The organism is Streptomyces sp. NPDC001770 (assembly GCF_053596135.1).
Window position 1 is genome coordinate 1 of record NZ_JBSFFN010000018.1, and the last position, 56,504, is coordinate 56,504.

49 protein-coding genes, 2 tRNA genes, 1 pseudogene and 1 riboswitch are annotated in these 56,504 nt (G+C 71.4%); of the genes and pseudogenes, 23 read left to right on the forward strand and 29 right to left on the reverse strand.

Translation table 11 applies throughout. The annotated features are described in order from the left end of the window. Positions 1–92: 92 nt before the first annotated feature. The gene (locus ACWCSV_RS17635; protein WP_451143124.1) at positions 93–566 is read right to left on the reverse strand and encodes a hypothetical protein; all 474 of its coding nucleotides are present in this window, start codon (positions 564–566) and stop codon (positions 93–95) included. A gap of 168 nt (positions 567–734) precedes the next feature. On the opposite strand from ACWCSV_RS17635, the gene ACWCSV_RS17640 reads away from it, so the two are divergent. Together ACWCSV_RS17640 and ACWCSV_RS17645 are read left to right on the forward strand one after the other, a co-directional pair. After that, positions 735–1,700 (forward strand): diacylglycerol/lipid kinase family protein, encoded by a 966-nt coding sequence (locus ACWCSV_RS17640; protein WP_451143126.1) that lies wholly within the window; start codon positions 735–737, stop codon positions 1,698–1,700. Positions 1,701–2,018: 318 nt separating this feature from the next. Further along, positions 2,019–2,276, forward strand: a complete 258-nt coding sequence (locus ACWCSV_RS17645) for a WhiB family transcriptional regulator (protein ID WP_003953983.1) — start codon at positions 2,019–2,021, stop codon at positions 2,274–2,276. Between the two features lie 171 nt (positions 2,277–2,447). Here the strand turns inward: ACWCSV_RS17645 and ACWCSV_RS17650 are convergent, their stop codons facing one another. Beyond that, positions 2,448–3,914 (reverse strand): sensor histidine kinase, encoded by a 1,467-nt coding sequence (locus ACWCSV_RS17650; RefSeq protein ID WP_451143328.1) that lies wholly within the window; start codon positions 3,912–3,914, stop codon positions 2,448–2,450. A gap of 764 nt (positions 3,915–4,678) precedes the next feature. Between ACWCSV_RS17650 and nagB the strand changes: the two genes are divergently transcribed. Then, positions 4,679–5,464 (forward strand): glucosamine-6-phosphate deaminase, encoded by a 786-nt coding sequence (gene nagB, locus ACWCSV_RS17655; protein ID WP_451143330.1) that lies wholly within the window; start codon positions 4,679–4,681, stop codon positions 5,462–5,464. A 90-nt stretch (positions 5,465–5,554) separates the two neighbouring features. On the opposite strand, the gene ACWCSV_RS17660 is transcribed toward nagB, so the two are convergent. The 4 genes from ACWCSV_RS17660 to ACWCSV_RS17675 form a co-directional block, all read right to left on the reverse strand. Continuing rightward, complete coding sequence (locus ACWCSV_RS17660) at positions 5,555–7,096, reverse strand: glycoside hydrolase family 3 protein (RefSeq protein WP_451143128.1); 1,542 nt, start codon at positions 7,094–7,096, stop codon at positions 5,555–5,557. 10 nt (positions 7,097–7,106) lie between these two features. Further along, positions 7,107–7,886: a carbohydrate ABC transporter permease gene (locus tag ACWCSV_RS17665; RefSeq protein WP_451143332.1), complete on the reverse strand. Its 780-nt coding sequence runs from the start codon at positions 7,884–7,886 to the stop codon at positions 7,107–7,109. A gap of 56 nt (positions 7,887–7,942) precedes the next feature. Then, positions 7,943–8,923 (reverse strand): carbohydrate ABC transporter permease, encoded by a 981-nt coding sequence (locus ACWCSV_RS17670; protein WP_451143130.1) that lies wholly within the window; start codon positions 8,921–8,923, stop codon positions 7,943–7,945. A gap of 88 nt (positions 8,924–9,011) precedes the next feature. Then, on the reverse strand, positions 9,012–10,295 hold the full coding sequence (locus ACWCSV_RS17675) for an extracellular solute-binding protein (RefSeq protein WP_451143132.1): 1,284 nt from the start codon (positions 10,293–10,295) through the stop codon (positions 9,012–9,014). Positions 10,296–10,641: 346 nt separating this feature from the next. On the opposite strand from ACWCSV_RS17675, the gene ACWCSV_RS17680 reads away from it, so the two are divergent. From ACWCSV_RS17680 to ACWCSV_RS17710, 7 genes are all read left to right on the forward strand, one after another. Beyond that, complete coding sequence (locus tag ACWCSV_RS17680; protein WP_451143134.1) at positions 10,642–11,406, forward strand: GntR family transcriptional regulator; 765 nt, start codon at positions 10,642–10,644, stop codon at positions 11,404–11,406. A 258-nt stretch (positions 11,407–11,664) separates the two neighbouring features. Next, positions 11,665–11,922: a DUF3311 domain-containing protein gene (locus tag ACWCSV_RS17685; RefSeq protein WP_451143136.1), complete on the forward strand. Its 258-nt coding sequence runs from the start codon at positions 11,665–11,667 to the stop codon at positions 11,920–11,922. Further along, a complete protein-coding gene (gene mctP, locus ACWCSV_RS17690; protein ID WP_451143138.1) occupies positions 11,919–13,553 on the forward strand; it encodes a monocarboxylate uptake permease MctP in 1,635 nt (544 codons plus the stop codon). Before ACWCSV_RS17685 ends, mctP begins: the two co-directional genes overlap by 4 nt. A 121-nt stretch (positions 13,554–13,674) precedes the next feature. Further along, positions 13,675–14,319, forward strand: coding sequence for a hypothetical protein (locus ACWCSV_RS17695; RefSeq protein WP_451143140.1), 645 nt, complete (start codon positions 13,675–13,677; stop codon positions 14,317–14,319). 55 nt (positions 14,320–14,374) lie between these two features. Next, on the forward strand, positions 14,375–14,887 hold the full coding sequence (locus ACWCSV_RS17700) for a GNAT family N-acetyltransferase (protein ID WP_451143142.1): 513 nt from the start codon (positions 14,375–14,377) through the stop codon (positions 14,885–14,887). Between the two features lie 128 nt (positions 14,888–15,015). After that, a riboswitch (cobalamin riboswitch) is annotated at positions 15,016–15,173 on the forward strand. A gap of 145 nt (positions 15,174–15,318) precedes the next feature. Then, on the forward strand, positions 15,319–17,730 hold the full coding sequence (locus tag ACWCSV_RS17705; protein WP_451143144.1) for a ribonucleoside-diphosphate reductase subunit alpha: 2,412 nt from the start codon (positions 15,319–15,321) through the stop codon (positions 17,728–17,730). Then, positions 17,730–18,755, forward strand: coding sequence for a ribonucleotide-diphosphate reductase subunit beta (locus ACWCSV_RS17710; RefSeq protein ID WP_451143146.1), 1,026 nt, complete (start codon positions 17,730–17,732; stop codon positions 18,753–18,755). The genes ACWCSV_RS17705 and ACWCSV_RS17710 overlap by 1 nt, the downstream gene beginning before the upstream one ends. 65 nt (positions 18,756–18,820) lie before the next feature. Here the strand turns inward: ACWCSV_RS17710 and ACWCSV_RS17715 are convergent, their stop codons facing one another. Then, positions 18,821–19,498 (reverse strand): maltokinase N-terminal cap-like domain-containing protein, encoded by a 678-nt coding sequence (locus ACWCSV_RS17715; protein WP_451143148.1) that lies wholly within the window; start codon positions 19,496–19,498, stop codon positions 18,821–18,823. 123 nt (positions 19,499–19,621) lie between these two features. Beyond that, entirely contained in the window at positions 19,622–19,831 is a 210-nt protein-coding gene (locus ACWCSV_RS17720) for a hypothetical protein (RefSeq protein ID WP_451143150.1), read from the reverse strand. A gap of 92 nt (positions 19,832–19,923) precedes the next feature. On the opposite strand from ACWCSV_RS17720, the gene ACWCSV_RS17725 reads away from it, so the two are divergent. After that, the gene (locus ACWCSV_RS17725) at positions 19,924–20,898 is read left to right on the forward strand and encodes a helix-turn-helix domain-containing protein (protein ID WP_451143152.1); all 975 of its coding nucleotides are present in this window, start codon (positions 19,924–19,926) and stop codon (positions 20,896–20,898) included. A 78-nt stretch (positions 20,899–20,976) separates the two neighbouring features. Here ACWCSV_RS17725 and ACWCSV_RS17730 read toward each other — a convergent pair whose 3' ends face one another. The 9 genes from ACWCSV_RS17730 to ACWCSV_RS17770 all read right to left on the reverse strand — a co-directional run bounded on the left by ACWCSV_RS17730 (position 20,977) and on the right by ACWCSV_RS17770 (position 29,660). Beyond that, entirely contained in the window at positions 20,977–21,714 is a 738-nt protein-coding gene (locus tag ACWCSV_RS17730; RefSeq protein WP_451143154.1) for a D-Ala-D-Ala carboxypeptidase family metallohydrolase, read from the reverse strand. A gap of 225 nt (positions 21,715–21,939) precedes the next feature. Next, positions 21,940–22,578 carry a peptide deformylase gene (gene def / locus ACWCSV_RS17735; RefSeq protein ID WP_451143156.1) on the reverse strand — a complete coding sequence of 213 codons (639 nt, stop codon included), beginning with the start codon at positions 22,576–22,578 and terminating at the stop codon, positions 21,940–21,942. A 111-nt stretch (positions 22,579–22,689) separates the two neighbouring features. Beyond that, positions 22,690–23,682, reverse strand: a complete 993-nt coding sequence (locus tag ACWCSV_RS17740; protein ID WP_328719507.1) for a tetratricopeptide repeat protein — start codon at positions 23,680–23,682, stop codon at positions 22,690–22,692. After that, positions 23,679–25,004: an HD-GYP domain-containing protein gene (locus tag ACWCSV_RS17745; protein WP_451143334.1), complete on the reverse strand. Its 1,326-nt coding sequence runs from the start codon at positions 25,002–25,004 to the stop codon at positions 23,679–23,681. Before ACWCSV_RS17745 ends, ACWCSV_RS17740 begins: the two co-directional genes overlap by 4 nt. Positions 25,005–25,090: 86 nt before the next feature. Next, entirely contained in the window at positions 25,091–26,551 is a 1,461-nt protein-coding gene (locus tag ACWCSV_RS17750) for an HD-GYP domain-containing protein (RefSeq protein ID WP_451143158.1), read from the reverse strand. A 255-nt stretch (positions 26,552–26,806) separates the two neighbouring features. Further along, the gene (gene rsrA / locus ACWCSV_RS17755) at positions 26,807–27,127 is read right to left on the reverse strand and encodes a mycothiol system anti-sigma-R factor (protein ID WP_451143160.1); all 321 of its coding nucleotides are present in this window, start codon (positions 27,125–27,127) and stop codon (positions 26,807–26,809) included. Next, positions 27,124–27,780 (reverse strand): sigma-70 family RNA polymerase sigma factor, encoded by a 657-nt coding sequence (locus ACWCSV_RS17760; protein WP_266708915.1) that lies wholly within the window; start codon positions 27,778–27,780, stop codon positions 27,124–27,126. The genes rsrA and ACWCSV_RS17760 overlap by 4 nt, the downstream gene beginning before the upstream one ends. Before the next feature lie 373 nt (positions 27,781–28,153). After that, positions 28,154–28,813 (reverse strand): alpha/beta hydrolase family protein, encoded by a 660-nt coding sequence (locus tag ACWCSV_RS17765; protein WP_451143162.1) that lies wholly within the window; start codon positions 28,811–28,813, stop codon positions 28,154–28,156. A 31-nt stretch (positions 28,814–28,844) separates the two neighbouring features. Continuing rightward, positions 28,845–29,660: an SOS response-associated peptidase gene (locus ACWCSV_RS17770; protein ID WP_451143164.1), complete on the reverse strand. Its 816-nt coding sequence runs from the start codon at positions 29,658–29,660 to the stop codon at positions 28,845–28,847. 53 nt (positions 29,661–29,713) lie between these two features. On the opposite strand from ACWCSV_RS17770, the gene ACWCSV_RS17775 reads away from it, so the two are divergent. The 6 genes from ACWCSV_RS17775 (at position 29,714) to ACWCSV_RS17800 (ending at position 34,858) form a co-directional block, all read left to right on the forward strand. Continuing rightward, positions 29,714–30,427 carry a M50 family metallopeptidase gene (locus tag ACWCSV_RS17775; RefSeq protein WP_451143166.1) on the forward strand — a complete coding sequence of 238 codons (714 nt, stop codon included), beginning with the start codon at positions 29,714–29,716 and terminating at the stop codon, positions 30,425–30,427. A gap of 130 nt (positions 30,428–30,557) precedes the next feature. Next, positions 30,558–31,904, forward strand: a complete 1,347-nt coding sequence (gene aroA, locus ACWCSV_RS17780) for a 3-phosphoshikimate 1-carboxyvinyltransferase (protein ID WP_451143168.1) — start codon at positions 30,558–30,560, stop codon at positions 31,902–31,904. Between the two features lie 3 nt (positions 31,905–31,907). Continuing rightward, positions 31,908–32,924 (forward strand): ribosome small subunit-dependent GTPase A, encoded by a 1,017-nt coding sequence (gene rsgA / locus ACWCSV_RS17785; RefSeq protein WP_451143170.1) that lies wholly within the window; start codon positions 31,908–31,910, stop codon positions 32,922–32,924. Positions 32,925–33,044: 120 nt separating this feature from the next. Then, entirely contained in the window at positions 33,045–33,368 is a 324-nt protein-coding gene (locus ACWCSV_RS17790) for a DMT family transporter (protein ID WP_327177888.1), read from the forward strand. A gap of 80 nt (positions 33,369–33,448) precedes the next feature. Further along, positions 33,449–34,249, forward strand: coding sequence for a histidinol-phosphatase (gene hisN / locus ACWCSV_RS17795; protein ID WP_451143172.1), 801 nt, complete (start codon positions 33,449–33,451; stop codon positions 34,247–34,249). A 207-nt stretch (positions 34,250–34,456) separates the two neighbouring features. Beyond that, positions 34,457–34,858 carry a CBS domain-containing protein gene (locus ACWCSV_RS17800; RefSeq protein ID WP_451143174.1) on the forward strand — a complete coding sequence of 134 codons (402 nt, stop codon included), beginning with the start codon at positions 34,457–34,459 and terminating at the stop codon, positions 34,856–34,858. A 105-nt stretch (positions 34,859–34,963) separates the two neighbouring features. On the opposite strand, the gene ACWCSV_RS17805 is transcribed toward ACWCSV_RS17800, so the two are convergent. Further along, complete coding sequence (locus ACWCSV_RS17805) at positions 34,964–36,415, reverse strand: catalase (RefSeq protein ID WP_451143176.1); 1,452 nt, start codon at positions 36,413–36,415, stop codon at positions 34,964–34,966. Positions 36,416–36,587: 172 nt separating this feature from the next. On the opposite strand from ACWCSV_RS17805, the gene ACWCSV_RS17810 reads away from it, so the two are divergent. Then, positions 36,588–37,010 (forward strand): Fur family transcriptional regulator, encoded by a 423-nt coding sequence (locus tag ACWCSV_RS17810; RefSeq protein WP_451143178.1) that lies wholly within the window; start codon positions 36,588–36,590, stop codon positions 37,008–37,010. Between the two features lie 112 nt (positions 37,011–37,122). On the opposite strand, the gene ACWCSV_RS17815 is transcribed toward ACWCSV_RS17810, so the two are convergent. The 4 genes from ACWCSV_RS17815 to ACWCSV_RS17830 all read right to left on the reverse strand — a co-directional run bounded on the left by ACWCSV_RS17815 (position 37,123) and on the right by ACWCSV_RS17830 (position 42,704). Beyond that, positions 37,123–37,196: transfer RNA gene (locus ACWCSV_RS17815), tRNA-Met, on the reverse strand. A gap of 98 nt (positions 37,197–37,294) precedes the next feature. Beyond that, entirely contained in the window at positions 37,295–39,415 is a 2,121-nt protein-coding gene (locus ACWCSV_RS17820) for a tetratricopeptide repeat protein (RefSeq protein WP_451143180.1), read from the reverse strand. 209 nt (positions 39,416–39,624) lie between these two features. Beyond that, positions 39,625–39,698 (reverse strand) — tRNA-Met (locus tag ACWCSV_RS17825). Positions 39,699–39,740: 42 nt separating this feature from the next. Beyond that, on the reverse strand, positions 39,741–42,704 hold the full coding sequence (locus ACWCSV_RS17830) for a UPF0182 family membrane protein (RefSeq protein ID WP_451143336.1): 2,964 nt from the start codon (positions 42,702–42,704) through the stop codon (positions 39,741–39,743). A gap of 135 nt (positions 42,705–42,839) precedes the next feature. Here ACWCSV_RS17830 and ACWCSV_RS17835 point away from each other — a divergent pair, with 135 nt between their 5' ends. Next, positions 42,840–43,400 (forward strand): PPA1309 family protein, encoded by a 561-nt coding sequence (locus tag ACWCSV_RS17835; RefSeq protein ID WP_451143182.1) that lies wholly within the window; start codon positions 42,840–42,842, stop codon positions 43,398–43,400. 98 nt (positions 43,401–43,498) lie between these two features. On the opposite strand, the gene ACWCSV_RS17840 is transcribed toward ACWCSV_RS17835, so the two are convergent. The 3 genes from ACWCSV_RS17840 to ACWCSV_RS17850 all read right to left on the reverse strand — a co-directional run bounded on the left by ACWCSV_RS17840 (position 43,499) and on the right by ACWCSV_RS17850 (position 46,845). Further along, complete coding sequence (locus ACWCSV_RS17840; protein ID WP_451143184.1) at positions 43,499–44,587, reverse strand: YlbL family protein; 1,089 nt, start codon at positions 44,585–44,587, stop codon at positions 43,499–43,501. A gap of 530 nt (positions 44,588–45,117) precedes the next feature. Beyond that, on the reverse strand, positions 45,118–45,579 hold the full coding sequence (locus tag ACWCSV_RS17845) for a molybdenum cofactor biosynthesis protein MoaE (protein ID WP_451143186.1): 462 nt from the start codon (positions 45,577–45,579) through the stop codon (positions 45,118–45,120). Between the two features lie 123 nt (positions 45,580–45,702). Beyond that, a complete protein-coding gene (locus ACWCSV_RS17850) occupies positions 45,703–46,845 on the reverse strand; it encodes an SDR family oxidoreductase (RefSeq protein ID WP_451143188.1) in 1,143 nt (380 codons plus the stop codon). Between the two features lie 192 nt (positions 46,846–47,037). Between ACWCSV_RS17850 and ACWCSV_RS17855 the strand changes: the two genes are divergently transcribed. Further along, the gene (locus ACWCSV_RS17855) at positions 47,038–48,546 is read left to right on the forward strand and encodes a zinc-dependent metalloprotease (protein WP_451143190.1); all 1,509 of its coding nucleotides are present in this window, start codon (positions 47,038–47,040) and stop codon (positions 48,544–48,546) included. Further along, positions 48,543–49,079, forward strand: coding sequence for an NUDIX hydrolase (locus ACWCSV_RS17860; protein ID WP_451143192.1), 537 nt, complete (start codon positions 48,543–48,545; stop codon positions 49,077–49,079). The genes ACWCSV_RS17855 and ACWCSV_RS17860 overlap by 4 nt, the downstream gene beginning before the upstream one ends. An 84-nt stretch (positions 49,080–49,163) precedes the next feature. Here ACWCSV_RS17860 and ACWCSV_RS17865 read toward each other — a convergent pair whose 3' ends face one another. The 4 genes from ACWCSV_RS17865 to ACWCSV_RS17880 all read right to left on the reverse strand — a co-directional run bounded on the left by ACWCSV_RS17865 (position 49,164) and on the right by ACWCSV_RS17880 (position 52,946). Further along, complete coding sequence (locus ACWCSV_RS17865) at positions 49,164–49,910, reverse strand: AIM24 family protein (RefSeq protein ID WP_451143194.1); 747 nt, start codon at positions 49,908–49,910, stop codon at positions 49,164–49,166. 17 nt (positions 49,911–49,927) lie between these two features. Next, complete coding sequence (locus ACWCSV_RS17870; RefSeq protein WP_451143196.1) at positions 49,928–50,608, reverse strand: AIM24 family protein; 681 nt, start codon at positions 50,606–50,608, stop codon at positions 49,928–49,930. 11 nt (positions 50,609–50,619) lie between these two features. Next, positions 50,620–52,218, reverse strand: a complete 1,599-nt coding sequence (locus ACWCSV_RS17875) for a TerD family protein (RefSeq protein ID WP_451143198.1) — start codon at positions 52,216–52,218, stop codon at positions 50,620–50,622. A 107-nt stretch (positions 52,219–52,325) separates the two neighbouring features. Next, the gene (locus tag ACWCSV_RS17880) at positions 52,326–52,946 is read right to left on the reverse strand and encodes a M48 metallopeptidase family protein (RefSeq protein ID WP_451011661.1); all 621 of its coding nucleotides are present in this window, start codon (positions 52,944–52,946) and stop codon (positions 52,326–52,328) included. A gap of 301 nt (positions 52,947–53,247) precedes the next feature. Here ACWCSV_RS17880 and ACWCSV_RS17885 point away from each other — a divergent pair, with 301 nt between their 5' ends. After that, a complete protein-coding gene (locus ACWCSV_RS17885) occupies positions 53,248–54,390 on the forward strand; it encodes a ThiF family adenylyltransferase (RefSeq protein WP_451143200.1) in 1,143 nt (380 codons plus the stop codon). A 71-nt stretch (positions 54,391–54,461) separates the two neighbouring features. Beyond that, a pseudogene (locus ACWCSV_RS17890) lies at positions 54,462–55,838 on the forward strand (ABC1 kinase family protein); the annotation flags it as partial. Between the last annotated feature and the right edge of the window lie 666 nt (positions 55,839–56,504).

Genomic DNA, 56,504 nt, shown 5'->3' on the forward strand with positions numbered 1-56,504 from the left:
GGTGGCGCGTGCGTCGTCGCCGAGGAGTCCGTCGACCGCCGCGGCGAGGTCGGCGGTGGTCTCCAAGGCCCTTCGTCGTGCCGGGGGCGCCGCTACCGGTCGTCGGAGGCCGGCAGCGGCCCCCTGCTGATGCCCAGCTCCCGGGTGGTCGCCGGGTTGAAGACCAGGACCAGTGCGGTGATCACGACGGCGGCGAGCACGATCCCGGTGGGGATCAGCGCGCCGTGGGACTTGAGCAGCGTGTAGGCGACGGGCAGCCCCATGATCTGCGTGATGAGCGTGGGCCCCCGGCCCCAGCTGCGGCGCAGCAGCAGCCCGCGGGCGCCCGCGAGCGGGATGAGGCCGAGCGCGATCAGGGTGGCTCCGCCCGTCACCGCCTGCGTGGGGCTCTCCGGCCGGCCGAGCAGCCCCATCACCAGCATGCAGATCCCGCCGACGACGAGGGCCGCCCCTTCGAGGGCGGTGAGCGCGGCGAGGGCCTCGATGCGCCCCGGCTTCCCGGTCCGCTTCCCGGGCGCGGCCGAGGGCGCGGGAGACGAGGAGGGCGTGTTCGCTTGAGTACTCACGCCAGCCAGGTTGGCATCCCCGCGCCCGGAAAGCGAAGCCGGGGCCCGGTGCGCCGCTTCCCGGCACACCCGGTCACGCCGTGTGACCGGGATACGGGCGGTCACGCCGAGTGAAGGCGATGGGGAGGGACTGCTGCCCGGTACCGTCCGGTAGGTAGGCTGGCAGTCATGCGCGCTCTCCTCGTGGTCAACCCCGCCGCCACCACCACCAGTGCGCGAACGCGCGACGTGCTCATCCACGCTCTGGCGAGCGAGATGAAGATCGAGGCCGTGACCACGGAGTACCGGGGTCACGCCCGGGACCTGGGACGCCGGGCCGCGGACTCGGGCGCCTTCGACCTGGTGGTCGCGCTCGGCGGCGACGGCACGGTGAACGAGGTCGTCAACGGACTGCTGGACCAGGGGCCCGACGACGGGCTGCCGAGTCTCGCGGTGGTCCCCGGCGGCTCGACCAACGTCTTCGCGCGGGCGCTCGGATTGCCCAATGACCCGGTGGAGGCGACCGGGGCGATCCTCCAGGCGCTGGCCGAGAACAGTTCGCGGACGGTGGGACTGGGACGTGCGTTCGGTACGCCGGGCTCCGCCGACGAGGCAGTACCCGAACGTTGGTTCACCTTCTGCGCGGGCCTCGGCTTCGACGCCGGCGTGATCGGCCGGGTCGAACAGAAGCGCGAGGGCGGCAAGCGTTCGACCCACGCGCTCTACGTGCGCCAGGTGCTCCGGCAGTTCATCGACGAGCCGCACCGCCGGCAGGGTGTCATCACGCTGGAGGAGCCCGGCCAGGAGCCGGTGCACGAGCTCGCGCTGTCGATAATCTGCAACACCGCCCCCTGGACCTACCTGGGCAATCGCCCGATGTACGCCTCTCCGAAGGCGTCGTTCGACACCGGCCTGGACATCCTCGGCCTGAAGCGGCTCTCCACCACACAGGTGGCCCGCTACGGCACCCAGCTGCTCACTTCCAGCCCCGACAAGGGCCCGCGCGGCAAGCACGTCGTTTCACGGCATGACCTCACGGACTTCACCTTGCATTCAAAGGTCCCACTCCCCTTCCAGATGGACGGCGACCACCTGGGACTGCGTACGAGCGTGACGTTCACAGGCGTACGCCGTGCACTGCGTGTGATTGTGTGAGTGGAAGGGCCCAAAGTCCTTTAACTCGAACGTTTGGGCTGGTTCCCACCCCTTAGAAGTACGGCTGTGACGGAGCCGACACCGAGGAATCAAAAAAAACTTTCCAGAAGGGGTTGTATCCGCCGCCGAGGTTTGCGAATCTCTACATGGCGATCGGGACGGCCCGCAGCATCGGCCTCCACTGAAAGCCAGAACCCCTCCCACTGTGCAGACCACGACCAGTTCGTCTGGGCGTAGGCCCTTCACCTGCGGGGGGATTCGTGAAAGCGTTCACATTCACAAGCAACAAGCATGTAATACCAAGGAGAGGTAGCAGCCATGGACTGGCGTCACAACGCCGTTTGTCGTGAGGAAGACCCCGAGCTGTTCTTCCCCATCGGCAACACCGGTCCTGCGCTGCTGCAGATCGAGGAAGCCAAGGCCGTCTGCCGTCGCTGCCCCGTCATGGAGCAGTGCCTGCAGTGGGCGCTCGAGTCCGGCCAGGACTCCGGCGTCTGGGGTGGCCTCAGCGAGGACGAGCGCCGCGCCATGAAGCGCCGCGCCGCTCGCAACCGGGCGCGCAACGCCAGCGCCTGATTCGACGCCCCCGCGACAAGCCTCAGCCCGGCGGCGCGTACGCAGCGTACGCACAGCCCCGCCTTCGAGTCGCAGCGCGCAGTACCCCGAAGCGCAGAAGAACGTGCTTGAACCGAAAGGCCCGGACCGTTACCACGGTCCGGGCCTTTCGGTGTGCCACCGGCGGGAGCTCTAACGGTCCGCGCTGACCGGGAGGTCGAGCAGCACCTGGGTGCCGCGCTCCGGCGCGGGCACCATGTCAAAGGTGCCGCCCAGTTCGCCCTCGACCAGCGTCCGGACGATCTGCAGGCCGAGGTTTCCGGCCTTCCTCGGGTCGAAGCCCTCGGGGAGGCCGCAGCCGTCGTCCTGCACGGTGATGAGCAGCCGGCCGTCCTGGGAGGATCCACCCCGCACCGCGGAGACTTCGACCGTGCCGCTGTCCCCCTCGCTGAACGCGTGCTCCAGGGCGTTCTGGAGGACTTCCGTCAGCACCATCGAGAGCGGGGTGGCCACGTCGGCGTCGAGGATGCCGAAGCGCCCGGTGCGCCGGCAGGTGACCTTGCCCGGCGAGATCTCGGCGACCATGGAGATGACCCGGTCGGCGATCTCGTCGAACTCGACGCGCTCGTCCAGATTCTGGGACAGCGTCTCATGGACGATGGCGATCGAACCGACGCGCCGTACCGCCTCGTTGAGCGCCTCGCGCCCCCGTACGGAGTCCATCCGGCGGGCCTGGAGGCGCAACAGGGCGGCCACCGTCTGGAGGTTGTTCTTGACCCGGTGGTGGATCTCCCGGATGGTCGCGTCCTTGGTTATCAACTCACGCTCGCGGCGGCGCAGTTCCGTGACGTCGCGGAGCAGCACCAGCGAGCCGATCCGGACGCCCTTGGGCTTGAGCGGGATCGCCCGGAACTGGATGACGCCGCTCGTGCACTCCACCTCGAACTCGCGGGGCGCGTAACCGCTCGCGACCTTGGCCAGGGCTTCGTCCACCGGTCCCCGGGACGGGGCGAGTTCGGCGGTGGTCTGGCCGAGGTGGAGCCCGACGATGTCGGAGGCGAGGCCGAGGCGGTGGTAGGCGGAGAGGCCGTTGGGGCTGGCGTACTGGACGATCCCGTCGGCGTCGAGCCGGATGAGACCGTCGCCGACGCGCGGGGAGGCGTCCATGTCGACCTGCTGGCCGGGGAAGGGGAAGGCCCCGGTGGCGATCATCTGGGCGAGGTCGGCGGCGGACTGGAGATAGGTGAGCTCCAGCCGGGAGGGGGTCCGCACGGTCAGCAGGTTGGTGTTGCGCGCGATGACGCCGAGGACCCGGCCCTCGCGGCGGACCGGGATGGACTCGACCCGGACCGGCACCTCCTCCCGCCACTCCGGGTCGCCCTCGCGCACGATCCGGCCCTCGTCGAGGGCGGCGTCCAGCAGGGGACGGCGGCCGCGCGGCACCAGGTGGCCGACCATGTCGTCCTGGTAGGAGGTCGGTCCGGTGTTGGGGCGCATCTGCGCGACGGAGACGTACCGCGTCCCGTCCCGGGTGGGAACCCAGAGGACGAGGTCGGCGAAGGACAGGTCGGAGAGCAGCTGCCACTCCGAGACCAGCAGGTGGAGCCATTCGAGATCGGTGTCGCTCAGGGCTGTGTGCTGGCGGACGAGGTCGTTCATGGAGGGCACATGTGCGAGCGTACCCGCGGATACCGAGAGGTTCCGAACCGAGCGCCGTCCCGCCCGGCGGCGGAGAGTGGGGCAGGACGGGACGGGGGCGGGGCAGGAGGCGGGGCGGGGCGGGGAGCGGGCGCCCCGTGTACAGAAGGGCTCCGCGCCGCGAGAATCGGTACCGCGCCCGCAGAATCGATACCGCAGACGCATGGACACCGACAAATGGTCTAGTCCACAATACGGGGACAAGAACCTCCGCCCTCCCCGCACAGGAGGACGGACCGAGGCACCCGCGCTCTCTGCCCTGATCGCGCCCGTGCCTCGTACGGCCGGAGGCACCGCACACCGCCGGCCGAGCAGCTCCGGGCTGCGGTGCCGGGCGGGCCGAGGGTCCCTCCCGGTGCCGCGGCCCGCGGGTCGGCGCGGCCCTCCGCACCCGGCGCGGACCCCGCGGGCACACCCCGGGCCCAGCGGACCCGCGCCCCGGATTCCGTCCCCCGCCGGCACCCGCCCCCCGGCGCCCGCACCAGCACCCGGCCGGCTCCCCCGTACGCCCCCGCCCCAGGGGCCTTCCGTCCGGGTCGCGCACCCTGCGCATCTGCGGACAATTGACACAAGTCACCCTCGGTCGCGCAGTGTCGCGCAACCGGAGCCCAGGACGATGATCAAAAGCGGAAACCACCTGTTCCGGAGGCGTCGGACTCTGTTAAATTTGGACCAGATTGGTCTATACCACATACGTCGTCACTGATCAGATCGGCAGGCACAGCGTGGAAGTTGTCATCGTCCCGGACGCAGCGGCAGGCGGCGAGCTCATCGCGGAGGCCATGGGTGCGCTGCTGAGCCGCAAGCCCTACGCCCTGCTCGGCGTCGCCACCGGCTCGACCCCGCTGCCCATCTACCGGTCCCTGGCCGAAAAGGTGCGCTCGGGCGCGGTGGACGCGTCCCGCGCCCGGATCTGCCAGCTGGACGAGTACGTCGGGCTCCCCGCCGGACACCCGGAGTCCTACCGCTCGGTCGTGCTGCGCGAGGTCGTGGAGCCGCTCGGCCTGACCGAGTCCTCCTTCATGGGCCCGGACGGCTCGGCCGAGGACGTCCAGGCCGCCTGCGCGGCGTACGACCGGGCGCTGACCGAGGCCGGCGGCGTCGACCTCCAGCTGCTCGGCATCGGCACCGACGGGCACATCGGGTTCAACGAGCCCTGCTCCTCGCTCGCCTCGCGCACCCGGATCAAGACGCTGACCGAGCAGACCCGGGTGGACAACGCCCGCTTCTTCGACGACGACATCGAGCAGGTGCCGCACCACGTCATCACCCAGGGCATCGGCACCATCCTGGAGTCGCGTCACGCGATCCTGCTGGCCACCGGCGAGGGCAAGGCCGACGCGGTCGCGCAGACCGTGGAGGGGCCGGTCGCCTCGGTCGTACCCGCCTCCGCGCTCCAACTCCACCCGCACGCCACGGTCGTGGTGGACGAGGCCGCCGCCTCCAAGCTGAAACTGGCCGACTACTTCCGGCACACCTTCGCCTCGAAGCCCTCCTGGCAGGGGCTGTAGGACCGGCGGGCACACGCCGAGGAGGGGCCGGTCACCTGGTGACCGGCCCCTCCTTCACGCGATGCGCGCCCTTTCACGCGATGCGCGCCGTCACGCCCCGACGAGGGCCTCCGCAGCGGCGATGCCGCAGACGCGGGCGGCGCCGTGCGTCTCCACGTACAGCCCGCCCCTCGGCGCGGAGTACGGCAGGCCCATCTCCACGACCACCGTGTCCGGGCGCGCCGCGAGCAGCGCGTCGACCGCCGCCGCCATCCAGGGGTGGCGGTGGGCGTCGCGTACGACCGCGACGACGCGCCGCTCCCCCGCGGTCCGCAGCGCGTCCGCCACAGGGTCCGCGTCGTCGTGGCGGTAGGTCGCGGCGGTGGTACCGGGCAGCAGACGGGTCAGCTCGGCGGCCACCCCCCACGGGGTCTCCGCGCCGACCGCGATGTTGGCCATCGGGGTGAAGGCGGCGACGTGGACCGGGGCGCCGAGCCGGGGTCCGTCGCCGGTCACCCGTACCGCCCTGCGGGCCGCGACGAGGCCGATGTTCGCGTCGTGCCCGTCGGGCTGTCCGGTCGCGGTGCCGGGCGCGGTCCCCTCCTGCACTGCCGCGCCCGGCGCCGGGACCGCCCCCCTCGCACCGCGCGTCCAGGACGCGAGTGCCCGTACTCGTGCGGCGGCGTCGGCGAGCCGCTCCTCGGCCAGCTCCCCGCCGTGCACCGCCGCGACCAGCGCGTCGCGCAGCCGCTCCACCGTGGCGTCGTCCTCCAGCCCGCCGCCGACGCACAGGGCGTCGGCGCCGGCCGCGATCGCGAGGACCGAGCCGCGCTCGATCCCGTACGTCGCCGCGATGGCCTGCATCTCCACCGCGTCGGTGACGATGAGTCCCTCGTACCCGAGTTCACCCCGGAGCAGACCGGTGAGGATCTGCGGGCTGAGCGTCGCGGGGCGGTCCGGGTCGAGGGCCGGGAGCAGGATGTGGGCGCTCATCACCGACTTCGACCCGGCCGCGATGGCGGCCTTGAAGGGCACCAGCTCGCGGGCGTGCAGGGTCTCCAGGTCGACGTCGATCCGGGGCAGCGCGTGGTGCGAGTCGACGGCGGTGTCGCCGTGGCCGGGGAAGTGCTTGGTGCAGGCGGCGACTCCGGCGGCCTGGATGCCCTCGACGTACGCGGCGGTGTGCCGGGCCACCAGGGCCGGGTCGGCGCCGAAGGAGCGTACGCCGATGACCGGGTTGGCCGGGTTGGAGTTGACGTCGCCGGAGGGCGCCCAGTTGAGGTTGACGCCGCACTCGATGAGCCGGCGGCCCAGCTCGTGGGCGACGGCCCGGGTGAGCGCGGTGTCGTCCACCGAGCCGAGGGCGTGGTTGCCCGGGAAGGACGAACCGTCGCGCACCTCGAGGCGGGTGACGTCGCCGCCCTCCTCGTCGATGGCGACCAGCACGTCGTCGCGCTCGGCCCGCAGCTGGGCGGTGAGTGCCGCGAGCTGTCCGGGGGTGACGATGTTCCGGCCGAACAGGCCGACGGAGGTGAGCCCTTCGCCGATGCGGCGCAGCAGCCAGTCCGGTGCGGTGGTGCCGGTGAAGCCGGGCTGGAGGACGGCCAGCGCGTCGCGGGTGATGGTGTCGGTGGGGGAGGCGAGAGTAGTCATGGGGGCCGCACTATCCCTTCACTGCGCCGTCGGTCAGACCGCTCACGGCCTTGCGCTGCAGGAAGACGAAGAGGAGGAGGATCGGGACGGCGAAGACCGACGAGGCCGCCATCGTGGCACCCCAGTCGTCGCCGAACTGGGTCTGGAACTGCGACAGCCACAGCGGAAGGGTCTGGGCCTCCGCCTGCTTGTTCAGGACCAGGACGAGCGGGAACTCGTTCCAGGCGGTGATGAAGCCGAACAGCGAGGTGGACATCAGACCGGGCGCGAGCAGCGGCAGGATCACCTTGACGAACGCCTGCGGGCGGGTGCAGCCGTCGACCATCGCGGACTCCTCCAGCTCCTTGGGCACGGCGGCGACGAAGCCGCGCAGCGTCAGGAGCGTGAAGGGCAGCACCATGACCATGTAGAACAAGGTCAGCGGTATCAGGCTGTTGAGCATGTCCGAGTCGCGCACGATGAAGTAGATCGCGATGACCATGACTTCCCAGGGCGCCATCTGCGCGACCATGAAGCCGATGATGAACCCCTTGCGTCCCTTGAACCGCATCCGCGCCAGGGCGAAGGAGCCGGCCAGCGCGAGGACGAGGGAGAGGAGCACCGCCACCACGGTGACGGTGAGGGAGTTGCGGACCATCGTCCAGAAGTTGTCCGCGTCGAGCGCGGTCCTGAAGTGGTCGAGCGTGATGTGGGTCGGGATCCAGACCGGATCGTCCGACACGATGTCCGGGGTCGGCTTGAAGGCCGTGGCGAACATCCAGTACACGGGGAAGACGAAGCCGACGACCATGACGAGAGCCGTGGCGTTGGGCCAGATACGGCCGAAACGTGACGAAGCCGAGCGGTTCACAGCTCGTCCTCCTCTTGCTTGAGAACGATCCGGAGGTAGGAGGAGGTCAGCAGGAGCAGGATCACGATGGTGAGCAGCGCGATGGCCGAGCCCATGCCGTAGTGCTGGTTGCCGACGCCCTCGATGTAGGCGTACACGGGCAGGATCTCGGTGAGCCGGTCCGGGCCGCCCTCGTTGATCGCGAAGACCTGGGCGAACGCCTTGAAGACCCAGATGACTTCGAGGAACGTGGTCGCGAAGAGGAAGGGACGCAGGAACGGCATGGTGACCGAGGTGAAGCTCTTCCAGGCGCCCGCGCCGTCGAGCGAGGCGGCCTCGTAGAGCTCCTTGGGGATCGTCGTGGTGGCGGCGTACAGGTTGATCGCGACGAACGGGATCGACTGCCACACGATGAGCACCGTGATGACGAAGAAGGTGGAGAACTGGCTGCCGGTCCAGTTGTAGTCGGCCATCGAGTGGAAGCCGATCTTGTCCAGCACCCAGTTGACGACTCCGAACCGGGAGGCGAAGAGCCACTGGTAGACGGTGGTCGCGGCGATGACGGGCATGGCCCAGGCGAGGACCAGGCCGACGAGCAGCGTGACCCGCATCCGCTTGCCGAGCTTGGCGAGCAGCAGACCGGTCAGCGTGCCGAGGATCATGATCAGGACAACGTTGGTGCCCGCGAAGACGATCGACCGGCCGGTGACGTGCCAGAAGTCCGCGTTGCCGAGGATCTCCTTGTAGTTGTCGACGCCGTTCCACTCGGAGATGTGCTGGATCAGCTGCCTCATGTTGAGGTTCTGGAACGACAGCAGGGTGTTCTTCACCAGCGGCCAGCCGAGGAACACCAGGGTCACGGCCACCGGAGGGGCCAGCAGCAGATAGGGGGCCAGCTGCGTGTTTCTGCCGCGTCCACCGGACTTGGCCGGTGTGCGGTCGGCCCGCTTCGTAACCTCCGCCGGACCGGAGGGCGGCCGTTCGGTCTGCACGGTCATGCTCGCCATCTCTTTCTTGGCACCATGGGACACAACTCGGCTGCCGGGTGCGGACTCCTCGGGGGAGTCCGCACCCGGCAGCTCGGCCTTACTGCTGCTGCGCGAGGCGCTTGTTGAACTCCGCCTCGACCTGCTTGGCGGCCTCTTCGTTCGACTTGCCGTTCAGGACCGCGGTCATGAAGGTCTTGATCGGGTTGGGCGCGTTCTCGACGGCGGCCCACTCCGGGATCAGCGGCGTGGTGCCACCGACCTTGGCGGCCGGCGCGGCGGCCTCGGCGACGGCGTTGCCCGTGAGGTTGCTGTTCAGCGACTCCTTGTTCGGGATGACGCCGTTCAGCTTGGCGAGCTGGCCCTCGAACTGGTCGGAGAGCGCGAGCTTCAGGAACTCCTTGGCGAGGTCCTTCTTCTTGCTGCCTTCGGCGACGGCGAGGTTGGAGCCGCCGAGGAAGACGCCCTCGGGCTTGTCGGCGGTCTCACCCGGGATGGTGAAGTAGCCGATCTCCTTCTCGATGGCCGGGTTGGCGGCGATGGCCGTGCCGGCCTCCCAGCCCATGCCGATGAAGGCGCCGGTCTTGCCCTTGGCGAAGACGTCGGCCTGCTGCGGGGTGGCCTCGTCCTTGTCCTTGGGGGCCTTGGAGTACGCCTGGTACTTCTTGTAGAGGTCCATCGCCGCACCGATCTTCGGGTCGGAGAGGTTGGAGACCCACTTGTCCCCGTCCTTCTTCACGAGGTCGGCACCCTGACCGATGGTGAGGCCGTCGAAGAAGTACCAGTTCTGGCCGGGCAGGTAGAGGGGCTCGGCCTTGCCCTTGGCCTTGATCTTGTCCAGCGCGGCGAAGAACTCGTCACGGGTCTTCGGCGCCTCGGTGACCCCGGCGTCGGCGAAGACGGACTTGTTGTAGATGACCACGCGGTTGGCGAAGTACCACGGGGCGGCGTACTGCGTGCCGTCCACGACCGACGCCTTGTTGAGGCTCTCGGCCCAGTCGGTGCCGACCTCCGACTTCACGTCGCCGAGGTCGGCGAGGCCGCCCGACTTCGCGTACGCGGCGGTCTGGGTGTTGCCGATCTCGAAGACGTCCGGCGGGTTCTCCTCGGAGAGGGCGGTCGTCAGCTTCTGCTGGATCCCGTCCCACTTCTGGACCTCGAACTTGACCTTCGCGCCGGTCTTCTTCTCGAAGGCCGCGCTCAGGTCCTTCTGCCACTGGTCGGGCGTCGAGCCGTCCATGGCCCAGACGGTCAGGGTCTGGCCCTTGTAGCTGTCCGGACCCGCTGCCTTGGCAGTGTCCTTCTCGGTGTCGTCCGAGCCACATGCCGCGATCGAGATCATCATGCCCGCGACACCAATGGCCGCGATGAGCTTGCGCTTCACGTCAAACCCTCCTCAGGGATGCTGCAACCCCGCCCACCGCGAAGACATTCGACGAGTACTGCTGGGGCTGGACCTGGTCTTAAATGGTTTAGACCAGCAACGGGAGCTTGGCCTAGACCTTTAGGGGTGTCAAGGGTGTATAAGAAGTGCACTCGCGTCCGTTATAGGACCGACACCTAGGGGCTTTTGATCGAAAGCGCCCATACCTGGATCGCCAGTGGGACGGCGTACCAACGACACGGCCCGAAGGGGAGGTCGACGCCCCCTCGGCCGGGCCGTGCCACCATGTGAGCCGCGAAGTACGGAGGAGCCGGTGACGGCAGCACAGCAATCGGAGAGAGGGACCATGAGCGCCGGTGAGGGCAGCCCCGCGGGCGGCACGGGGGCGGGGGTACGCACCGCGCGCGTACCGAAGTACTACCGGCTCAAGCGCCACCTCCTCGACATGACGGACACCATGCCGCCCGGCACACCGGTACCCCCGGAGCGCACCCTCGCGGCCGAGTTCGACACCTCCCGCACCACGGTGCGCCAGGCGCTCCAGGAGCTGGTCGTCGAGGGCCGGCTCGAACGCATCCAGGGCAAGGGCACCTTCGTCGCCAAGCCGAAGGTGTCCCAGGCGCTCCAACTGACCTCGTACACCGAGGACATGCGGGCCCAGGGCCTCGAACCCACCTCCCAGCTGCTGGACATCGGCTACGTGACGGCGGACCAGGCACTGGCCGGGCTGCTGGACATCACCGCCGGCGGGCGGGTGTTGCGCATCGAGCGGCTGCGGCTCGCCAGCGGGGAGCCGATGGCCATCGAGACCACCCATCTTTCGGCCAAGCGCTTTCCCGCGCTGCGCCGTTCACTGGTGAAGTACACCTCGCTCTACACCGCACTGGCCGAGGTGTACGACGTCCGGCTCGCGGAGGCCGAGGAGACGATCGAGACCTCGCTCGCCACCCCACGCGAGGCCGGGCTGCTCGGCACCGACGTGGGCCTGCCCATGCTGATGCTCTCCCGGCACTCCCTCGACGGACGGGGCGAGCCGGTGGAGTGGGTGCGCTCGGTCTACCGGGGCGACCGGTACAAATTCGTGGCCCGGCTCAAGCGTCCGCTCGACTGAGCGGATCGGGCCGCGCCCTCCTCGCCCGTACCGTTTCATACCGCACGCACTTCTCGTACCGCCCGTCGCACCCATTTCACCCGTGTGCGACACCGAGAAAAAACATGGCGATCATTTCCAGCCAAGCATGAACCAAAACCGTTCTTCCTCCGTGCCGTTGACGGAAACAGTCCCGCTGCCGGGAAGTCATACGGCCGGTGCGCCCGGCCGGGGCACCGGCCGGACCCACCGGCGGCCAGCGAGGAACGGAGTCAGTCCATGCCAGAAGTGCCAGAGCCCACTCCACCCCCGACGGTGACACCGGCGCGGGTGATCATCGCGATATGCCTCGCGGCGCCGTTCGTGGCGCTGCTCTGGGTCGGTTCGTACGCCAAGGTCGACCCGACCTTCATCGGTATCCCGTTCTTCTACTGGTACCAGATGCTCTGGGTGGTCGTCTCGACCGGGCTGACCATGCTCGCGTACACGCTGTGGAAGCGTGACCAGCGCTCCCGCAAGGGAGGTGTCTCCGCATGAAGGACGGCGTGAACGGCGTCGCACTCGGCGTCTTCATCTTCTTCTTCCTGGCGGTCACCGTGGTCGGCTTCATGGCCGCCCGCTGGCGCCGCGCCGACAACGAGCTGAGCCTGGACGAATGGGGCCTGGGCGGAAGATCGTTCGGGACCTGGGTGACCTGGTTCCTGCTCGGCGGCGACCTGTACACCGCGTACACCTTCGTCGCCGTCCCGGCGGCGATCTACGGCGCGGGGGCCTCGGGCTTCTTCGCCGTTCCGTACACGATCCTGGTGTACCCGCTGATCTTCACCTTCCTGCCGCGGCTCTGGTCCGTGTCGCACAAGCACGGGTACGTCACCACCTCCGACTTCGTCCGGGGCCGCTTCGGCTCGAAGGGCCTGTCGCTGGCGGTCGCGCTCACCGGCATCCTCGCCACGATGCCGTACATCGCCCTTCAGCTCGTCGGCATCCAGGCCGTGCTGGACGTCATGGGCGTCGGCGGCGGCGAGGACACCAACTGGTTCGTCAAGGACCTCCCGCTGCTGATCGCGTTCGCGGTGCTCGCCGCGTACACCTACTCCTCGGGCCTGCGCGCGCCCGCGCTGATCGCGTTCGTCAAGGACGGGCTGATCTACCTGGTCATCGCGGTGGCGATCATCTACATCCCGATCAAGCTGGGCGGCTTCGACGACATCTTCGCCGGGGCGAGCGCGAAGTTCTCCGCGGCCAACGAGGCGGCGGGCAAGCCGGTGGCCGGGGTGGTACCCGGGGTGAACGGGCAATGGGGTTACGCCACGCTGGCGTTGGGCTCCGCGCTGGCGCTCTTCATGTACCCGCACTCGATCACGGCGACGCTCTCCAGCCGCAGCCGTGAGGTGATCCGCCGCAACACCACCATCCTGCCGCTGTACTCGCTGATGCTCGGGCTGCTGGCCCTGCTCGGCTTCATGGCCATCGCGGCCGGGGTCAAGGTCAGCAACGGCCAGCTGGCCATCCCGCAGCTCTTCGAGAACATGTTCCCGGACTGGTTCGCCGGTGTGGCCTTCGCCGCCATCGGGATCGGCGCGCTGGTGCCCGCGGCCATCATGTCCATCGCCGCCGCGAACCTCTTCACCCGGAACATCTACAAGGAGTTCCTGAAACCGGACGCGACGCCCGAGCAGGAGACCAAGGTCTCCAAGCTGGTCTCGCTCCTGGTGAAGGTCGGCGCACTGGTCTTCGTGCTCACCATGGACAAGACGGTGGCCATCAACTTCCAGCTGCTGGGCGGGATCTGGATCCTCCAGACGATGCCGTCGCTGGTCGGCGGCCTCTTCACCCGGTGGTTCCACCGCTGGGCGCTCATCGCGGGCTGGGCGGTCGGCATGCTGTACGGCACCCTCGCCGCGTACGGCGTGGCCTCCCCGACCCAGAAGCACTTCGGCGGCTCGTCGAAGGAGATCCCGGGCATCGGCGAGATCGGCTACATCGGTCTCACCGCGTTCGTGCTGAACGTCGTGGTCGTGGTCGTGGTGACCTTCGTCCTCAACGCGCTCAAGGCCCCGGCGGGCATCGACGAGACCTCGCCGGAGGACTACACCGCGGACGTCGGCGACAAGGGCGTGCAGGCGGAGCTGCCGCCGGCCGTCGTGGGGGCGCCGGGCGGCCACTGACCCGGACCCGCCTGCCGAACCGTCCGCCGGGCCGTCGCGTCCTCCCCCAGTGGGAGGGGCGGCGGCCCGGCGGCGTACCCGCCCCGCGACCGGACCGCCCCCCGTACGTAAGGATGTGCTCATGACATCTCGCACCCGGCTGCGCGGCCTCTGGCCCGCTCTGCTGGTCCTCACCCTCGCCGGCTGCGGCACCGAGCACGCCGGCGCGGGCGGCGCGTCCCCCGCCGCGGACGTACCGGACCACGCCGAACTGGAGGCGCGGGCGACGGCCCTCCAGACCCGCGCGGACCGCGTGTACGTCACCGAGGTGGCCGGATACACCCTGGCGACGCAGTCGGTGGGCGTGCTCGGCGACGACGGCTTCGGCAGCTCCTACACGGACAGGAAGGGGCACGTGATCCAACTCGGTGTGGAGCGCGCCGACCACTCCCCCGCCGACTGCGGCAAGAAGCCGGTGGCCGACGGCTCGGCCGGCTACACCGTCTGCGAGCGCGAGGGCGAGAGCTGGTACAGCGCGACCGCCCTCGGCCACGCCTACGCCCGCACCGAGGGCGGCGTCTCCGTGACGGTCAGCGCCGGACTCCCCGGCGTGGACCGCGCCACCCTGCGCGAGGCGGCCGAAGCCGCCCACCCGGCGGACGACGCCGAACTCGACAGGATCCTCCCGCCCCTCGGCCAGGCCCCCGGCTCGCAGCCGATCGAGCGTGGCGACCTCCCGCCGGAGGGCGACGGGGCCCCGAACAACGAGGTGGGCGTGAGCGGTTGATCCTTCTCACGGACCGGCCTGTCCGCCCGTCCGCGCGGCGCGCAGAATGGCGGTCATGGACCTGACGATCAGAAGGGCCGAGCCGGAGGAGTACGCGCTCCTCGGCGAGATAACGGCCCAGGCGTACCTCGGCGACGGCCTGTTGAGCGGGGGCGAGGACGACCCGTATCTCGCCAGGCTGCGGGACGTGCCCGGCCGGGCCGCCGTGGCCGAGGTGCTGGTGGCCGCGGACGACACCGGCACCGTGCTCGGCGGGGTGACCTACGCCCCGCCCGGCAGCCCCATGTGCGACGTCGCGGCGGCGGACGAGGCGGAGTTCCGGATGCTCGCGGTGGGCAGGGCGGGGCGCGGCCGGGGAGCCGGGGAAGCGCTCGTACGGGCGTGCGCCGCGCGGGCCCGGGCCACCGCCGGGGTCACCGGACTCGCCCTGTCGACCCAGCCCGCCATGTCCGGGGCACACCGGATCTACCACCGGCTCGGCTTCACGCGCACCCCGGAACGCGACTGGCGGCCGGTGCCGGGCCTGACACTGCTCACCTACCGGCTGGACCTGGGCAGCGGCGGCTGAGAGACCCCGGCCCTGGCCGCACCCCCGTCCGGAACCCTCTCCGCCCCACCCCGGACGGGCCGCGGCCACGCCCCCGAAGGCCCGCCGCGCCCTCCCGCGTACCGGAACACCGCCCCGCACCGCCACAACATGTGGGGCGTTCTCGCGGCCCGGCCACCACATGTATGCTCGTCTCGCTGTCGTCGCAGGGGAATCCGGTGCGAATCCGGAACTGTCCCGCAACGGTGTGAACCGCGCGTTTCGCGCACCTTCGAGTCCGGCTACCTGCCGACAGCGCGTCCGGCTCACCCGAACCGGACGCCCGTACGTCCGGGCCTCGCGGATGGGCCGGTGGACGCCGTGTGCGGTGCTGCCCGTCTCCAGGTGGCGCGCCCCGCGGCCCTCACCTCCTCCCCCCGCCGGTCCAGAGCCGAGCGAGGGAGAGCACCACCGTGACCATCGCGCCCGCCGATCCGGCGTCCGTGCCCGCAGCCAGCGCAGCGACCGAGCCCGTCGACGGCCCCGGGACCGCGCTGCTGCGCACCCTGACCGCCCTCACCGCGGACCTGCCGGACACCGACCCGGGGAGGGTCGCCGCCGCCGCGCTGCGCGGCCGCAGCGCGCACGCCGACGAGGCGGAGCTGCTGACCCTGGCCACCGAGTCGGCCGCCGGCCTGATCGCGGAGGACCCCGCCTACTCGCGGCTCGCCGCCCGGCTCCTCACCCGCACCATCGCCGCCGAGGCGGCCGGTGAGGGCGCGGTGTCGTTCTCCGCGTCGGTCGCCGTCGGCCACCGCGAGGGCCTGATCGCGGACCGTACGGCAGCGTTCGTGACGCTGCACGCCGAGCGGCTGGACGCGCTGGTCGAGGAAGCCCTCACGGACGGCGCCGACGACCGGTTCGGCTACTTCGGCCTGCGCACCCTCTACAGCCGCTACCTGCTGCGCCACCCGCTCACCCGTCAGGTGGTGGAGATCCCGCAGCACTTCATGCTGCGGGTCGCGGCCGGGCTCGCCGAGGACGACTCGGCGCGCGCGGTGGACGAGGTCGCGGCGCTCTACGGGCTGATGAGCCGGCTGGACTACCTGCCCTCCTCCCCCACGCTCTTCAACTCGGGCACCCGCCACCCGCAGATGTCCTCCTGCTATCTGCTGGACTCCCCGCTGGACGAGCTGGACTCGATCTACGGCCGTTACCACGAGGTGGCGCGGCTCTCGAAGCACGCGGGCGGCATCGGTCTGTCGTTCTCGCGCATCCGCTCGCGCGGTTCGCTGATCCGGGGCACCAACGGGCTCTCCAACGGCATCGTGCCGTTCATGAAGACGCTGGACGCCTCCGTCGCGGCCGTCAACCAGGGCGGCCGGCGCAAGGGCGCCGCCGCGGTCTACCTGGAGACCTGGCACGCGGACATCGAGGAGTTCCTGGAGCTGCGGGACAACACCGGTGAGGACCAGCGGCGTACGCACAACCTGAACCTGGCGCACTGGATTCCCGACGAGTTCATGCGCCGGGTCGACGCCGACTCCAGCTGGTCGCTCTTCTCGCCCGCGGACGTGCCCGAGCTGGTCGACCTGTGGGGCGACGCCTTCGACGCCGCCTACCGGGCCGCCGAGGCGAAGGGCCTGGCCCGCCGGACGATCCCCGCGCGCGAGCTGTACGGCCGGATGATGCGCACCCTGGCGCAGACCGGCCAGGGCTGGATGACGTTCAAGGACGCCTCCAACCGCACCGCGAACCAGACCGCCGAGCCGGGCAGGGTCGTGCACTCCTCGAACCTCTGCACGGAGATCCTGGAGGTCACCGACGACGGCGAGACCGCCGTCTGCAACCTCGGCTCGGTCAACCTGGGTGCCTTCGTGGCGGACGGGACGATCGACTGGGAGCGGCTGGACGCCACCGTGCGCACGGCCGTGACCTTCCTGGACCGGGTCGTCGACATCAACTTCTACCCGACCGGGCAGTCCGGCCGGTCCAACGCCCGCTGGCGGCCGGTGGGTCTGGGCGCGATGGGTCTCCAGGACGTCTTCTTCCAGCTGCGGCTGCCGTTCGACTCCGCCGAGGCCCGCGAGCTCTCCACCCGCATCTCGGAGCGGATCATGCTCGCCGCGTACGAGGCCTCCTGCGACCTCGCCGAGAAGTCCGGGCCGCTGCCCGCGTGGAGCGAGACCCGGGCCGCGCGCGGGGTGCTGCACCCGGACCACTACGACACGGCGCCGGCCTGGCCGGAGCGGTGGGAGGCGCTGCGCGCCCGGATCGCGAAGACCGGGATGCGCAACTCGCTGCTGCTCGCCATCGCGCCGACCGCCACCATCGCCTCGATCGCCGGGGTGTACGAGTGCATCGAGCCGCAGGTCTCCAACCTCTTCAAGCGCGAGACGCTCAGCGGTGAGTTCCTCCAGGTCAACGCGTATCTCGTGGACGAGCTGAAGCTGCTCGGCGTGTGGGACGCGCGGACCCGTGAGGCGCTGCGCGACGCGAGCGGCTCGGTGCAGGGCTTCGGCTGGATCCCGGCGGACGTGCGCGCGCTGTACCGCACGGCGTGGGAGATCCCGCAGCGCGGCCTGATCGACATGGCGGCGGCCCGTACGCCGTACCTCGACCAGAGCCAGTCGCTCAACCTGTTCCTGGAGACGCCGACCATCGGGAAGCTCTCCTCGATGTACGCGTACGCCTGGAAGCAGGGGCTGAAGACGACGTACTACCTGCGTTCGCGCCCGGCGACCCGGATCGCCCGCGCCGCCTCCGGTACCGCGAAGGCCGCCGCCCCCGTCCCCGCCACCGTCCCCGTGCAGCAGGCGTACTCCGACGCGGAGGCCCTCGCCTGCTCCCTCGAAAACCCCGAGTCCTGCGAGGCCTGCCAGTAATGAGCACCACCGACCCCAGCAACGAGAAGAACCTGCTCGACCCGGGCTTCGAGCTGACCCTGCGCCCCATGCGCTACCCGGACTTCTACGAGCGCTACCGGGACGCGATCAAGAACACCTGGACCGTGGAGGAGGTCGACCTCCACTCCGACGTGGCCGACCTCGCCAAGCTGACGCCGGGCGAGCAGCACATGATCGGCCGGCTGGTGGCGTTCTTCGCCACGGGCGACTCGATCGTCTCCAACAACCTCGTGCTGACGCTGTACAAGCACATCAACTCCCCCGAGGCCCGGCTGTACTTGTCGCGCCAGCTGTTCGAGGAGGCCGTGCACGTCCAGTTCTATCTGACGCTGCTCGACACCTACCTGCCCGACCCGGACGACCGTGCCGCCGCGTTCGACGCGGTGGAGGAGATCCCGTCCATCCGCGAGAAGGCACAGTTCTGCTTCCGCTGGATGGACTCGGTGGAGAAGATCGAGCGGCTGGAGACCAAGGCCGACCGGCGCCGGTTCCTGCTGAACCTGATCTGCTTCGCGGCGTGCATCGAGGGGCTGTTCTTCTACGGCGCGTTCGCGTACGTCTACTGGTTCCGCTCGCGAGGCCTGCTGCACGGCCTCGCCACGGGCACCAACTGGGTGTTCCGCGACGAGACGATGCACATGAACTTCGCCTTCGAGGTCGTGGACACCGTCCGCAAGGAGGAGCCGGACCTCTTCGACGACGAACTCCAGCAGCAGGTCACGGACATGCTGAAGGAGGCCGTGGAGGCGGAGCTCCAGTTCGGGCGTGACCTGTGCGGCGAGGGCCTGCCGGGCATGAACACCGAGTCGATGCGGCAGTACCTGGAGTGCGTCGCCGACCAGCGGCTCACCCGGCTGGGCTTCCCGGCGCTGTACGGCTCCGAGAACCCGTTCTCGTTCATGGAGCTCCAGGGCGTGCAGGAGCTGACGAACTTCTTCGAGCGGCGCCCGTCCGCGTACCAGGTCGCGGTGGAGGGCACGGTCGGCTTCGACGACGACTTCTAGGCCTTCCCGCACCCGCGCGTCCGGCGGGCACTCCCAGCGGGAAAGGGGGTGCCCGCCGCCGCGTATCAGGCCTCCATCGAGGGACGCACCTCGGCGAACCTGGCACGGGCCGGCTCCGCTCCCGGCGGGGCCCAGAGCGCGGTCACCTCGCCGTGCAGCGGTCCCGCATCGCCCTTGGCCTCCTCGGCGTCACCCCTCAGTGCCCGGACCACCCGCAGAACCCAGCTTCCGGGCCCCGCGGGGTCCGCCAGCAGGACATCGGTGCCGTACATGCCGCTCCGCACGGCCTCGACGACCGCTCCCTCGGGAATGTCGTCCCCCATGAACCGGCTGTGCACGGTCGGGTCGGGAGTGTCCGACTCGCTCTGCGCCTGTGGTTCGGCGCGGCCGTGCAGAAGGGCCAGGAGCCGGTCGGTCAGTACGGTGTCACGGGCCCCGTCGTACACCCAACGCGTGCCCAGCACCCCGTGTTCGCTGGTGCCGATGAGGGCGGCTTCGGCCCCTTCGAGCGGGGCGCCCCGATAGGTGACGGGCACGTGGTACGGGACCGGGCGGCCTGTCGAGACGTCGGTGACCACCATGAACTCGAGGCCGACCTCACCCTCCGGGTCGTCGAGCCGGAAGCCGCCGGCCTTCGCCAGTTCGGGGGAGCCGCCGCCCGCGTACCAGGGCTGGGACGGCAGCCAACCGCCGAGCAGTTCGAGCTTGCCCGGCTTCATGGTCGTGCGGTGGATGAAAGCCATGTTCTCTCTTCGTCCGTGGGTGGGCCGGTCATGGGAAGTCCCGGCCGGGCGGGTCCGTCCGGCCGGCCGGTGCCCCCATGATCGCGCGTGCCACCCACGTTCGCGGGGCGGCACGGCCCGCCGTCAGACCCGCGCCCAGGACCTGAGGTACGGACGTCGTGCGGCGCGCCGGGGCGGGGCAGCCGCCGGAGCCGGCGGGTCGGTGCGGCGGGCGTGCTCAGCCGCGCGCAGCTCGCGGGAGATACGGCGCTCCCGGCGCAACCCGACGAGGGCGGGGAGCAGGACGAGGGCGGCGAGGACGGTGACACCGAGGACGTTCAGGAGTGTGTTCATGGCTCCACTCTGACCGCCGGGACCCGGTCCCGGCAGTGGCAGGACTGTCACCAACCATCGAATTACTGCCAGATGCCTGGCACACTGCCCTCATGCTGAAAAACGTCGCCGCCCTGCTGCTGGACGAGGTACATCCCTTCGAACTCGGCGTGCTGTGCGAGGTGTTCGGCCTCGACCGCAGCGACGAGGGTCTTCCGGTGCACGAGTTCGCGGTGGTGTCGGCGGAGGGCCCGGCGCTGCGCACCCACGCCGGGTTCACCATCACCACCCCGCACGGCCTCGAACGCCTGGAGGAGGCCGATCTCATCGCCGTACCGGCCGGCAGTCACTTCATCGCCCGGGAGTACCCGGACGAGGTCCTGGGTGCCCTGCGCCGGGCGGTGGACCGTGGCGCGCGGGTGCTGAGCGTCTGCTCCGGGGCGTTCGTCCTCGGGGCGGCGGGGCTGCTGGACGGCCGCCGGTGCACCACGCACTGGCGGCACTCCGACGAACTGGCCCGGCGCTACCCGCTCGCCCGGGTGGAGCCGGACGTGCTCTACGTCGACGAGGGCCAGGTGATCACCTCGGCCGGGACGGCGGCCGGTATCGACGCCTGCCTGCATCTGGTGCGCCAGGAGTACGGCCAGGACGTCGCCAACGTCATCGCCCGCCGGATGGTGGTTCCCCCGCACCGGGACGGCGGCCAGGCGCAGTACGTGAAGCGCCCGCTGCCGCGCACCCGTTGCGACACCGTCGGGGACACCCTGGCGTGGATGGAGAACCACCTCGACCAGGAGATGACCGTCGACCAGCTCGCGGCCCTCGCCCACATGTCGCCCCGCACCTACGCGCGCCGCTTCCAGCAGGAGACGGGCACCACCCCCTACCGCTGGCTGCTGCGGCAGCGGGTGCTGCTCGCCCAGCATCTGCTGGAGGCCTCGGACGAGACGATGGAGGCCATCGCGGGGCAGACCGGCTTCGGCAACGCGGCAGCCCTGCGGCACCAGTTCGTACGTTCGCTGGGGACGACCCCGAACGCGTACCGGCGCACCTTCCGGGGCCCGTCCGAGGTGCCCGAGATGGCGTGAGGCCGCCCGCACGGACCCGCCGCAGTCGTGCGGGCGGGTCCGTGTTGGGCGGGTCCGTGCGGGCGGGGCGGGCTTCGGTCAGATGCCGCAGTTGGAGGCCGACCAGAAGTGGCTCGGGCCCTGGTTCACGTGCACGTGGTCGCCGTGGTCCGGGTAGCCCGGGCCGAGGATTCCGTTGAAGCCGTGGTTGCGGGCCTGGAGCGCCATGGTGCACAGGGAGTGCGCCCCGACCCCGAGGTCGACCGCGTCGCCGTAGAGATGGCGGCTGCCCGAGGCGCCGCCCACCGCCGAGTTGCAGGAGGTGGACCGGAAGCCGCTGGTGACGCGGATCGGCTGGTCACCGAGGGCGTGCCGCAGCGCCTCCAGCTTCCACATGCTGGAGAGGGCGTTGGCCTTCGCCGTCCCGGCCGCGACCGCACCGCCCGCCCAGGTGCTGTTGCAGGTGTTCAGCTCCGGGTACGTGAAGTGGATCGGGGTGCAGTCGTCGTCCTGGAGCGCGTAGATCTTGGCCTGGGTGGCCGGTCCGGCGATGCCGTCGGCGGTGAGGCCGTACGCGGCCTGGAAGCGCTTGACGGCGGCGGCGGTGGCGGGGCCGTACGAGCCGTCGATGGCGAGCACCGAGTTGTAGCCCGGGTATCCGGCGACCCGGATCTGGAGCTGGGTGACGTCGTTGCCGGTGGCGCCGGAGGACAGGGTGCGGGTGAAGGTGAAACAGCCGTCCGCGTGGGCGGTTCCGGCCGTGAGCACGGCCCCGCCCCATGCGAGTGAGATGGTCATGACAAATCCGAGCAGGACACGCGCGGTACGCCTGAGCATGTGGGGTGCTCCCTCTCGCGGTGGAATGTGGCTCGCGGTCGCAGGTGACCCTCGGTGCGATGTGACTCGCGCCGCGATGTGGGAGCGAGCCTGACGCAGTGGTCGACGCGCGTCAACTCCCCCTGGAAAGGGCCTGGTTGAAGTCACCGGCACACGAAAGGGACCCGGCCGCCGAAGTGTTCCGTCCGGCGTCCGGGCCCCCTGTCGTCGACGCACCCGCAGGGATCAGGCGTTGGGGACGGTCTCGTAGCGCGGGGTGCCCTCGGCCATCTGCTTCAGCGCGTCCTTGCGGTCGCGCTTGGACAGCCGGTCGATGTAGAGGTAGCCGTACAGGTGGTCCGTCTCGTGCTGGAGGCAGCGCGCGAAGTAGCCGGTGCCCCGCACCTTGATCGGGTTGCCCTGCGCGTCCCGCCCGCTCACCACGGCGTAGTCCGGGCGGGCCAGCTCGGCGTAGGCGGTCGGGACCGACAGACAGCCCTCGTTGGAGTCGTCCAGCACCCGGGCCTCCGGGGGCAGCTCCTCCAGGACCGGGTTGACGACGACACCCACATGCCGCGCCCCGTCGTCGTCCGGGCAGTCGTAGACGAAGACCTTCTGGTCCACGCCGATCTGGTTCGCGGCCAGGCCCACACCCTCGGCGGTCCGCTGGCTGGCGAACATGTCGTCGATCAGCCGCGCCAGCTCGTCACCGAACTCCGTGACGTCCTGGCACTCCTTGTGCAGGACCGGGTTGCCCACGACCGTGATCGGACGGGAGGTCCCGCGCTCGCGGTACGCCGCCTCACGCTCCTCGCAGTCCTCCGTGTCCACGACGAAACCCTCGTCGTCCACGCCGATGCGCTCGTCCGTCTCCTGCTGCGACATGTCCGCCGTACGCCTTCCTGCAAACCGTGAACCTTGGAATCCCGAGTCCGGGCAGATCCGCACCGCGCAAAATCGGTGCCGGTACAGCCTACGGGGAGACCGGGAGCACGGTCAGCAGACCTCTTCGAGATCCCGCCACTCGCGGCTGTCCGGGCTGTCGGCGACCCAGCCGTCCAGCAGCCCCCGCACCAGTCCGGCCGGGGCCGCGAGCCCGCACTCGCGCTCGGGGGCCCAGAGACCGCCCGCCGTGCGGTGGCCCAGCGGGCCGGGGTGGCCGGGCTCGCTGTGGTCGTGCGGGTCGAGGTGCTCGCCGTCGCCCTCGTCGCTCTCCATCCGGCTCTCCGAACAGGACCGGCAGAGCAGCCGCACCGACGAGGACCAGTCCTCGGCGGCGAACCCGGCGTCCGACGCGAGCTTCTCCAGAGCGTCCCGGTCCTCCTCGGTGGCCGCCTCCAGCAGCACCACCCAGGTCGGCACCGGTGAGGGCGCCCAGAGCTCGATCTCGTCGAAGACCGGGTACGACGGGCCGGCAGCGGTCACCCGCTCCCCGTTGGGCACCCCGTCGTGCAGCACGACCTCGCCCCAGCGGCGCCCGGAGGACGGCAGCGGGATCGACAGCACCTCGATCCGGGCCGGATCGAGCCGGCGCCCCCAGACCACCTCGGCCTCGCCCTCCGGCGACAGCCGCACCGCGGCGCTGCCCAGCTCCATGCCGGTCGGCTCGGTGGTGGCGGCGGCACCCTGCGCCCCGGTGCCGGGCACCTTCAGCCCGTACGCCTGCCAGGCCCGGCGGGCCAGCGGCCAGTCCTGCAGCGCGGTCGCGGCGATACCGACGTTCCACCAGTCCGGCGCGCCGGACTCGCGGTCCAGCAGCGCGACGGCCCGCAGCCCCGCCGACCGTGCCTGCTCCCAGTCGTGCCGGAACTTGTGCAGCAGCGCCAGGTTGAACCAGGACTCGGAGAGCCAGGGTTCCAGGTCCGCCGCGCGCGTCAGCAGCGCTCCCGCGTCCTCGTACCGGCCGTCGCCGATGAGCGTGAACGCGCGGTCCGTGGCCTGTCGCCACGAGGCGGACGGCCGATGCCGTGCCTTCCCGAAGATCCTCACGATTCCCGCCTGTCCCGAATGGACACCCTCTTCTTTCGCATCCAACCATGCCCGGCCGGACGCCCGCTCATTACCCATGGGTTACCCCGTCCGTACCCGGGCGGGCCGCCCCTCGCCAGGAGGCCGGCCAGTGCCTCGACCACCTGCGGCTGGTAGTCGTGGCCGGTGCCGATACGCAACTGCTCCAAGGCCTCCAGAGCACCTCCCACGCCTTCCCCGCGCAGGTCCTCGTACGCGTTGACGGTACGGACGATCCGCGCGGTGAGCGGCTGCTCCCGGTACGGGTCCGCCTGCCGTTCCACCACCACCGCCACCTTCGCGTCCACCCCGGTCTGCCGCACCACGGCCCCGCCCAGCAGCGCGATCCGGCGCTGCTCGGCGGCGGGCAGCCGGGCGGTGGCCCCGTCCGCCAGCGGATCGACGAGGGAGAGCTGGCCGATGTCGTGCATCAGGGCCGCGTACTCCAGCACGGTCAGCTCGCTGCCCGCCAGCCCCAGCTCGCGCCCGACCGCCGTGGAGAGCTCGGCGACCCGGTGGGCGTGGCCGTGCGGGGTGTACCCGGCGATCTCGGTGGCGCGGGCCAGCGAGGCGATGGTCTGCCGGTAGGTCGCGCGGACCGCCGCGTACCGGCGGAAGGAGACCTGGGTGAGGAGGAGCGGGACGCACACCACGGGCAGCGCCCACAGTCCGGCGACCGCCACCCCGAGCGCCATCACCGCGCCGGTCGCGCAGACCGCCGACCCGATGCCGGGCAGGCCGCAGAGCTCGTCGCGCAGGTGCGAGCCGTACGGATAGCGGGTCCGCGCCGCCTCCACGAACGCGGCGAGCACCGCGTCGCACAGCGCCGTCAGCCCCAGCAGCCCGACCAGGAAGGCGGCGTACGCGGGCCCCTCCCCCAGCGCCCCGGTGAACTGCTCGGCATCGCGCAACGGCTGGAAGCAGACGGCGGCGAAGGCCACCGTCAGCACCCGTCGGGCCACCCGGTCGGGCTCGGGAGCGCCGCCGCGCACCAGCAGCGGCACGGCGGCGAGGAGCTGGGCCGCGACGACGACGGTGATCACCTGGAGCACCCCCTGCCCGGTCGGCTCCCCGGCGCTGCGCCCGAGCAGGGCGTACGCGAGGGCGCCGGCGGCGCCGAGCGGCGCGGGTTCCCGCTCGCCGGGCCCCCGCCCCCGTGCACCCTGCCCCTGCTGGACCAGGGGTGCCAGCTCGCCGAGGGTGACGAGCGCGCCGAAGGCGAGGGCGTGACCGGGTTCGGCGAGCCCGGACCGGAAGGTGCGGACCAGGGCGACGAGCGTCAGCGCGAGGGCGGCGAGGTGCAGCACGCGGACGGCGCGCGGCGATCCGCCGCCGGGGACGCCAGGGAGGCCGGGAAAGCCCGGAAAGCCGGAGAACCCCGGGAAGCCGGTCACGGCTCGCTCCGTCCGTCGCCCTCGGCGGTCCGGCCCGCGCCCGCCGAGCCCGCCGCGCCCCCGGTGGCCGGTGCCTGCCCGCGCGGGGGCGGCAGCGTTGCCTCGTCCGAGGTCACGGCGGCCGTCGCCGCCGACCAGCCGTACCGGTCCACGGCCCGCACCAGGGCCCGCACCATCCGGGGGTCGAACTGGCTGCCCGCGCAGCGGCGCAGTTCCTCCACGGCGGCCTCCACCGGGCGCCCCCGCCGGTAGGAGCGGTTGGAGGTCATGGCGTCGAAGGCGTCGGCGACGGCGACCACCCGGGCGAACTCGGGGATGTGGGCGCCCCGGAGCCCGTGCGGGTAGCCGGTTCCGTCCAGCCGCTCGTGGTGGTGGAGGATCGCCGCCCTGGCCTCGTCGAGGAAGTCGATGCCCCGCACGATCTCGTGGCCGTACTCGGGGTGCAGTTCGATGACCCGCCGTTCCTCCGGGGTGAGCGGCCCGTCCTTGCGCAGCACCCGGGTCGGTACGCCGAGCTTGCCGACGTCGTGCAGGATGCCGGCGAAGCGGAGGGCCTCCACCCGCTCGGGCGCCATGCCGATCTCGCGGGCGATGAGGACGGACGCGCGGCCGACGCGCTCGCTGTGGCCGCGCGTGTAGGTGTCCTTGATGTCGACGGCCTGCACGAGGGCGCGGATGGTGGCCCGGTGCGCGGCGTGCTCCCGGTGGTACTGGGCGAAGACCCAGCAGGAGATGTACATCGGCAGCAGGACGAAGAGCGAGGAGAGCGGGCCGTACGGGCCGCGCCACAGCACCGCCATCATCAGCCCGGCGAGCGCGTGCACGAGGTGCGGCCCGGTCGAGGAGGCGAACAGCCCGTGCCAGGCGCTCCTGACGGGAAGGTGTTCGGCCGGTATCCGGATGGCGCCGTCGAGCAGGGCGAGGACGAGGCTGAAGGCGAGGGCCGCGGCGCAGGCGGGCAGCAGCACGTACGGGAAGTCGGGCGCGGCACCCCGCTGCCCGCCCGGTCCGTGCGGACCGCCCAGCGCGCCGGCACCGGCGAGCGCCCCGTAGACCGAGGAGGCGGCCCAGACGGTGACGGCGAGCTGCGCGGCCCGCCAGATCCGGCGTGCGGCGGCCGGCCGGTGCTCGACCCGGCCGGCCAGTGCTCCGGGTACGGCGACGAGCGCGGCGGCCGAGGGCGGGAGCAGGAAGGCGGCGGCGAACAGGAACGGGAAGAACGATCCGGCCCTGACGGCCACCCGCTCGCCGAAGAAGGGGCAGCGGCCGGGGAGTTCGCCCGCCAGGTAGAGCGCGGCCAGCAGGCCGAGCGTGTGCCAGGCCACCGGCGCCCCGCCGCTCCCGGCGCTCTCCGGTCCGGTCCAGGGGACCCGGGTGAGCACGGGACCGAGGCAGCCCAGGGCGCAGACCGCCACGGCCGCGATGAACGCGCGTGCCGCGACCGGTGTTCTCGTCATGCGTGCACCCGCCCCCGCGTGGTCGATGGAGGCGTCACGCTAGCGAGTGGACGGACCGCAGGTGGCGCAACGATCCTGATTAGCGCGTTCGAGTGATGCGGCCGGGGCCGAATGCGAGGGGCTCGCAGGGAATCGAGGTGTTGCTTCCCCTCAAGCCCTCACCGGGCGGGCGTCCACCGGTACGCCCCCGGAACGGCCGGGAGGCGCACCGCGTCCCGCGCGGTGCGCCTCCCGGGCGTCGTTCTCGCTGTTCGGCTATTCGGCGTTGGCCGCCGGACGGCCCGTGTCGCCCAGCGACACGTCCTGGTCCGGCACGGCCTGGCCGGAGCGGATCAGGTCGATCCGTCCCATCACCTTCGAGCGCAGGTCGGTCGGGACGTCGTCCTGACCGCAGCAGCGCTTGACCAGCTTCTTCACGGCCTGCTCCAGGCCGTACTTCTCCAGGCACGGGGAGCACTCACCGAAGTGCGTCTCGAACTTGGTGCAGTCGCCCTCGGGCATCTCGTGGTCGAGGAACTCGTAGAGATGGTCGAGAACCTCTGAGCAGTCCGTCTCGTGCGGCTCTCCGCAGCTCATGAGGCCGAGCCTTTCCGATCGTCCGACTCACCGGCGCCGGCGGGAACCAGCCCGCGCTCGCGGGCGTAGTCCTCCAGCATGCCGCGCAGCTGGCGGCGTCCGCGGTGCAGTCGGGACATCACCGTACCGATGGGAGTCCCCATGATGTCCGCGATCTCCTTGTAGGCAAAGCCCTCGACGTCCGCGAGATAGACCGCTATGCGGAATTCCTCGGGGATCGCCTGGAGCGCCGACTTCACGTCGGAGTCCGGGAGGTGGTCGAGGGCCTGGGACTCGGCCGATCGCAGCCCGGTCGACATGTGCGACTCGGCCCGCGCCAGCTGCCAGTCCTCGATCTCCTCGGCGGCGCTTCGCTGGGGCTCACGCTGCTTCTTGCGGTACGAGTTGATGAAGGTATTGGTGAGAATGCGGTACATCCACGCCTTGAGGTTGGTGCCCTCGCGGAACTGGTGGAAGGAGCCGTACGCCTTCGCGTAGGTCTCCTGGACCAGGTCCTCGGCGTCCGCGGGGTTGCGCGTCATGCGCAGCGCCGCGGAGTACATCTGGTCGAGAAAGACGAGCGCGTCCCGCTCGAAACGTGCGTTCCGCTCGTCCGTCGTCTCCTCCGGGCGGCCGTCGTCGGTCCCTGTGTCGTTACCAGTGACCGGACCCACCTCCTCCAACGCTGTTGCGGGGCCGAAACCGGACCCGCTCGCCTCGGAGAATAGTCGACCTTGGTTCCGCGCGTACGGTCGATCGCTTCCGCCCGGCACGCGCCCGGGAGTGCTCTTCGGTGCGTGGAGCACCGTCCACTCCAGATCCGCGGCGTTCGAGCGACGCGGGCAGATGGTCGAACCCATGCGACGGACTCCCTCTCCACAACCAGAAAAGACGTGTGCCGGTGTACCGGAGGTGCCGGTGTACCGATCGCCTCGGCGTACCGGGCGCCGATGTACCGAACAACAGCGGCCCCTCGGCCCGCATTCCCCACGCCCGTGGGCCCGTGGCGGGGTGTGACAGGGACCACTCGCCGGAGGGCCGGCCGGCTCAGCCGGGAAGCCGGTCCAGCCAGCCGGTGACGGCGCCGGCCAGGATCTCCATCGCCTGGGCCTCCGTCAGGCCCGAGCGCCGCGGCACCGCGAAGCCGTGGTCGCCGTGCGGGACCTCGGCCATCTCGTACGTACCGGAGGGGAATTCGGCGGGGCGCCCGAAGGGGTCGTTGCCGCCCTGCGCCACCAGGGTGGGGACTCCGGTGCCCAGCAGTTCGCCGGCGCGGGACTTCTCGGGCCTGCCCGGCGGGTGCAGCGGGAAGCTGAGTGCGAGGACGGCGTGGGCGCCGAGCTCGCCGGCCGTGCGGCAGGCGACCCGTGCCCCGGCACTGCGCCCGCCCGCGACGACCGGCAGGCCGGGGGCGGCCAGCTCCGGCCAGAGGGCCCGCCAGCCGGTGTCCAGGGTCTTCGGGGCCGGGGCGACCTTCTTGCCCGCGACCCGCCAGGGCTGCTCCACCAGGGCGACGCTCACCCCGTGCCCGGGTGCGGCGGCGGCCAGGGCCGCCAGGTCCCGCGCCTCGATGCCGCCGCCGGCACCGTGGCCGAGGGCCAGCACCAGCCGGGCACCGGGCGCGGGGAACCACGTGATCCGGGCCTCCCCCGCGGGGGTGGTGACGGTGACGGGCCGCCCGGTCCGGGCGTTTCGCTCGCTGCTCATGGGCCCCATCCTGCCGGTGCCCGGCCCGCCGTCAGAACAGCGTGGCCTCCTCGGGCGCGGCCAGCTCCTCCTGGAGTTCGGGACCGTTGTTGCGGACGTTGCTGACGGCGGTGGCGACGGGATGGGCGCGCATCAGTCCACCCTCGGGCGGGGCGGTCAGCGCGCGCAGTTCCTCGCTGTCGGTGCGCGCGGGGTCGAGCCAGGCGTCCCAGCGGTCGGGCGTCAGCATCAGGGGCATCCGGGGGTGGATGTCGGCGAGTGCGGACGGGCCCTCGGCGGGGGCGACGGCGAGCGGGGTGGTCTCCGCCTCCGTGGTGAGCACGGAGCAGGTCGCCCACCACGCCCGCGGGTGGTCGGGCGGGAGGGTGGCGTCGCGCCAGAACTCGTAGATCCCGGCCATCGCGAAGACGGACCCGTCGGCGGGGGTCACGAAGTAGGGCTGCTTGCGGGGCCGCTTCTTCTTCCCCTGCTCCTCCAGCTGCCGCTCGTCGGCGCCGGTCATCCACTCGTAGTAGCCGTCGGCGGGGAGGATGCAGCGGCGCTGGAGGAAGGCCTTGCGGAAGGAGGGCTTCTCGTGGACGGTCTCGGCGCGGGCGTTGATCATCCGCGCGGCGCCCTCCGGCGTCTTGGACCAGGAGGGTACGAGGCCCCACTTGAGGGTACGGAGCTGGCGAACCGGACGGCGGTCCGCCGCGTCTTTCAGGGGACGCTCGAGTACGGCGTAGACCTCCTTGGTCGGCGCCACGTTCCAGTCGGGGTCCAGGGTCTCGTCCGGGTCCCACCGCTCCACCTGGAAGAGTCCCGTCAGGTCCTCGGGCCGCCGGCTCGCCGCATAACGTCCGCACATGTCTGCCAGCCTGCCACGAAACCCCGCCCCCGCCGCAAGGAGTCCCAGCCGCAATGGACAGCAACGAACTGGGTGCCCTGTGGGACCGGGTGTTCGGCACCCAGCCCGCGCCGGAGCAGTGGCTGGTGGTGGTGACCGCGGCCGCCGCGCTCGTCGCCGTCGTGCCGGGCGTGCTGTGGCGGCTGACCCGCAACTCGGTCACCATCGCCCACGAGGGCGGCCACGGGCTGATCGCCCTGCTCACCGGGCGGCAGCTCTCCGGCATCCGGCTGCACTCGGACACCAGCGGGCTGACCGTCAGCCGGGGCAAGCCGACCGGCATCGGCATGATCCTCACCGCCGCGGCCGGCTACACCGCGCCCTCGCTGCTCGGCCTCGGCGGCGCCTGGCTGCTGACCAACGGCCGCATCACACTGCTGCTGTGGCTGGCCACCGCGCTGCTCGCGGTGATGCTGGTGATGATCCGCAATCTCTACGGGGCGCTGACCGTGATCTTCACGGGCTCCCTCTTCCTGCTGGTCTCCTGGCTGACCTCGGCCGCCGTGCAGTCGGCGTTCGCGTACGCGGTGGTCTGGTTCCTGCTGATGGGCGGGGTCCGGCCGGTCTTCGAGCTCCAGTCCAAGCGGCGGCACGGCGGCGCTCCCGACTCCGACGCCGACCAGCTGGCCCGGCTGACGGACGCCCCGGCCTGGCTCTGGGTGTTCCTCTTCCACGCGGTGTCGCTCTGCTCGCTCATCGGCGGCGGACGCTGGCTGCTGGGGGTCTGACCGGCGCGTGCGGGGCCCGGGGCCCGGCCCGTCCGGGAGCCGCTTGCCGGACCGGCCCTCAGGGCCTCTCGTCCGGCCCCCCGCCCCTCGCCACCGGCACGGGCCGGACGAGAGGCCCTAAAGTGAGGGCATGACCGAAAGTTCCGTGCACCCCGCCCTCTGGCCCGCCCCCTACGCGAGCGGCCCCGTCGACGCGACCGTCACCGTGCCCGGTTCCAAGTCGGTCACCAACCGCGCGCTGGTCCTGGCCGCCCTCGCCGCCGAGCCCGGCTGGCTGCGCCGGCCGCTGCGCTCGCGCGACACCCTGCTGATGGCCCAGGCGCTGCGCGCGATGGGCGTCGGCATCGAGGAGACGGTCTCGTCGAGCTCGTCGGCCACCGGCGGCCCGGACGTCACGGGCGAGGCGTGGCGGGTCATCCCGGCCGGGCTGCACGGCCCGGTCACCGTCGACGTCGGCAACGCCGGTACGGTCATGCGCTTCCTGCCCCCGGTCGCCACGCTCGCGGACGGCCCGGTCCACTTCGACGGCGACCCGCGTTCCTACGAGCGTCCGCTGCACGGCGTCATCGACGCGCTGCGGGCGCTCGGTGCCCGGATCGAGGACGGCGGGCGCGGCTCGCTCCCGCTGACGGTGCACGGCGCGGGTGCGCTGGAGGGCGGTCCGGTACGCATCGACGCCTCGGCCTCCTCGCAGTTCGTCTCCGCGCTGCTGCTCTCCGCCCCCCGGTTCAACCAGGGCGTGGAGGTACGGCACGTGGGCTCGTCGCTGCCGTCGATGCCGCACATCCGGATGACCGTGGAGATGCTGCGCGCGGTCGGCGCCCAGGTGGACGAGCCGGAGACGGGCGGCGAGCCGGACGTCTGGCGGGTCTCCCCCTCCGCGCTGCTCGGCCGCGACCTGACCGTCGAGCCCGACCTCTCCAACGCCCAGCCCTTCCTGGCCGCCGCCCTGGTGACCGGCGGGCGCGTCACCGTACGCGACTGGCCGGAGCGCACCACGCAGCCCGGGGACGCGCTGCGCGAGCTGTTCACGGCGATGGGCGGTTCCTGCGAGCTGACTCCGCAGGGCCTCACCTTCACGGGTTCGGGACGCGTCCACGGCATCGACGCGGACCTGAGCGAGGTCGGCGAGCTGACGCCGGGCATCGCGGCCGTCGCGGCGCTCGCCGACTCCCCGTCCACGCTGCGCGGGGTCGCCCATCTGCGGCTGCACGAGACGGACCGGCTGGCGGCGCTCACCAAGGAGATCAACGAGCTCGGCGGCGACGTCACCGAGACTGCGGACGGGCTGCACATCCGGCCGCGCCCGTTGCGCGGCGGGGTGTTCCACACGTACGACGACCACCGGATGGCGACGGCGGGCGCGATCATCGGCCTGGTGGTGCCCGGAGTGGAGATCGAGAACGTGGGGACGACCGCGAAGACCCTGCCGGACTTCCCGGACATGTGGACCGGCATGCTCGGTGCCGGGGCCTAGAGAATGCGCCGCTACGGGAAGAACCCCGACGAGGACGACATCCGCGTCCGCCCGAACCGCAAGGGCAACCGCCCCCGCACCCACACCCGGCCCAAGCACGAGGACGCCGAGGACGGCATGGTCCTCACGGTCGACCGGGGCCGGCTGACCTGCCTCGTCGAGGGGCGTACGGTCGTCGCGATGAAGGCCCGCGAGCTGGGCCGCAAGGCCGCCGTGGTCGGCGACACCGTGTCGATCGTCGGGGACCTCTCCGGCGACAAGGACACCCTGGCGCGGATCGTCCGCATCGGCGAGCGCCGCTCGGTGCTCCGGCGCACGGCCGACGACGACGACCCGTTCGAGCGGGTGGTGGTGGCCAACGCCGACCAGCTCGCCATCGTCACGGCGCTCGCCGACCCGGAACCGCGCCCGCGCATGATCGACCGGTGCCTCGTCGCCGCGTACGACGGCGGGCTGACCCCGCTCCTGGTGCTCACCAAGTCCGACCTGGCCTCCCCGGACAAGCTCCTGGAGGCGTACACCCCGCTGGGTGTGCCGTTCATCGTCACCAACCGGGACGAGCTGGCGAACGGCGACGCGGCCGACCGGGTGCGCGAGCAGCTGAACGGCAGGATCACCGCCTTCGTCGGGCACTCCGGGGTCGGCAAGACCACGCTGGTCAACGCGTTGGTGCCGGAGGACCGGCGGCGTACGACGGGTCATGTCAACGCGGTCACCGGGCGGGGCCGGCACACCACCACGTCCGCGCTGGCGCTGCCGCTGCCCGACGGCATGGGGTGGGTGGTCGACACCCCGGGCGTGCGCTCGTTCGGGCTGCACCACATCGACCCGTCCCGGGTGATCAACGCGTTTCCCGACCTCCAGCCCGGCACCGAGGACTGCCCGCGCGGCTGCACCCACGACGACAACGCGCCGGAGTGCGCGCTCGACGCGTGGGTGGCCGGCGGACACGCCGACCCGGCTCGGCTCTACTCGCTGCGCCGGCTGCTGGCGACGCGCGAACGGCGCGAGGGCGACTGAGGCCCGGGTTCGCCGGGGAGCGCCGCCGCGACTCGCGCACGTTTGCGACCGTGCGACGGTGGTAGGGGCATAATCGCAGCGAGCAGGCGGACCGGTCACCGAGGCGGAGGACTACGGACGATGGCGTGGCTGCTGGTCGTGGTCGCAGGACTGCTGGAGACCGGCTTCGCCGTGTGTCTGAAGCTCTCGCACGGCTTCACCCGGCTCTGGCCGACGATCGCGTTCGCCGCGTTCGCGCTCGCCAGTTTCGGCCTGTTGACCCTCTCGCTCCGGAAGCTCGACGTGGGCCCCGCCTACGCGGTGTGGACCGGCATCGGGGCCGCCGGTACGGCGATCTACGGCATGGTCTTCCTGGACGACGTGGTGTCCGTACTGAAGCTCGTCTCGATCTCGCTGGTGATCATCGGCGTGATCGGCCTCCAGCTCTCCGGCTCGGCGCACTGAACGCTGCGGAGACCTGTGCGCCGACCGGGTGGCGCCGGGCCGTGTGGCCCCGCTCGGACCTGGCTGGATACTGTGACGCCATGCCCGACTACCACGATGATCTGCGTCTCGCCCACGTACTGGCGGACGCCGCCGACGCGGCGACGATGGACCGGTTCAAGGCTCTCGACCTCAAGGTGGAGACCAAACCGGACATGACTCCGGTGAGCGAGGCCGACAAGGCCGCCGAGGAGCTGATCCGCGGCCATCTGCACCGGGCCCGCCCGCGCGACGCGATCCTGGGCGAGGAGTACGGGCTGGAGGGCACCGGCCCCCGGCGCTGGGTGATCGATCCGATCGACGGCACCAAGAACTACGTGCGCGGGGTGCCGGTCTGGGCGACCCTGATCTCGCTGATGGAGGCGGGCGAGGACGGCTTCCAGCCGGTGGTCGGCGTGGTCTCCGCGCCCGCGCTCAACCGGCGCTGGTGGGCCGAGAAGGGGGCCGGCGCGTTCTCCGGCCGCAGCCTCACCGCCGCGACCCGGCTCCAGGTCTCGCAGGTCGGGCAGATCTCGGACGCCTCCTTCGCGTACTCCTCGCTGACCGGCTGGGAGGAGCAGGGGCGGCTGGACGGCTTCCTCGACCTGTCGCGGGCCTGCTGGCGGACGCGGGGATACGGCGACTTCTGGTCGTACATGATGGTCGCCGAGGGTGCCGTGGACATGTGCGCGGAGCCCGAGCTGTCGCTCTGGGACATGGCGGCCACCGCGATCGTGGTGCAGGAGGCCGGCGGCAGCTTCACCGGCCTGGACGGCGTCCCCGGTCCGGGCGGCGGCAACGCGGCCGCGTCGAACGGCCTGCTCCATGACGAACTGCTGGGCTATCTCAACCAGCGCTACTGAAGGTCGCACCGCCGGGCCAGGGGGTACCGACCCGGTCGGCGGAGCGCCCGGGGCGCCCGGGGGCCGTGGGGTGTGCGCGCGCACGCCCTGTGGCCGCCTCGCGCACCCCTTGTCGGGTCCCGGGCGGGGTGCCATCCTGAAACCCCCGCTTGTGAACTTGTGAATCGGCTCACGTTCCGGCCGGTCCACCAAGGAGGTGCCCCCGTCATGCTGGTCCGAGACGCCATGACCACCGTGGTGCTCACCATCGGCCCCACCCACACACTCCGCCAGGCAGCCGCGCTGATGTCGGCCCGCCGCGTCGGGGCCGCCGTCGTCCACGACCCGGACACCTGCGGAGTCGGCATCATCACCGAACGCGACGTCCTCGACGCGGTCGGGCTCGGCCAGGACCCCGACCGGGAGGCGGTAGCCGGCCACACCACCACGGACGTGGTCTTCGCCGCCCCCACCTGGACGCTGGAGGAGGCCGCCGAGGCCATGACGCACGGCGGGTTCCGCCATCTGATCGTGCTGAACGACGACGGCCCGGTCGGGCTGGTCTCGGTCCGCGACATCATCCGCTGCTGGGCCCCGGTGCGCCGCCACCCGGTCGAGCTGGCCGGCTGACCGTTCCGCCGCACCCGGCGGAGGCGGCAGCAGGACGGGCCGGACACCCGTGCGTGGTGTCCGGCCCGTCCTCGCACACGCGATGCGGTGCCATGCGATGGGTGGTCAGGCGCGCAGGGTCCGGACCGCGTCCTCCAGCCGCTTGCCGAAGTCCGCGTCGGCCTGGCGGAAGTTGTTCACCGCGCGCTCGGCGATCCCGTCGCGCGAGACCTTGGCGATGAACTGGGCGAGGTTGTCGATCAGCCGCGTCTTCTCGTCCTCGGAGAGCAGCCGGTAGAGGTTGCCCGCCTGCACGAAGTCGTCGTCCTCGGCGTGGCGCGGCGCCTCGTGGCTGCCGGTGGTGCCGTCGACCGGGACGGGCTGCCAGAGCGGCCGGCCGGTCTGGGCCGGGCCGCCGAAGCTGTTCGGCTCGTAGTTCTTCGAACCGGCGTGACGGCCGTCGTAGAGGTGGCCGTCACGGCTGTTGGTCCGCGCCTCGGTGGCGTGCGGGCGGTTCACCGGAAGGTGGTCGGCGTTGATGCCGACGCGGTAGCGATGGGCGTCGCCGTAGGCGAAGAGGCGGCCCTGGAGCATCTTGTCCGGGGACGGGCCGATGCCGGGCACGAAGTGCGCGGGGCTGAAGACGGACTGCTCGACCTCGGCGAAGATGTTCTCCGGGTTGCGGTTGAGCTCCAGCTTTCCGATCTCGACCGGCGGGTAGTCCCCGTGCGGCCACACCTTGGTGAGGTCGAACGGGTTGAAGCGGTAGGTCGCCGCGTCCGCCGCGGGCATGATCTGCACCTGCACGGTCCAGGACGGGAAGTCGCCGCGCTCGATGGCCTCGCGCAGGTCGCGCTGGTGGCTGTCGGGGTCGACGCCGGAGAGACGGTTGGCCTCGTCGGTGGTGAGGTTCTCGATGCCCTGGTCGGTCTTGAAGTGGTACTTGACCCAGAAGACCTCGCCGGCCTCGTTGTTCCACTGGTAGGTGTGCGATCCGTACCCGTTCATGTGGCGCAGGGTGGCCGGTATCCCCCGGTCGCCGAAGAGCCAGGTGACCTGGTGGGTCGACTCGGGCGACAGGCCCCAGAAGTCCCAGACGTTGTCCGCCTCCTGCGAGCCGGTGTACGGGTCGCGCTTCTGGGTGTGGATGAAGTCGGGGAACTTGATGGCGTCCTTGATGAAGAACACCGGCGTGTTGTTGCCGACGAGGTCGTAGTTGCCCTCTTCGGTGTAGAACTTCAGCGCGAAGCCGCGGGGGTCGCGTACGGCATCGGCCGAGCCGAGGTTCCCGGCGACGGTCGAGAAGCGGAGGAAGGTCTCCGTCTCCTTGCCGACCTCGGAGAGAAACGCGGCGCGCGTCCACTGCGAGACGTCGCGGGTCAGCGTGAAGGTGCCGTACGCGCCGGCGCCGCGGGCGTGCACCACGCGCTCCGGGATGCGCTCCCGGTTGAAGTGGGCGAGCTTCTCCAGCAGCGCCTGGTCCTGCACGAGGACCGGACCGCCGATGCCCGCCGTCTCGCTGTTCTGGTTGTCGGCGACCGGCGCTCCGGCCTCCGTGGTGAGCGGTCCCTGCGTCACGTGCGCCTCCTGGCGTGATGTGCGCCGCGCGCCCGCCGTCTCCCGGCGGCACGCACGGCCGTTCCTCGACTCCTGCCGGATTTAATCCTACAATGGACTTTGTCCAAGTCAAGCAAACATCCAAAGTCACATCAGTTCGGGACTCGCTTCCCCTCACTGTTACGCTGATGTCATGAGTGACCTGCTGGAACGACTCCGTGGACGCGGCTGGCGCATGACGGCGCAGCGCCGCGTGGTCGCCGAGGTCCTCGACGGCGAACACGTGCACCTGACGGCCGACGAGGTGCACGCGAGGGCCGTGGACCGCCTGCCCGAGATCTCCCGGGCGACCGTCTACAACACCCTGGGCGAGATGGTGTCGCTCGGCGAGGTGCTGGAGGTCTCCACGGACCGCCGCGCCAAGCGGTACGACCCGAACGCCCGCCGGCCGCACCACCACCTGGTCTGCGCGGGCTGCGGAGCGATCCGCGACGTCCACCCGACCGGCAACCCGCTGGCGGATCTGCCGGCCGAGGAGCGCTTCGGCTTCACGGTGTCGGGCGTCGAGGTGACGTACCGCGGCCTCTGTCCGAACTGCGCGTCGACGACCGCCTGATCGACCCACCACGACCGGCCGGGGTTCCTCACCGGCCGGTCTCTCGCGGGTGCGCGCGTACGCGGACACGACGAAGGCCCGGATCCACTGGATCCGGGCCTTCGTCTTTCAGTAGCGGGGACAGGATTTGAACCTGCGACCTCTGGGTTATGAGCCCAGCGAGCTACCGAGCTGCTCCACCCCGCGTCGTTGAATGCAACATTACGTCACCCGGTCGGCCGTGGCAAATCCATTCAGCAGGGGGTACCTGCCGGGGCGCGCGACGCGCCCCGGCAGACACCCCCTTACGCGGTGAGCTCCTGGTGCAGCGCTTCCTGGAGTCGGGCGGCGCGCTCCGCGACCTCGGCGGGCCCCAGCTCGACCGCCCGGGCGCACCAGCGCTGCCCCTCCGTGAGCTCGCCCCGGCGGGCGGCGAGCAGCGCGAGGCGGAGCGCCGCCCGGCCGTGGCCGTCGTTGGCGGCGCGGCTCCACCAGAGGGCCGCCTCGCGCTCACTGCCCTCGCGGGCCAGCAGCAGTCCGAGGTTGAAGGCCCCGTTGCGGCTGCCCGCCTCGGCGGCCTCGCGGTACCAGCGTGCGGCGCTCTCCACGTCGCCGCGGGCGGCGCAGAGCATGCCGACCCGGACCTGGGCGCGGCGGTGGCCCTGCTCGGCGGCGCGCTCGTACCACTCCTCGCACTCGGTCTTCTCCGGCATCGGCTCGCCGAGCACCGGCGTCGCGCGCGGCGGGCGCCGGGCGTCGAGGACCCCCGCCAGCCGGAAGGCGGCCTCGGCGCTGCCCCCGCCTGCGGCGGTACGCAGATGGCGTTCGGCCTCCTGGTCCTCGCCCTTGCGCAGCAGCGCCATGGCGACCTGGAGCGCCGCGTCGGTGTGGCCGGCGGCCGCCGCGCGCTTGTACCAGCTCAGCGCCGCGAGGTCCTCGTCCCGGCCGGCGTGCAGGATGCCGAGGTTGAAGGCGGCGTCCACGCTGCCCGCCTCGGCCGCCTTGGAGAACCAGGGTTCGGCGCCGGTCGCGTCCCCGGCCTGGAGGAGGAGTACGGCGAGCGCGTTGGACGCCTCGCGGTGGCCCGCGTAGGCGGCCCGGCGGTACCACTGCTCGGCCTGCGGGGTGCGGTCCTGGGCGGCGCAGAGCAGCCCGAGGTTGTACGCCCCGTTCACGTCGCCCGCGTCCAGGGCGGCCCGGTACCACCGCTCGGCGGTCTGCGGCTCGCCCCGGTCGGCGTGCAGGGCGCCCAGCGCGTTGGCGGCGTTGCCGTCGCCCTCCTGCGCGGCGCGCAGCCACCACACGGCGGCGCTCTCCACGTCGCCGACGTCACGGAGCAGGAAGGCGAGGGCGCACGCGGCGCGTGCCTCGCCGGCCCGTGCGGAGGTGAGGTACCAGCGCCCGGCCTCCTTGAGCTCGCCGCGCCGCTCCAGGATGGCGCCGAGGTGCAGGGCGGCGCGGCGGTGGCCCCGGGCCGCCGCCTGCCGGTACCACTGCTCGGCCTCGCCGACGCGTCCCTCGGCGGGGCCCGCGACCGGGCCGTCACCGGGGGCACCGACGGCGTTCACCGGGGGCTCGACGGCCTCGGCGCGCATCCGCCCGAGCCCGAAGGCCTGGTGCGGGTCCTCGACGGCGTTGCGCTCGATGGTCCGGGCCAGGCGGTACGCGGCCTCCCGGTGCCCCTGCTCGGCGGCGGCGCGCAGCCAGCGTTCGGCGCCCACGTCGCTGCGGTGCTCCAGCAGGTCGGCGAGGGCGTAGGCGCCCAGCGCGTGGCCCTGTTCGGCGGACTGGCGCAGCCAGTACTCGGCGCCCGGCTCGTCGCCCCGCTCGCGCAGGTGGCGGCCGAGCGCGTGCGCGGCGGAGGCGGAACCGGCGACGGCCGCGATGCGCCACCAGCCGGCCGCTTCGTCCGGGTAGCCGCGCTGGTGCAACAGGACGCCGAGGTTGTTGGCGGCAGCCCGGTCCCCGTCGGCGGTGGCGCCGCGCAGATAGGGTTCGGCGGCGTCGAGTTCGCCCCGGCGCAGCAGCAGCGCGCCGACGACGCTCATCGAGGCGGTGTCGCCCGCGTCGGCGGCACGCCGGTGGCGCTCCTCGGCCTCCGCGGACTCGGCGGTCTCGGTGGTGCCGATCGCGTCGGCGGTGTCCTCGGCGGTCCCGGCGTCCACGGAGTCCCTGGCCCCGGTGATGCCGGCCGTGCCCGAGGCCCCGGCTGTGGTGTCCGTGCTTCCTGGCGTGACGGTGACCCCCGTCGTCTCGGTGGCCCCGGTGGTGAAGTCGTCGCTGTTCACGGCCTGCTCGGCGGCCCCCGCCGCCCCGGCGGTGACCACGGCCGACGCCGCGGCCGGCACCCCCTTGGGGCCCCGTGTCCGCCGTTGCACAAACCGCCCTGTCTCCAACAGAGTTGCCCTGTCCCCCATAAATACCATCGTCGCACCACCTGTAACCCGCGTACACCTGGTATATCGCGGACAGTGAGGTCACTTCAGCGTTTTGTCGACATGCCCACAGAGAGACAAGTCAAACACGGCCCCGGACAACTGGTGCCCCGCGAACCGCACTTCACGCCCACTCTCCACAAAGGCGCCACGACACGACGAAGGCCCGGATCCAGTGGATCCGGGCCTTCGTCTTTCAGTAGCGGGGACAGGATTTGAACCTGCGACCTCTGGGTTATGAGCCCAGCGAGCTACCGAGCTGCTCCACCCCGCGTCGTTGTGTTCAAACAGTACCACGACGCGGGGGTGGGTTTTCTCAGCTGCCCTGGTCGGCGGCCCCCTCGGCCGAGGAGGCCGTGTCCCTGGCCGTACCGCCCGAGCCCGTACCGCCCGAGCCCGAGCCGGCCGCGGAGCCGCTCGCACCGGACTGGGCCTCGGCGGCCCGCTTCAGGGCGTCCTGCAGGTCCTCCTGGGCCTCGCCGTAGGCCGGCCAGTCCGGCTTCCGAAGCGCCTCCTGGGCGGCTTCGTAGGCCTTCTGGGCGTCCGCGATGGCCTGCTTGAGCGCCGCGTCACCGGTGGCCGGTGGCTTGGTCGGCTCGGTCGGCTTCGTGGGTTCGGTGGGCTCGGTCGGCTGGGTCGTACCGCCGTCCACGTCGAAGACCGCGTTCAGCGCCTCTCCGAGACTGTTCTCGAAGACGATCTTCGATCCGAACGAGGCGGCCACCTTGCGCAGCAGCGGGTAGTTCTGGTTGCCACCGCGCGTGTAGACCGGCTCGATGTAGAGGAACCCGCCGTCCAGGGGCACGGTGAGCAGGTTTCCGTACTCGATGTCCGAGTCGGTTCCCTTGAGGTTCCGTACGAACTCGGCGACGTCGTCGTTGCCGTTGAGCTCGCTCTGTACCTGCCCGGGCCCCTTCACCGTGTTGGTGACTCTGAGGAGTCTGATCGTGCCGTAGTCGGCGCTGGCCGCGTCGGCGTCCACCGCCATGAACGCCCCCAGGTCGGGACGGCCTCTCGGGGTGAACGTCGTGGTCAGCGAGAACGTCTGCTGGTCCTGGTCCGGCATCTTCATGGAGAGGTAGTACGGCGGAACGGAGCCCGGTTCCTTGTTGGTCGGGTCGTCCGGCACCTGCCACGCGTCACTCCCGCTGTAGAACTGCGCGGGGTTGGTGACGTGGTAGCGGGTCAGCAGCTCCCGCTGGACCTTGAAGAGGTCCTGCGGGTACCGCAGGTGGTCCATGAGCTCCTTCGGGATGGCGGACTTGTCCTTCACCGTCCCGGGGAACGCCTTGCGCCAGGTCTTGAGGACCGGGTCCTTCGTGTCCCACTCGTAGAGCGTGACGGTGCCGTCGTACGCGTCGACGGTGGCCTTCACCGAGTTGCGGATGTAGTTGACCTGGTTCTGCTGGGCGACGACCGCGCGCTGGTTGGTCGTCAGCGAGTCGGCCGTCGTGTCGCCCAGCGTCGTACGCGAGGCGTACGGGTAGCCGTTGGTCGTGGTGTACGCGTCGACGATCCACTGGATCCGGTGGTCGACGACCGCCGGATAGGCGTCGCCGTCGATGGTCAGCCACGGGGCGACCGCCTCGACGCGCTCCTTGGGCGTGCGGTTGTAGAGGATCCGCGAGCCGTCGCCGATGGCCCCCGAGTAGAGGATCTGCGGCTCGCTGAACGAGACCGCGTAGGCGGCGCGGTTGAAGGCGCTGGCGAGGCTGACCCCGCTGTCACCCTTGTAACTGGTGGTCTTCTCGCCGTCGTCCTCGTAGTCGAGCTCCTTCTGGGGCCCGCCGACGATGGAGTACTGCTCGGTCTTCTCGCCGTAGTAGATCCGCTGCTCGTACTCGCCGAGCTTGCCCGTGGTCGGCAGGCCGGACTCGGTGAAGTCCGGGGAGCCGACGGGGTTGGTGCCCGTGCTGGTGCCCTTGGCCGCGATGACGCCGTAGCCGTGGGTGTACGTGAAGTGGTCGTTGATCCAGTTCCGCTTGGGCAGGCCCGCGAGGTTGAGCTCGCGCAGACCGACGACGGTGTCCTGCTCCTTGCCGTCCTCCTCGTAGCGGTCCACGTCCAGCGTCGCCGGGAACTGGTAGTAGTTCCGCTTCTGCTGGAGCTGCTGGAACGCCGGGGAGACGACGTTGGGGTCCATCACGCGGTAACTCGCGGCGGCGTCGGCCTGGGTGCGCAGCGCGGCGCCCTCGGTCTCCGTGCTCTTGCCCGCGTAGTCGTCGACCTGTGCGTCGTCGATGTCGTACGCGTCGCGTGTGGCCTTGATGTTCTTCTGGATGAACGGGGCTTCCTTGGCCTGCTCGTTCGGCTGGACCTGGAACTTCTGGACGATCGCCGGGTAGAGCCCGCCGATCAGGATGGCCGAGAGGACCATCAGCCCGAAGCCGATCACCGGGAGCTGCCAGGTACGCCGCCAGAGCGTCGCGAAGAAGAGCACGGCGCAGATGACGGCGATGCAGAACAGGATCGTCTTCGCCGGAAGGTAGGCGTTTGCGTCGACGTACCGCAGGCCGGTCCAGTTGTCGGTGGCCTTGAAGTCACTGGACTTCACGGCCAGTCCGTACCGGTCGAGCCAGTACGCCACGGCCTTCAGCGAGACGAAGATGCCCAGCAGCACCGAGAGGTGGCCGGTGGCCGCGCCGGTCGCGCGGGCGCCGGGGCTGGTGATCCGCAGGCCGCCGTAGAGGTAGTGCGTCAGGGCCGCGGCGATGAGCGACAGCACGACCGCGGCGAAACCGAAGCCGAGCAGGAAGCGGTACCACGGCAGGTCGAAGGCGTAGAAGGAGACGTCCAGCTTGAACTGGGGGTCCTTCTGCCCGAAGGAGACGCCGTTGACGTACATCAGCCAGGTGCGCCACTGGCCCGAGGCGGAGGCACCGGAGATCAGCCCGATGAGCGCGGTGACCGCGAGGAGCACCCACTTCTTGAACGGGGCGACACCCATGCGGTAGCGGTCCAGGCTCTGCTGCTCCAGCGACATCGCGCTCAGCGGTGGCCGGAGCCGGTAGGCGAGCCAGACGTTGAGGCCGACGGCGAGCGCCATCAGCAACCCGAAGACGAGGAACAGGCCGATCTTGGTCCACAGGGTCGTCGTGAAGACCGACGAGTACGACACCGAGCGGTACCAGAGCCAGTCGGTCCAGAACCCGGCGAACATGATGAACGCCATACCGAGCGCCGCGAGGACGCCGAGCGTCATGAGAAGGGTACGGGCACGCCGGGACGGGCGGCCGACTCTGATCCGTGGCCCGGTCGGGCCTCCGCCGCGGTCCGGCATCTGGAAAGCCAACGTGCGCACCTCGTACTTCGGGGTCGTGTGGAACGGGCTCAGCGATCGTAGAGCCCTTCCTTGCAACTTACGGAGGCTTTACCTAGTTCCCGTTCCGGGTGCGAAAGGAGGCAGGATATTGGTATGCCCAACGTTTCTTCCTCAGGCCCTCCGATGGCCTCGAATCCCCTCACCGTCGCGGTGCTCGAAATCGACGAGTACACAGCCGGCCTCGGATGGGACCGACCCGCCCGCCTCTTCGCCCTCGTCGACACCGCCAGCCTGCGCGTCCAGGAGCCGGGCCTCGCCGCTCAGCTCGGACTCGGCGCGGACGGCAAGGTGCCCGCCGCCTTCACCCCCGTCGAGCAGGAGGAGATCCCCTCCGGCAAGCCGCTGGACGAGTTCCTCGCCACGATCGCCTGGCCGGCCGGGGTGGCGGGGTGCGCGCTGACGGTGGAGCGGCTCATGCTGCCGCCGTCCGCCGAGGCCTCCGTACCCGAAGGGCTCAGCGGTAGGAAGCTGACCGCGTGGGTGGCCGCGCACCCGGAGCGGCAGGAGGTCCGGATGACCGTGGCCGTGCTGCGGAACGGCAAGCGCGAGTCCGCGATCCGGCTGCGGGAGAAGGACTCCGCGAGCGAGGTCCTCACGGGCCCGGCGCTCGTCCCGGGGCTGGCCGACGCGCTGGCGGCGACCTTCGAGTCCTGAGGCCGGTCCTCCGGAGTCCGCCGCTCGGCGCCCCCGGAGCCGACGGGCTGTCCCGGCATCCGCGGCACGCGCCGGGGAGTGCGGGACAGCCCTCGGGGTCAGTTCGTGGAGCAGCTCGGCAGGGCCGCGGTGTCCCCGGTGCGGATCTTGTCCAGGGACTTCTTGGCGTCGTCCATCTTCTTGACCCGGACCAGGGTGAGACCGGACGGGGTGTCGGCCGCGGCGGCGGCGCAGTTCTCGTCGGGGGTGAGGAAGTACCTCGCCCCCGCGTTCCGGGCGCCGATCAGCTTCATGGTGATGCCGCCGATCGGTCCGACCGTGCCGTCGTCGTCGATGGTGCCGGTGCCCGCGACGAACTTCCCGCCGGTGAGCTGACCCGGCGTGAGCTTGTCGACGATGCCGAGCGAGAACATCAGGCCGGCACTGGGGCCGCCGACGTCGGCGAGGTTGATGTCGATGTCGAACGGGAAGGTGTGGTCGGTCCCGGCCTGGATGCCGACGATCGCGCGGCCGTCGTCGTCCGCCTTGCGGGTGGTGAGGGTGACGTCCTGAGTGCCTTCGGGCTCCTTGCCGGCCTTCTCGGCGGCGGCGGCCCGCTCGGCCGGGATCACGGTGAACGTCACCTTCTGCCCCGGGTCGTGCTTGCTCACCAGCCCGGCGACGTCCGCCGGGTCCTTGATCCGGGTGCCGTCCACCGACTCGATCACGTCGCCCGCGTGGAGCTTGCCCTCGGCCGCGCCGCCCTTCACGACGGTCGACACGATGACGCGGGTGGTCACCGGGATGTCCAGCTCCTTCAGGGCGGCGACCTTGGCGCTCTCCTGGGACTGGCTGAACTCCTCGGCGTTCTCCTGCGTCGACTGCTCCTCGGTCTTCCCGTCCGGGTAGAGGGTGTCGTGCGGCACGATCACGCTGTCGTGGGCCAGCCAGCCGTACAGGGCCTCGATCAGGTTCATGTTGTAGTCCGCTCCGGTGACGCGGACCGTCGTCATATTGAGATGTCCGGACGTCGGGTACGTCTTGCGACCGGAGATCTTGAGTACCGGATCGCCGTTCGCGTCCCCCAGCGTGTTGACGGTCGGCCCGGGAGACATCTCCGCGTACTGAACGGGGAGCAACAGACCCACACAGACGAGCGCGATGAAGATGAGAGTCGAGGCGAGCATCGTCGCGGTGCGGCGTGGCATGGAACGACAGTACGGGAAGCACCTGTCAGTCCACCGCCGGGGCCGGTCCGTACGGGGTCGGCGGGGGCGGGGAGGCGGCGCGGAGGCCCGCGGTCCGCTCGTGGGGCGGGACGTGCGCGGTGGGAGCGGGGGCGTCGCGGGGCGACGCCCGGTTGGCGATCGCGTACGTCCGGCGCGGCAACTCCGGTGGCCGTCATGCGTCAGACGGCGTCGGAACCGGAGTGCGATCTCTCCATCGCTTCTCGGAAGCGGGCATACCCGGCGAGTTCGGTGACATCACCGGTCGTGCGATTGCGTGCGGCCCAGCCTCCCCATATCGCAGCGCCGAGAGCGGCGAAAAGCGGAATCAAGAGCCATGCGAGTGCTGCCACTACGACCTCCCTACCCCATGAGCGACCGCAACTGACGGTCTGCAGATTAACCAGCGGCAGGACCAACGCTCGTGGCAGGGGGGCGGTTACGCAAATCGGGCCTGATCCGTGCCCGTACGGTTTGCGGTCGTGGATCTTCGGACCGGTCGTACCGCCGGTTCAGCAGGCACCGACCCATTCCTCGGTGCCGTCCAGGAAGCGCTGGTGCTTCCAGATCGGAACCTCGTGCTTGAGGTCGTCGATCAGCTTCCGGCAGGCGTCGAACGCCTCCGCGCGGTGCGGGCAGGCCACGGCCACCACGACCGCCAGATCGCCCACGTCCAGTTCACCCACTCGATGGACGGCGGCCAGCGCCCGGACCGGGAAGTCCGCGACGACCTTCTCGGCGACCCTGCGCAGCTCGTCCTCGGCGGACGGATGGCAGGAGTAGCCGAGCGCCCCGACGTCCTGGCCCCCGTCGTGGTTGCGCACCGTGCCGGCGAAGAGCGCGATCCCGCCGGCCGCGTCGTCGCCCACCGCCCGGAAGACCTCGTCGACGGAGAGCGGGGTGTCGCGGATCGCGAGGAGCCGGACGGGGTCGGCCGCCGCGCGCTCGCCGGGGTGATCGTCGAGAGATGCCATGGGGCCATGGTGCCGCACGCGGCCACCGCGACGGAAACACGTGTTCTGCCCCGCGTTCCGTCGCGCGTGGCAGGCCGCGTGCTCCATCGCGCTCGCTCCGTCGCGCTTGCTCCGTCGCGCGTCTCAGATCCGGCGGCGGGCCTTGCGGGCGCGGCGGACCAGGGCTGCGGTGCCGAGCAGCGCGACCGTCGCCCCGGCGGCGCCCGCCGCGGTGGCGTCCTTGCGGCCCAGCCTGCGGCCGGCCAGGGTGTGGCGGCCCTCCACCTCCTCGAGGAGCGCGGCCAGCACGTCCTCGTTGGTCCAGCGGGGCCGCCAGCCGGCATCGTGCAGCCGGCCCACACTGACCACCCAGGGGTGCATCGTGTAGGCGAGGTCGCCGGCCGGAGAGGGGGTCAGCCCGATCCGGTGCAGCCGGGCGGCGGCGCCCAGCGCGACCGCTGAGGGCAGCTCCATCCGGCGTACCCCGCTGAGCTCCTCGACCTGCTCCTGCTCCAGCCACCCGTCGCAGCCGACCGCGAACTCCCCGTCGATCAATTCCAGCGCCGCGTACTCCAGGGCGCTGACCAGGTCCTCCACGTGGCAGAACTGCCAGGTGGGCCGCGATCCGGCCACCACCAGCAGCCGGGGCGACTCGAAGTAGCGGGTGAGCGCGGTGTCCGTACCGCCGACCAGGACGGCCGGGCGGACGACGGTGACGTTCAGGCCGGGGTGGGCGCGCGGGGCGCGGCGGCCGAGGCGTTCGATCTCCAGCAGGTCACCGACGCCGGTGGCCTCCGCCGTGGCGCGCAGTTCGGCGTCCTCGGAGAGCGGGATGTCGTTGTCGGGCAGGGCACCGTAGACCATCGCGGAGGTGCAGAGCACGACCCGGTGGACGCCCACGGCCGCGGCGGCGGTCAGCACGGTCTGGGTACCGCGCACGTTGTACGCCGTACGGGCCGCCGCGTCGGTCTCCAGGTCGAGGTCGACGGCGAGGTGCACCACGACGTCCGCGCCGCGCAGTTTCTCGGCGATGGCGGGGTCCCGCACGTCGAGGACGTGCCAGGTCACCCCGGGGACGTCCGCGCGCCGCTCGTCGATCGCGACGACCCGCCCGATGTCGTCCGACGCGGCGAGGTGCGCGGTCAGCAGCGCCCCCACTCCGGTGGCCGCTCCGGTGACCGCGACGACGGGGCCCCGCTTCCCGGAAATGTTTTTCCCGGGCTTCCTGCCGGTCGTGGGGTCGGTCAGGTTTCGCGCTCCGCGAACCTGAGGATCTGGGGAACTCACCAGGCGTCTCCAGCGGTTGTCTTCAGTACGTACCCGAGTGAGGCGTGCGTACCTGGTGGCGTCCATCCTGCCGCAGCCCGCGTCCCGGCGAAGCACTGAGCCCCTGAGCCGGAGCGGGTGTCTACGCTGGATGGTGACAAGCCGGGCATCGCCGCCGGTTCCAGCCGGCGGCCCTACGAGCCGAGGAAACCCGTGAGTGACACCCCATTCGGATTCGGCCTTCCGCCGGAGGAGCCGGAGAACGGCGACGGCAAGAAGAAGGACCCCATCGAAGGTGGGCAGGGTCAGAGCGGACCGGCGAACCCGTTCGGCTTCGGTCCCGGTGCCGCCGGGGACAACCCGTTCGCGGCCATGTTCGGTTCGATGAACCCGAACGACCTGGGCGCCGCCTTCCAGCAGCTCGGCCAGATGCTGAGCTACGAGGGCGGTCCGGTCAACTGGGACATGGCCAAGCAGATCGCCCGCCAGACGGTCTCGCAGGGCACCCAGGACGGCAGCAAGGACGCGAGCGTCGGTCCGGCCGAGCGCGCCGCCGTCGACGAGGCCCTGCGGCTGGCCGACCACTGGCTGGACGGCGTGACCTCGCTGCCCTCCGGCGCGGTCACCACCGTGGCCTGGAGCCGCGCGGAGTGGGTCGAGGCGTCCCTCCCGGCGTGGCAGCAGCTGGTCGACCCGGTCGCCGAGCGGGTCGGCATGGCCATGGGCGACGTGCTGCCCGAGGAGATGCAGGCGATGGCCGGCCCGCTGATCGGCATGATGCGGTCGATGGGCGGCGCCATGTTCGGCCAGCAGATCGGGCAGGCGGTGGGCGTCCTCGCGGGCGAGGTCGTCGGTTCCACGGACATCGGGCTGCCGCTCGGTCCGGCGGGCAAGGCCGCGCTCCTCCCGCTGAACGTCGAGCGCCTCGGCAAGGACCTGAGCGTCCCGCTGGAGGAGGTGCGGCTCTACCTCGCCCTGCGCGAGGCCGCCCACCAGCGTCTCTTCGCGCACGTCCCGTGGCTCCGCTCCCACCTGTACGGCGCCGTCGAGTCGTACGCGCGCGGCATCAAGGTCGACACCTCCAAGCTGGAGGACGTCGTCGGGCAGTTCGACCCCTCGGAGCCCCAGCAGCTCCAGGACGCCCTTCAGCAGGGCATGTTCCAGCCGGAGGACACCCCGGAGCAGAAGGCCTCACTGGCCCGTCTGGAGACCGCGCTCGCGCTGGTCGAGGGGTGGGTGGACGCGGTGGTCCACGAGGCGGCCAAGCCCCGTCTGGGCTCTGCGGACGCCCTGCGCGAGACGATGCGCCGGCGCCGTGCGTCCGGCGGTCCCGCGGAGCAGACCTTCGCCACGCTCATCGGGCTGAAGCTGCGCCCGCGCCGGCTGCGGGACGCCTCGCGCCTGTGGGCCTCGCTCACCGACGCCCGGGGGATGGAGGGCCGTGACGGCCTCTGGGAGCACCCGGACATGCTGCCGACCGCCCAGGATCTGGACGACCCGGACGGCTTCGTCCACCACGAGCAGCTGGACTTCTCCGAGCTGGACAGGATGCTCGGCGAGGCCGCGAGCGGCGGTGCCGCGCCCAAGGACGCGGCGACCGGGGACGTGACGGCCAAGGACGCGACGGCCGAGGACACCTCGGCCGAGGACGCCACGCCCGACGACGACGCCGAAGGCGACGGCCGGGACGGCTCAGGTTCGAAGGGCGACACGGACCGGTGAGCCTGCACCACGACGCCGCCCTCGTGCTCAAGGCGTACGAGGGCGGCGCGGACGCCGGTCAGGCGGAGCTCCGCCAGACGTACCTCGACCACTTGGACGCCCGTCCCGACGGGATGTGGAAGGCGTGCGGGGCGGGGCATCTGACCGCCAGCGCGCTGGTGCTGGACCCGGCGGCGGGCCGGGTGCTGCTCACCCTGCACAAGAAGCTCGGCATGTGGCTCCAGATGGGCGGCCACTGCGAGCCGGAGGACGCCACGCTCGCGGACGCCGCGCTGCGGGAGGCCACCGAGGAGTCCGGGATCGACGGCCTGGTGCTGCAGGCGGGCGGCCCGGTGCGCCTGGACCGGCACCCGATCCCGGCCCCCTGCCACTGGCACCTGGACGTGCAGTACGCGGCGCTGGCCCCGGCCGGTGCCACGCAGCGGATCAGCGAGGAGTCGCTGGACCTGCGCTGGTTCGCGTACGACGAGGTCGCCGGCGTTGCCGACACCTCGGTGGTCAAACTGCTGGAGGCGGCCCTCGCCGCGCTCTGACCAGGGCCGTCGCGTACGCCGCAGGGGCGGTCCCTCCTCGTGGAGGGACCGCCCCTGTTCGCGTGCCGGGTGGCCGCCGGTGGATCAGTTCCAGGCGTTGTTCTGGTTCTGGTTCTGCGAGCCCACGCCGTACTGGCCGCGGATGCCCTGGCCGATCTGGGCGTTCTGCGGGGGCATGACCTCGCTGGGCTGGACCAGCGCGAAGCCCTCGCCGAGGAAGCTCAGCTCCCAGCCCTCGCCGGTGTTGCCCCGCCTGCGCATGACGCCCGAGGAGTGCGTCTGCGCCTGCATCTGGACCCGGAGCGAGCTGGACCAGGCGACGATGGCGTCCGCGTCGGCGTTGACGTACTTGTCCGGCGTGACCTGGAGCATCAGCGGCTGGCCCGAGGTCATCAGGGCGATCTTGCCGGTGCCGGTGATGTTGAGCTGGTACTTGCCGGTGCCGGAGATGCCGTACTGGCTGTCCACGGCGATGACCTCGGTGTGCAGCGAGGAGTCGAGCGCCAGGACGTAGGCGCTGTCGACCGTCAGCCCCGCGTGGTCGACGTCGAGGACGTGGATGTACTGCGCGAGGTTGGCGAAGTACACGGTGCCCTGGCCGGTGCAGCGCATCAGGTCGAGGCCTTCGCCCGTGCGGGCGCGGGCGTTGCGCTGCGAGTTCGACTGGTACTCACCGTCGAACTCCATCAGCCCCTGGTAGGCGACCATGGCGCCCTTGCGGGCGAGCACGGCGTCGCTGCCCGTCAGGGAGACCCGCAGCAACTGCGGGTTCTGGATGGTGTACCGCTCCGAGGACTGCTGCTCGGTGTGGGCGAAAAGCGGACTCTGCATGGTGTCTCTCCCTCCCTTCAGGACCGGACGCTGAGGCGGTCGGTGCTGTCCTCGCTCGGCTGGACGACGACGATGCCCTGGCCCGAGAAGGCCATCTGGTACGCCTCGCCACTGCCGCGCCCGATGAGCGCGCTCGCCTTGAAGCTCCGCTTGCCCTTGACCTTGAGGTTCGGCGACCAGGCGACGAGCGCGTCCGGGTCGACGTACGTCTCGTCCTCGCCCCGCCCGCAGTCGACCACGATCGGCGTGCCCCGGGAGGTGATGGCCACCCATCCGGTGCCTTCCACGACCACGTTCCACAGGCCCTGGCCGGCGAACTTCGCCATCCCCTTGACCCGCTCCACGCCCCAGCCCAGGTGGGCGTCGAAGGCGAGGAGGTTGGTGCCGTTGACCGAGATCGACTCGTTGTTGAGGTTGATGACGACCACGTCGGCACCGTAGTCGGCGAGGTAGAGCAGTCCGTCGCCGGAGCACTTCATGACGGGGGTGCCCTCGCCGGTGACCCACTGGGAGGCGATCTGCCGGACGGCGGGCGGGTTGGGTTCGTACTGGATGAAGCCTTCGTAGGCCACCATCGAACCCGTACGGGCGTAGAGGTCCTGGCCGGTGGCCATGGCCACCTTGAGCATCGAGTGGCCGTGGTTCTCCATCCGCGCGGTGACGGGGGTCGGGGCGTAGCCCGCGAGTTGCTGGTTCATGGCAGGCTCCCTCAGACCTCGTAGGGCTGGACGACGATGAAGTTGCCGGGGGCTCCCCGGAACTGGAGGTTCACGGTCTCCCCGCTGTGGCCGGGGTACGCGTTGCGGCGCAGCCTGACCTGGCTGGAGATGATGACCTGGGCGGCCGACGACCAGGCGACGACGGCGTTGCAGTCGGCGAAGGTGGTCGGCGTGACCGGCAGGACGACCGGCACCCCGTGGGTCTTGACGACCACGGTGCCGGTGCCCTGGAACTGCATGGTGAACAGGGCTCCGCCCGGGATGCCGTGGCCCTCCACCCTGCGGACCTCGTACTGGAGCGATTCGTCGAAGGCGAGGACGTTCTCCGCGGAGACGCAGATGCCGTCGCCCTGGAGTTCGATGGGGTGCAGGTGGGCACCCTCCTCGGCGAGGAAGACCTGCCCGCGGCCGGTACACCGCATGAGCTGCATCTCCTGGCCGGTGGCGTTGCCGACCACCCGGCCGGTGAAACCTGCGCCCTTGTAGCCGAAGTCGACCTTGCCCTGGTACATCACCATGCTGCCCTGGCGGGCCAGCACGGGGTTGCCGCCGAGGGTGAGATCGACCCGCATGAGCTGCTGGTTCTGCGGGGTCCAGCGCTGGCCGGTCGGCTTCTCCTTGTACGGCTGGAGCGCCGCCGCGAGTCCGGCTCCGGTCGCCGGCACACCCTGGGGCACGCCCTGCGGGAGGCCGCCGGGCGGCTGCTGGCCGAACGGCGCCTGTGGCTGCTGGCCGAACTGCGGCTGCGCGTACGCCTGCGGGGGCTGCTGGCCGAACGGCTGGGCCGGGGGCTGCTGGCCGAACGGCGGTGCGGCCTGCCCGGGTACCTGCCCGAACTGCGGCGGCTGCTGGCCGTACGGGGAGGGGGCCTGCGGTGCGACGGGAGCGGTGACCGTGGGCGCCTGGTGCATCGGCTGGGCCGGGGCGGGGGCCGGGGCTCCGAACGACGGTGCGTGCTGCGGCGTTTGGGTGGCGGCGGGCGCGCCGAAGGCCGGGGGCGCGGACGCCTGGGCCGGCGGGGCGAAGGAGGGCGCCCCCTGCTGCGGGGCGGCCGGCGCCTCCTCGGCGACCTCGCCGCCGAAGTTGCGCAGGAGTGCGTCGAGTCCGCCGTCGAATCCCTGGCCGACCGCGGCGAACCGCCAGACGTCCTTCAGGTAGAAGTCCCCGAGCATCACCGCGCGTTCGGTGGTGAATTCGGAGCCCGTGAAGGCGTACCTCACCACTTCTTCGCCGCCCGCGACGATCCGGATGTATCCGGGTCCGACCTGTGACATCTGGCCGGCGCCGTCCACGGTCGCGGTGAACGACAACTTGTGGATGTTGGCCGGAATACGATCCAACGTCACCCGGAACGACTCGGTGTCACCGGACTGTGCGCCAAGCAGCTGAATGGACTCCTCGGGCGATTTCGGCTGATTGAAGAAGATGAAATACCGGTCGTCCGACAGCTGTTCATCGGCGTCGAGGCCGAAGCAGCTGATGTCGAAGGTCAGTCCCGGGCCTGCGATCTGCACACCTACGTACAGATCCGTCCCAGCCGTGAGATCGCTGATCTTGGCCTTGTGGCCGCGTTGGAATTCCCTGGCCATGCGTAACGACCGTCCCCCATCCCGAATGTGAATGCGTCGCGTCAGGCTATCCGCAAACTACGACATTGAGCCAAGTCGGTACACACTCGGTACAGAGTCACCACCCGTCACTCCTCCCGCGCGGTGGGCAGGTGCGGCAACCGGCCCGCCGCCACCACGCCTTCGAGGTATCCCCGGGCCCGCTCGGTACGCGGGTACGCCTCCAGCAGGCGCCAGAAGTCGGGCCCGTGACCGGGCACGAGCAGGTGGGCGAGCTCGTGGACCAGGACGTAGTCGACGACGTACTCCGGCATCCCCTGCAGCCGGTGCGAGAGGCGGATGCTGCCCTCGGCCGGCGTGCAGGAGCCCCAGCGGGTGTTCTGGTTGGTGACCCAGCGCACCGAAGCGGGCCGGGCCCGGCCCTCGAGGTACTGGGCGGACAGGCTCGCGGCACGCTCGACGAGCGCGCCGTCGCCGAGCACCCGGCGGCTCTCCTGGGCTGCCAGCTTGTCGAGCATCACCCCGACCCAGCGGCGTTCCTCGGCCTCCGACATCCGGGCGGGGATCAGCACGATGGTGCGGTCGCCCTCGCGGTAGGCGGAGACCGTCCTGCGGCGCCGGTCGCTCCTGCGTACCTCCACCGGGCTCGTCGCGGCGGGGCGGACCGGGCGGGTGGCACCGCGCTGCAGGGCAGTGGCGGAGCGCGCGGGAATCTCCCCGGCGAGGCCGGGTGACGGGTCGGCGGGCACGCCTCGACGTTACCCGCTGTTGCCGACGGAAGTCCTGCCTCCCCGGTGTTCCGCGCCGATCCCCCCAGGAAGCACACCATTTGAACGACTAATTCCATCCCCTGTGGATAACTTTCGGCGGGTTTCGGGCTCCGGCGGCATTCTGTGAGCGGAGAGGGGCGGAGAAGACCGGCCCGACGATCCCGGGATGCGGTTGATCCGGGGGATGCGGCTGATCGCAGGGCTGCGGCTGATGGCTGCGATCAGCCACAGCCACAGGATCAACCGCAGAAGTACGACCGGACCGTAAAGGGAGAAAGAGATGCATCCGATGCTGAAGCCCGCACTGCGCCGCGCTTGGCGAGGGCGGAGCACCGTGCAATTCGGAGTCACGCCCGCGCACGCCGTCACCTTCGGCCCTCTGGATATCGCCACGGGGAGTTTCCTGGAGCTGCTCGACGGAACCCGGGGGCTGCCCCTGCTGAAGGAGGAGGCCCGTTCCCTGGACCTGGCGGAGCGCCACGTGGACGTGCTCGTCGAGCGGCTGGCGGACGCCGGGCTCCTGGACGATCCGCACGCGGGCGGCCCGGAGGCCGCGGCCTTACGCCGCCGGGCCGATGTGCTGGACCGGCAGCGCCCGGACGCCGCCTCGCTCTCCGTGGTGCATCCCGAACCGGGTAGCGCGGTCCGCCGGCTCGCCGCGCGGCGGGCGATGCGCGTGCAGGTCCGGGGTGCGGGACGGGTCGGAGCGGCCGTCGCGGCTCTGCTCTCGGGGTCGGGGGTGGGCCGGGTGGACGTGCTGGACGGCGGCCTGACGGAGCCCTGGGACGTGGCACCCGGAGGCCTCCCGCCCTCGGCCGTCGGGGAGCGCCGGGACGCCTCGGCCCGCCGGCTGGTGCACCGGTCGGCCGCCGGTGCTCCCCCGCGCGCGACGGAGGCGGGCGCGGGGACGGAGAACGGCGGCCCCGGCCTCTCCCTGGTCGTGGTCGCACCCCGCGACGGCCTCGCGGTGTACGCCCCCGACCCGGGGACGGCCGAGCCGTGGATCTCCTCGGGCACCCCCCACCTGTACGCCGGGGTGATCGAGGCCACCGGGGTGGTCGGCCCGCTGGTGCTGCCGGGAGGCACGGGGTGCGCGGGCTGCCTGGGGCTGCACCGGGCGGACCAGGACCCCCAGTGGCCACGCATGGTGGCGCAGTGGCGGACCGGGCGCCGGGGTGCGGTGCCGGCCTGTGACCTCGCGCTGTCGGCCGCGGTGGCCGGGCTCGCCGCTGCGCACGCCCTCTCCTTCCTGGACGGCGAACTGCCGGCGACCACGGGTACCCGCTGGGAAGCCGCCCTGCCCCTCATGGAGTGGCGCGGCGAACGGATCGCGCCACACCAGGCATGTGTATGCGGCGCCGCTCGCACCACCGGGGCGCTTTCCCCCGCCTCGGGCCCGGCTCACGACACAATGGCCGGGTGACCGCCGTGACCGCCGTCGTCGGATCGACGCGAGGGCGCCCCGGCACGGCAGTTCGCGAATTGGAGGAGCACATGTCTGATCTTCCCCGCAAGGCGGTCACCCGCACCGCGAAACTGGCCGCGCTGCCGCTCGGCTTCGCCGGCCGGGCCACGTGGGGCCTTGGCAAGCGGATCGGCGGCAGACCGGCCGAGCTGGTGGCCCGGGAGGTGCAGCAGCGCACGGCGGACCAGCTGTTCAAGACCCTGGGTGAGCTGAAGGGCGGCGCCATGAAGCTCGGGCAGGCGCTCTCCGTGTTCGAGTCCGCCCTGCCCGAGGAGGTGGCCGGTCCGTACCGCGCTGCGCTGACGAAGCTCCAGGAAGCCGCTCCCCCGATGCCGGTGCGCACGGTCCACGGGGTGCTCGCGGAGCGGCTCGGCGAGGAGTGGCGTGATCTCTTCCTCTCCTTCGACGACCAGCCCGCCGCCGCGGCTTCCATCGGTCAGGTGCACCGGGCGGTCTGGATCGACGGGCGCGAGGTCGCCGTGAAGGTGCAGTATCCGGGCGCAGGGGAGGCGCTGTTGTCGGATCTCACCCAGCTCAGCAGGTTCGCGAGACTCCTCGGGCCGCTGATCCCCGGCATGGACATCAAGCCGTTGATCAAGGAAATGCGCGACCGGGTGTCGGAGGAGCTGGACTACGCCCTGGAGGCGCGGGCCCAGGAGGAACACGCGGCCGAGTTCGCGGACGACCCCGACGTGGTGGTGCCGGGAGTGGTGTTCCAGTCGGACCAGGTGCTCGTGACGGAGTGGATGGACGGCGTCCCGCTGTCCGAGGTGATCGAGCGGGGGACTCCGGAGCAGCGTGACCGGGCGGGCCAGTTGCTCGCCCGTTTCCTCTTCTCCGGGCCGGCCCGGACCGGACTGCTCCACGCCGACCCGCACCCGGGGAACTTCCGTCTCCTGCCGCCCGCCGGGGAGGAGATGCCTGTCGCCGCGTCGCCGGAGGACCTGCCCTGCCCCGGCGAGGCGCGGGAGTGGCGGCTCGGGGTGCTGGACTTCGGCACGGTCGACCGGTTGCCGGGCGGGCTGCCCGAGATCATCGGCGAGGCGCTGCGGATGACGCTGCTCGGCGAGGCGGAGGAGGTGTACGCACTGCTCCAGCGGGCGGGTTTTGTACCGGAGTCGGTGGACCTCGACCCCGATGCGGTCCTGGACTACCTGCTCCCCGTGATCGAACCGGCGCAGTTGGAGGCGTTCACCTTCAGCCGGGGGTGGCTGCGTACGCAGGCGGCCCGGATCGCCGACCCCCGGTCCCCCGCGCACCGGCTCGGGAGGCAGTTGAACCTCCCCCCGGCCTATCTCCTCATACACCGGGTGACGCTGAGCACGATCGGTGTGCTGTGCCAACTGGGCGCGACGGTGCGCCTGCGGGACGAGCTCGATGAGTGGCTTCCCGGCTTCATTGACCCGGTCGGCCCGGGTGATCCGGTCGGCTCCGGTGATCCGGTCGGCCCGGGTGATCCGGGTGCCCTGGACGGTCCGGGTGCCCTGGACGGTCCGGGTGCCCTGGACGGTCCGGAGGGTTCCGGTGGTGGCGGAGGCTCCGTCGCCCCTGCGGACGGGAGGCCGACGTGGGCGGATGCCGGCGGACGCCCGTCCGCGGACGGGCAGAAGGAGCTGGAGACCGAAGAGGTGTAGAAGATCGAGGAGGCGCGGAAGCGGGCGTGGAAGTGCCCTTCACCCCTCTGTCGAGGTGACGGGACCCCAGGGCCGGGCCCACAGCGGCCGCTGGGCGGCCCGGTGCCTGGGCGCGGCCGCCCAGCGGCTCGGGGGTCCGGGCCCTCGGGGGGTCCGGGGCGCTCAGGGGTCCGGGCCCTCGGGTCCCGGCGCTCGGATCCCGGCCCTCGGGAGCCGGCGCTCGGGACCCGGCCCTCGGGACCGGGCACTCAGGTCCAGGCGCTCGGGTCCAGGCCCTCGGGACCCGGCCCTCGGGACCCGGCCCTCGGGACCCGGCCCTCGGATCCCGGCGCTCGGGACCCGGCGCTCGGGACCCGGCGCTCGGGACCGGGCACTCAGGTCCAGGCGCTCGGGTCCAGGCCCTCGGGTCCCGGCCCTCGGGCCCCGGCCCTCGGGACC

Bases quoted from the DNA above. Each gene is read 5' to 3' on its own strand.
- ACWCSV_RS17865 (WP_451143194.1), bottom strand. From the start codon at position 49,910: ATGCAGAGTCCGCTTTTCGCCCACACCGAGCAGCAGTCCTCGGAGCGG.
- ACWCSV_RS17640 (WP_451143126.1), top strand. From the start codon at position 735: ATGCGCGCTCTCCTCGTGGTCAACCCCGCCGCCACCACCACCAGTGCG.
- ACWCSV_RS17670 (WP_451143130.1), bottom strand. From the start codon at position 8,923: ATGACCGTGCAGACCGAACGGCCGCCCTCCGGTCCGGCGGAGGTTACG.
- ACWCSV_RS17885 (WP_451143200.1), top strand. From the start codon at position 53,248: ATGCATCCGATGCTGAAGCCCGCACTGCGCCGCGCTTGGCGAGGGCGG.
- ACWCSV_RS17870 (WP_451143196.1), bottom strand. From the start codon at position 50,608: ATGAACCAGCAACTCGCGGGCTACGCCCCGACCCCCGTCACCGCGCGG.
- ACWCSV_RS17660 (WP_451143128.1), bottom strand. From the start codon at position 7,096: ATGACTACTCTCGCCTCCCCCACCGACACCATCACCCGCGACGCGCTG.
- ACWCSV_RS17810 (WP_451143178.1), top strand. From the start codon at position 36,588: ATGAGTGACCTGCTGGAACGACTCCGTGGACGCGGCTGGCGCATGACG.
- mctP (WP_451143138.1), top strand. From the start codon at position 11,919: ATGAAGGACGGCGTGAACGGCGTCGCACTCGGCGTCTTCATCTTCTTC.
- ACWCSV_RS17845 (WP_451143186.1), bottom strand. From the start codon at position 45,579: ATGGCATCTCTCGACGATCACCCCGGCGAGCGCGCGGCGGCCGACCCC.
- ACWCSV_RS17645 (WP_003953983.1), top strand. From the start codon at position 2,019: ATGGACTGGCGTCACAACGCCGTTTGTCGTGAGGAAGACCCCGAGCTG.
- aroA (WP_451143168.1), top strand. From the start codon at position 30,558: ATGACCGAAAGTTCCGTGCACCCCGCCCTCTGGCCCGCCCCCTACGCG.
- ACWCSV_RS17800 (WP_451143174.1), top strand. From the start codon at position 34,457: ATGCTGGTCCGAGACGCCATGACCACCGTGGTGCTCACCATCGGCCCC.
- ACWCSV_RS17680 (WP_451143134.1), top strand. From the start codon at position 10,642: ATGAGCGCCGGTGAGGGCAGCCCCGCGGGCGGCACGGGGGCGGGGGTA.
- ACWCSV_RS17835 (WP_451143182.1), top strand. From the start codon at position 42,840: ATGCCCAACGTTTCTTCCTCAGGCCCTCCGATGGCCTCGAATCCCCTC.
- rsrA (WP_451143160.1), bottom strand. From the start codon at position 27,127: ATGAGCTGCGGAGAGCCGCACGAGACGGACTGCTCAGAGGTTCTCGAC.
- ACWCSV_RS17830 (WP_451143336.1), bottom strand. From the start codon at position 42,704: ATGCCGGACCGCGGCGGAGGCCCGACCGGGCCACGGATCAGAGTCGGC.
- ACWCSV_RS17665 (WP_451143332.1), bottom strand. From the start codon at position 7,886: ATGGTCGTCGGCTTCGTCTTCCCCGTGTACTGGATGTTCGCCACGGCC.
- def (WP_451143156.1), bottom strand. From the start codon at position 22,578: ATGTCGCAGCAGGAGACGGACGAGCGCATCGGCGTGGACGACGAGGGT.
- ACWCSV_RS17720 (WP_451143150.1), bottom strand. From the start codon at position 19,831: ATGAACACACTCCTGAACGTCCTCGGTGTCACCGTCCTCGCCGCCCTC.
- ACWCSV_RS17710 (WP_451143146.1), top strand. From the start codon at position 17,730: ATGAGCACCACCGACCCCAGCAACGAGAAGAACCTGCTCGACCCGGGC.
- ACWCSV_RS17790 (WP_327177888.1), top strand. From the start codon at position 33,045: ATGGCGTGGCTGCTGGTCGTGGTCGCAGGACTGCTGGAGACCGGCTTC.
- ACWCSV_RS17700 (WP_451143142.1), top strand. From the start codon at position 14,375: ATGGACCTGACGATCAGAAGGGCCGAGCCGGAGGAGTACGCGCTCCTC.
- ACWCSV_RS17840 (WP_451143184.1), bottom strand. From the start codon at position 44,587: ATGCCACGCCGCACCGCGACGATGCTCGCCTCGACTCTCATCTTCATC.
- ACWCSV_RS17730 (WP_451143154.1), bottom strand. From the start codon at position 21,714: ATGCTCAGGCGTACCGCGCGTGTCCTGCTCGGATTTGTCATGACCATC.
- ACWCSV_RS17770 (WP_451143164.1), bottom strand. From the start codon at position 29,660: ATGTGCGGACGTTATGCGGCGAGCCGGCGGCCCGAGGACCTGACGGGA.
- ACWCSV_RS17820 (WP_451143180.1), bottom strand. From the start codon at position 39,415: ATGGTATTTATGGGGGACAGGGCAACTCTGTTGGAGACAGGGCGGTTT.
- ACWCSV_RS17765 (WP_451143162.1), bottom strand. From the start codon at position 28,813: ATGAGCAGCGAGCGAAACGCCCGGACCGGGCGGCCCGTCACCGTCACC.
- ACWCSV_RS17725 (WP_451143152.1), top strand. From the start codon at position 19,924: ATGCTGAAAAACGTCGCCGCCCTGCTGCTGGACGAGGTACATCCCTTC.
- rsgA (WP_451143170.1), top strand. From the start codon at position 31,908: ATGCGCCGCTACGGGAAGAACCCCGACGAGGACGACATCCGCGTCCGC.
- ACWCSV_RS17750 (WP_451143158.1), bottom strand. From the start codon at position 26,551: ATGACGAGAACACCGGTCGCGGCACGCGCGTTCATCGCGGCCGTGGCG.
- ACWCSV_RS17685 (WP_451143136.1), top strand. From the start codon at position 11,665: ATGCCAGAAGTGCCAGAGCCCACTCCACCCCCGACGGTGACACCGGCG.
- ACWCSV_RS17775 (WP_451143166.1), top strand. From the start codon at position 29,714: ATGGACAGCAACGAACTGGGTGCCCTGTGGGACCGGGTGTTCGGCACC.
- ACWCSV_RS17695 (WP_451143140.1), top strand. From the start codon at position 13,675: ATGACATCTCGCACCCGGCTGCGCGGCCTCTGGCCCGCTCTGCTGGTC.
- ACWCSV_RS17650 (WP_451143328.1), bottom strand. From the start codon at position 3,914: ATGAACGACCTCGTCCGCCAGCACACAGCCCTGAGCGACACCGATCTC.
- ACWCSV_RS17875 (WP_451143198.1), bottom strand. From the start codon at position 52,218: ATGGCCAGGGAATTCCAACGCGGCCACAAGGCCAAGATCAGCGATCTC.
- ACWCSV_RS17715 (WP_451143148.1), bottom strand. From the start codon at position 19,498: ATGGCTTTCATCCACCGCACGACCATGAAGCCGGGCAAGCTCGAACTG.
- hisN (WP_451143172.1), top strand. From the start codon at position 33,449: ATGCCCGACTACCACGATGATCTGCGTCTCGCCCACGTACTGGCGGAC.